The 57,671-nt window shown below is 60.2% G+C and carries 48 protein-coding genes (2 of these 48 cut by a window edge); 23 read left to right on the plus strand and 25 right to left on the minus strand.

Annotated elements, in window-relative coordinates:
* Positions 1 to 578: the 5' portion of a 5-dehydro-4-deoxyglucarate dehydratase gene (gene kdgD, locus EXW71_RS11530; RefSeq protein WP_106578655.1), read on the minus strand. 334 nt of this gene lie to the left of the window's left edge; the window shows 578 of its 912 coding nt (coding positions 1-578); its start codon is at positions 576 to 578; its stop codon lies off the left edge, out of view.
* Positions 579 to 809: 231 nt separating this feature from the next.
* Here kdgD and EXW71_RS11535 point away from each other — a divergent pair, with 231 nt between their 5' ends.
* Positions 810 to 1,964 carry a phospholipase gene (locus tag EXW71_RS11535; RefSeq protein ID WP_134658683.1) on the plus strand — a complete coding sequence of 385 codons (1,155 nt, stop codon included), beginning with the start codon at positions 810 to 812 and terminating at the stop codon, positions 1,962 to 1,964.
* A 3-nt stretch (positions 1,965 to 1,967) separates the two neighbouring features.
* Here EXW71_RS11535 and EXW71_RS11540 read toward each other — a convergent pair whose 3' ends face one another.
* The 8 genes from EXW71_RS11540 to rplM form a co-directional block, all read right to left on the minus strand.
* A complete protein-coding gene (locus EXW71_RS11540) occupies positions 1,968 to 2,717 on the minus strand; it encodes a FadR/GntR family transcriptional regulator (protein ID WP_134658685.1) in 750 nt (249 codons plus the stop codon).
* Positions 2,718 to 2,875: 158 nt separating this feature from the next.
* Positions 2,876 to 3,295: a ClpXP protease specificity-enhancing factor gene (locus EXW71_RS11545; RefSeq protein WP_123714567.1), complete on the minus strand. Its 420-nt coding sequence runs from the start codon at positions 3,293 to 3,295 to the stop codon at positions 2,876 to 2,878.
* A gap of 17 nt (positions 3,296 to 3,312) precedes the next feature.
* The gene (locus EXW71_RS11550) at positions 3,313 to 3,930 is read right to left on the minus strand and encodes a glutathione S-transferase N-terminal domain-containing protein (protein WP_123714566.1); all 618 of its coding nucleotides are present in this window, start codon (positions 3,928 to 3,930) and stop codon (positions 3,313 to 3,315) included.
* Positions 3,931 to 4,079: 149 nt separating this feature from the next.
* The gene (locus EXW71_RS11555; RefSeq protein ID WP_134658687.1) at positions 4,080 to 4,859 is read right to left on the minus strand and encodes a cytochrome c1; all 780 of its coding nucleotides are present in this window, start codon (positions 4,857 to 4,859) and stop codon (positions 4,080 to 4,082) included.
* On the minus strand, positions 4,859 to 6,070 hold the full coding sequence (locus EXW71_RS11560) for a cytochrome bc complex cytochrome b subunit (RefSeq protein ID WP_123714564.1): 1,212 nt from the start codon (positions 6,068 to 6,070) through the stop codon (positions 4,859 to 4,861). The genes EXW71_RS11555 and EXW71_RS11560 overlap by 1 nt, the downstream gene beginning before the upstream one ends.
* Positions 6,070 to 6,666: a ubiquinol-cytochrome c reductase iron-sulfur subunit gene (gene petA, locus EXW71_RS11565; RefSeq protein ID WP_123714563.1), complete on the minus strand. Its 597-nt coding sequence runs from the start codon at positions 6,664 to 6,666 to the stop codon at positions 6,070 to 6,072. The genes EXW71_RS11560 and petA overlap by 1 nt, the downstream gene beginning before the upstream one ends.
* Before the next feature lie 266 nt (positions 6,667 to 6,932).
* Positions 6,933 to 7,325, minus strand: a complete 393-nt coding sequence (rpsI, locus tag EXW71_RS11570) for a 30S ribosomal protein S9 (RefSeq protein WP_016971570.1) — start codon at positions 7,323 to 7,325, stop codon at positions 6,933 to 6,935.
* Between the two features lie 14 nt (positions 7,326 to 7,339).
* Positions 7,340 to 7,768, minus strand: a complete 429-nt coding sequence (gene rplM, locus EXW71_RS11575; protein WP_060754914.1) for a 50S ribosomal protein L13 — start codon at positions 7,766 to 7,768, stop codon at positions 7,340 to 7,342.
* A 249-nt stretch (positions 7,769 to 8,017) separates the two neighbouring features.
* On the opposite strand from rplM, the gene EXW71_RS11580 reads away from it, so the two are divergent.
* Entirely contained in the window at positions 8,018 to 9,058 is a 1,041-nt protein-coding gene (locus EXW71_RS11580; protein WP_123714562.1) for an NADP(H)-dependent aldo-keto reductase, read from the plus strand.
* A gap of 99 nt (positions 9,059 to 9,157) precedes the next feature.
* Here the strand turns inward: EXW71_RS11580 and EXW71_RS11585 are convergent, their stop codons facing one another.
* A complete protein-coding gene (locus EXW71_RS11585; RefSeq protein ID WP_134658689.1) occupies positions 9,158 to 10,294 on the minus strand; it encodes an acyl-CoA dehydrogenase family protein in 1,137 nt (378 codons plus the stop codon).
* A 220-nt stretch (positions 10,295 to 10,514) separates the two neighbouring features.
* Between EXW71_RS11585 and EXW71_RS11590 the strand changes: the two genes are divergently transcribed.
* Positions 10,515 to 11,435 carry a GlxA family transcriptional regulator gene (locus tag EXW71_RS11590; protein WP_177421589.1) on the plus strand — a complete coding sequence of 307 codons (921 nt, stop codon included), beginning with the start codon at positions 10,515 to 10,517 and terminating at the stop codon, positions 11,433 to 11,435.
* 126 nt (positions 11,436 to 11,561) lie between these two features.
* On the opposite strand, the gene zapE is transcribed toward EXW71_RS11590, so the two are convergent.
* The 3 genes from zapE to EXW71_RS11610 all read right to left on the minus strand — a co-directional run bounded on the left by zapE (position 11,562) and on the right by EXW71_RS11610 (position 14,745).
* Positions 11,562 to 12,656 carry a cell division protein ZapE gene (gene zapE / locus EXW71_RS11600; protein ID WP_134658695.1) on the minus strand — a complete coding sequence of 365 codons (1,095 nt, stop codon included), beginning with the start codon at positions 12,654 to 12,656 and terminating at the stop codon, positions 11,562 to 11,564.
* A gap of 79 nt (positions 12,657 to 12,735) precedes the next feature.
* Positions 12,736 to 14,091, minus strand: a complete 1,356-nt coding sequence (locus EXW71_RS11605) for a tryptophan--tRNA ligase (protein WP_134658697.1) — start codon at positions 14,089 to 14,091, stop codon at positions 12,736 to 12,738.
* 24 nt (positions 14,092 to 14,115) lie between these two features.
* A complete protein-coding gene (locus tag EXW71_RS11610) occupies positions 14,116 to 14,745 on the minus strand; it encodes an alpha/beta hydrolase (protein WP_134658699.1) in 630 nt (209 codons plus the stop codon).
* A gap of 146 nt (positions 14,746 to 14,891) precedes the next feature.
* Here EXW71_RS11610 and EXW71_RS11615 point away from each other — a divergent pair, with 146 nt between their 5' ends.
* Positions 14,892 to 15,329: a YhcB family protein gene (locus tag EXW71_RS11615; RefSeq protein WP_017138275.1), complete on the plus strand. Its 438-nt coding sequence runs from the start codon at positions 14,892 to 14,894 to the stop codon at positions 15,327 to 15,329.
* A 129-nt stretch (positions 15,330 to 15,458) separates the two neighbouring features.
* Here EXW71_RS11615 and EXW71_RS11620 read toward each other — a convergent pair whose 3' ends face one another.
* The 3 genes from EXW71_RS11620 to EXW71_RS11630 all read right to left on the minus strand — a co-directional run bounded on the left by EXW71_RS11620 (position 15,459) and on the right by EXW71_RS11630 (position 19,098).
* Positions 15,459 to 17,183, minus strand: coding sequence for an ABC transporter ATP-binding protein/permease (locus tag EXW71_RS11620; RefSeq protein ID WP_134658700.1), 1,725 nt, complete (start codon positions 17,181 to 17,183; stop codon positions 15,459 to 15,461).
* Between the two features lie 99 nt (positions 17,184 to 17,282).
* Positions 17,283 to 17,843, minus strand: a complete 561-nt coding sequence (locus EXW71_RS11625) for a response regulator transcription factor (protein WP_134658702.1) — start codon at positions 17,841 to 17,843, stop codon at positions 17,283 to 17,285.
* Entirely contained in the window at positions 17,836 to 19,098 is a 1,263-nt protein-coding gene (locus tag EXW71_RS11630) for an ATP-binding protein (RefSeq protein WP_123714555.1), read from the minus strand. Before EXW71_RS11630 ends, EXW71_RS11625 begins: the two co-directional genes overlap by 8 nt.
* Positions 19,099 to 19,316: 218 nt before the next feature.
* Between EXW71_RS11630 and EXW71_RS11635 the strand changes: the two genes are divergently transcribed.
* The 10 genes from EXW71_RS11635 to EXW71_RS11680 all read left to right on the plus strand — a co-directional run bounded on the left by EXW71_RS11635 (position 19,317) and on the right by EXW71_RS11680 (position 32,727).
* Complete coding sequence (locus EXW71_RS11635; RefSeq protein ID WP_134658704.1) at positions 19,317 to 20,033, plus strand: SIMPL domain-containing protein; 717 nt, start codon at positions 19,317 to 19,319, stop codon at positions 20,031 to 20,033.
* A 90-nt stretch (positions 20,034 to 20,123) separates the two neighbouring features.
* Positions 20,124 to 21,725, plus strand: a complete 1,602-nt coding sequence (locus EXW71_RS11640) for an ABC transporter substrate-binding protein (protein ID WP_134658706.1) — start codon at positions 20,124 to 20,126, stop codon at positions 21,723 to 21,725.
* 258 nt (positions 21,726 to 21,983) lie between these two features.
* A complete protein-coding gene (locus tag EXW71_RS11645; protein ID WP_134658708.1) occupies positions 21,984 to 23,612 on the plus strand; it encodes an ABC transporter substrate-binding protein in 1,629 nt (542 codons plus the stop codon).
* 365 nt (positions 23,613 to 23,977) lie between these two features.
* Positions 23,978 to 25,522, plus strand: a complete 1,545-nt coding sequence (locus tag EXW71_RS11650; protein ID WP_372241324.1) for an ABC transporter substrate-binding protein — start codon at positions 23,978 to 23,980, stop codon at positions 25,520 to 25,522.
* Between the two features lie 170 nt (positions 25,523 to 25,692).
* Positions 25,693 to 27,090, plus strand: coding sequence for an OprD family outer membrane porin (locus tag EXW71_RS11655; RefSeq protein ID WP_134658710.1), 1,398 nt, complete (start codon positions 25,693 to 25,695; stop codon positions 27,088 to 27,090).
* A gap of 80 nt (positions 27,091 to 27,170) precedes the next feature.
* Positions 27,171 to 28,769, plus strand: a complete 1,599-nt coding sequence (locus EXW71_RS11660) for an ABC transporter substrate-binding protein (protein ID WP_134658712.1) — start codon at positions 27,171 to 27,173, stop codon at positions 28,767 to 28,769.
* Positions 28,770 to 28,844: 75 nt separating this feature from the next.
* Positions 28,845 to 29,855, plus strand: a complete 1,011-nt coding sequence (locus tag EXW71_RS11665; protein ID WP_123714548.1) for an ABC transporter permease subunit — start codon at positions 28,845 to 28,847, stop codon at positions 29,853 to 29,855.
* Positions 29,856 to 29,865: 10 nt separating this feature from the next.
* On the plus strand, positions 29,866 to 30,777 hold the full coding sequence (locus tag EXW71_RS11670) for an ABC transporter permease subunit (protein WP_003188486.1): 912 nt from the start codon (positions 29,866 to 29,868) through the stop codon (positions 30,775 to 30,777).
* A 10-nt stretch (positions 30,778 to 30,787) separates the two neighbouring features.
* Entirely contained in the window at positions 30,788 to 31,756 is a 969-nt protein-coding gene (locus EXW71_RS11675; protein WP_123714547.1) for an ABC transporter ATP-binding protein, read from the plus strand.
* The gene (locus EXW71_RS11680) at positions 31,756 to 32,727 is read left to right on the plus strand and encodes a peptide ABC transporter ATP-binding protein (protein WP_123714546.1); all 972 of its coding nucleotides are present in this window, start codon (positions 31,756 to 31,758) and stop codon (positions 32,725 to 32,727) included. The genes EXW71_RS11675 and EXW71_RS11680 overlap by 1 nt, the downstream gene beginning before the upstream one ends.
* A gap of 112 nt (positions 32,728 to 32,839) precedes the next feature.
* On the opposite strand, the gene EXW71_RS11685 is transcribed toward EXW71_RS11680, so the two are convergent.
* From EXW71_RS11685 to EXW71_RS11695, 3 genes are all read right to left on the minus strand, one after another.
* The gene (locus EXW71_RS11685) at positions 32,840 to 33,103 is read right to left on the minus strand and encodes a hypothetical protein (protein WP_123714545.1); all 264 of its coding nucleotides are present in this window, start codon (positions 33,101 to 33,103) and stop codon (positions 32,840 to 32,842) included.
* A 97-nt stretch (positions 33,104 to 33,200) separates the two neighbouring features.
* Positions 33,201 to 33,446, minus strand: coding sequence for a hypothetical protein (locus EXW71_RS11690; protein WP_134658714.1), 246 nt, complete (start codon positions 33,444 to 33,446; stop codon positions 33,201 to 33,203).
* 272 nt (positions 33,447 to 33,718) lie between these two features.
* Positions 33,719 to 35,302 (minus strand): peptide chain release factor 3, encoded by a 1,584-nt coding sequence (locus tag EXW71_RS11695; protein WP_123714543.1) that lies wholly within the window; start codon positions 35,300 to 35,302, stop codon positions 33,719 to 33,721.
* Positions 35,303 to 35,633: 331 nt separating this feature from the next.
* On the opposite strand from EXW71_RS11695, the gene EXW71_RS11700 reads away from it, so the two are divergent.
* The 5 genes from EXW71_RS11700 to EXW71_RS11720 all read left to right on the plus strand — a co-directional run bounded on the left by EXW71_RS11700 (position 35,634) and on the right by EXW71_RS11720 (position 41,916).
* Positions 35,634 to 36,350: an ABC transporter permease gene (locus EXW71_RS11700; RefSeq protein ID WP_033903365.1), complete on the plus strand. Its 717-nt coding sequence runs from the start codon at positions 35,634 to 35,636 to the stop codon at positions 36,348 to 36,350.
* 9 nt (positions 36,351 to 36,359) lie between these two features.
* Positions 36,360 to 37,256, plus strand: a complete 897-nt coding sequence (locus tag EXW71_RS11705) for a glycine betaine ABC transporter substrate-binding protein (protein WP_134658716.1) — start codon at positions 36,360 to 36,362, stop codon at positions 37,254 to 37,256.
* Positions 37,257 to 37,267: 11 nt separating this feature from the next.
* Entirely contained in the window at positions 37,268 to 37,921 is a 654-nt protein-coding gene (locus EXW71_RS11710; protein WP_065900622.1) for an ABC transporter permease, read from the plus strand.
* Positions 37,918 to 39,075 carry a betaine/proline/choline family ABC transporter ATP-binding protein gene (locus EXW71_RS11715; RefSeq protein ID WP_134658717.1) on the plus strand — a complete coding sequence of 386 codons (1,158 nt, stop codon included), beginning with the start codon at positions 37,918 to 37,920 and terminating at the stop codon, positions 39,073 to 39,075. Before EXW71_RS11710 ends, EXW71_RS11715 begins: the two co-directional genes overlap by 4 nt.
* A 1,677-nt stretch (positions 39,076 to 40,752) precedes the next feature.
* A complete protein-coding gene (locus EXW71_RS11720) occupies positions 40,753 to 41,916 on the plus strand; it encodes a type III PLP-dependent enzyme (protein WP_060754887.1) in 1,164 nt (387 codons plus the stop codon).
* 49 nt (positions 41,917 to 41,965) lie between these two features.
* Here the strand turns inward: EXW71_RS11720 and EXW71_RS11725 are convergent, their stop codons facing one another.
* Both EXW71_RS11725 and EXW71_RS11730 read right to left on the minus strand, forming a co-directional pair.
* Positions 41,966 to 42,715 carry a tetratricopeptide repeat protein gene (locus EXW71_RS11725; RefSeq protein WP_134658719.1) on the minus strand — a complete coding sequence of 250 codons (750 nt, stop codon included), beginning with the start codon at positions 42,713 to 42,715 and terminating at the stop codon, positions 41,966 to 41,968.
* Position 42,716: 1 nt separating this feature from the next.
* Positions 42,717 to 43,397 carry a Fe2+-dependent dioxygenase gene (locus tag EXW71_RS11730; RefSeq protein ID WP_025856255.1) on the minus strand — a complete coding sequence of 227 codons (681 nt, stop codon included), beginning with the start codon at positions 43,395 to 43,397 and terminating at the stop codon, positions 42,717 to 42,719.
* A gap of 204 nt (positions 43,398 to 43,601) precedes the next feature.
* Here EXW71_RS11730 and EXW71_RS11735 point away from each other — a divergent pair, with 204 nt between their 5' ends.
* Both EXW71_RS11735 and EXW71_RS11740 read left to right on the plus strand, forming a co-directional pair.
* Positions 43,602 to 45,887 (plus strand): TonB-dependent siderophore receptor, encoded by a 2,286-nt coding sequence (locus EXW71_RS11735; protein WP_134658721.1) that lies wholly within the window; start codon positions 43,602 to 43,604, stop codon positions 45,885 to 45,887.
* A 136-nt stretch (positions 45,888 to 46,023) separates the two neighbouring features.
* Positions 46,024 to 48,555, plus strand: coding sequence for a sulfite reductase flavoprotein subunit alpha (locus tag EXW71_RS11740; RefSeq protein WP_134658723.1), 2,532 nt, complete (start codon positions 46,024 to 46,026; stop codon positions 48,553 to 48,555).
* A 212-nt stretch (positions 48,556 to 48,767) separates the two neighbouring features.
* On the opposite strand, the gene EXW71_RS11750 is transcribed toward EXW71_RS11740, so the two are convergent.
* The 4 genes from EXW71_RS11750 to ptsP all read right to left on the minus strand — a co-directional run bounded on the left by EXW71_RS11750 (position 48,768) and on the right by ptsP (position 55,934).
* Complete coding sequence (locus EXW71_RS11750; RefSeq protein WP_134658727.1) at positions 48,768 to 50,315, minus strand: alkaline phosphatase; 1,548 nt, start codon at positions 50,313 to 50,315, stop codon at positions 48,768 to 48,770.
* 124 nt (positions 50,316 to 50,439) lie between these two features.
* Complete coding sequence (locus EXW71_RS11755; RefSeq protein WP_134658729.1) at positions 50,440 to 52,143, minus strand: PTS fructose-like transporter subunit IIB; 1,704 nt, start codon at positions 52,141 to 52,143, stop codon at positions 50,440 to 50,442.
* 11 nt (positions 52,144 to 52,154) lie between these two features.
* Positions 52,155 to 53,075 carry a 1-phosphofructokinase gene (gene pfkB, locus EXW71_RS11760; RefSeq protein WP_134658731.1) on the minus strand — a complete coding sequence of 307 codons (921 nt, stop codon included), beginning with the start codon at positions 53,073 to 53,075 and terminating at the stop codon, positions 52,155 to 52,157.
* Entirely contained in the window at positions 53,076 to 55,934 is a 2,859-nt protein-coding gene (gene ptsP / locus EXW71_RS11765) for a phosphoenolpyruvate--protein phosphotransferase (RefSeq protein ID WP_134658733.1), read from the minus strand. It lies immediately after the preceding gene.
* A 294-nt stretch (positions 55,935 to 56,228) separates the two neighbouring features.
* On the opposite strand from ptsP, the gene cra reads away from it, so the two are divergent.
* Positions 56,229 to 57,224: a catabolite repressor/activator gene (gene cra / locus EXW71_RS11770; protein WP_134658735.1), complete on the plus strand. Its 996-nt coding sequence runs from the start codon at positions 56,229 to 56,231 to the stop codon at positions 57,222 to 57,224.
* 2 nt (positions 57,225 to 57,226) lie between these two features.
* Positions 57,227 to 57,671: the 5' portion of a TatD family hydrolase gene (locus EXW71_RS11775; protein WP_134658737.1), read on the plus strand. Its footprint extends 350 nt past the window's final position; 445 of the gene's 795 nt are visible here — the first part of the coding sequence; its start codon is at positions 57,227 to 57,229; the stop codon falls past the right edge of the window.

The raw sequence follows: 57,671 nt of genomic DNA on the forward strand, positions 1-57,671 counted from the left end.
AGGCCGCCGAGGTAGCTGAAACGGTCGCCCAGACGACGGCGGATCGACACCATCAACTCGATGTCACCCAGGCCATCCTTGTAGCCGATCAGGTTCGGGCAGCGTTCGGCCAGGCGCTCAAGCAATGGCGCAGTGAGGCGGCAAACGTTGCGGTTGTAGACCACCACGCCGATTTTGACCGATTTGCACACCGCTTCAACGTGGGCGGCAACGCCGTCCTGGCTGGCTTCGGTGAGGTAGTGCGGCAACAGCAGCAAGCCTTTGGCACCGAGGCGTTCGGCTTCCTGGGCGTACTCGATGGCCTGGCGGGTCGAACCGCCCACGCCGGCGAGGATCGGCACACTGGTGGCGCAGGTATCAACGGCGGTTTTCACCACTTGGGAATATTCACTGGCGGCCAGGGAAAAAAACTCACCGGTACCACCGGCGGCGAACAACGCGGTGGCGCCGTAGGGTGCCAGCCATTCCAGGCGCTTGATGTAGCCCGCCTGATGGAAGTCACCCTGTGCATTGAAATCGGTCACCGGGAAAGACAGCAGACCGTGGGAAAGGATGGACTTCAGTTCTTGTGGATTCATTATTCGAACACCCTGGGCAAAGACTTCTGTGAAAGGTTGTTGTTGGTTTGGCGATGTCGTACGTCATCGTACAACTATAAAAAGATTCGTCAACTGCAATTCATCAGACTTCATTCTGTGCGGTGTTGAGACGCTCCTTCTTGACGTAGGAAATTTTTCCTCTACTCTTCGATTAGCTGTATATACATACAGTTATCAAGGAAGATTCCTACGACATAGCAAGGAGCTAACATGTCAGGTCTTGAACTCGCTGCACCCGAAAAAAACCCACCTACCCTGCGCTTCGAAGGGGGTGAACACACCGCCATCGGCGACGACACCCTGTTGCGCTTCGTCAAAGACGCTCCGGCGATTCCGGCACATCAGGTCGAGTTGCACCTGCCTAACGGCCTGGCGCTGACGTATGGCCAAGTGATCGCCTTGGGTGGAGACTTCTATGGCATCCCCGGCCAACCCATCAGCGATGGCGCTTCCCCTGCCGACCGTGTGCAACGCTTTAGCGCAGCGTTTAACTCGCTGGCCGTGCTACCGGCATCGCGGGAAGAGGCCAGGAAAATTCTGGCGGTGATGCAAAAGGAGATCAACGCGGTCAACCAGGCCATCAAAGACGGCAAGCAGCCCCATGAAGCGTATGACGCCCTGGGTGATACGTTATCTGAAGAATGGAACCGGATCACCGGCGGCGGCAGTGCGGTTTCGGCGCTGATCCCACTGGGACGCTACTTGAAGTTGGCGGCGGACAATGCCGACCATTTCGGCGAGTGGGCACTTTCGGCCTATCTGGCGGGGCACACGGCAGCACTTCAACAAGCCGTCGTCGCTCATCAGACTGGCACCGACCAGGCGTTGGAGCTGGCGTATGCCATGAACAGCTTCGCGGATCACTTTTTGACTGACCTGTTCTCCGCCGGCCACTTGCGTGTGCCGCGCAAACAACTGGCGGCCGTGGTGACTCCCGGCGAACTGGGTTCACTGATCAGTCGCTTCATGCACGACGAAGACAGCAAATTCGGGCTCAAGGTGCGCAATGCCATGGGCGATCAGTGGCACGCGTATGGGGATAAACGCTATTTCGATACGATCGACGCGGACAATCGGGTGCAGGTCAAACGTGCGGTGCAGGCTTCGGCGGATGAGATTTTCGACACGTTTATCAGTGGTGTCGCGCCCTCCCCGGCCAACTTCAAGGCACCGCTGTACGTGCCCGATCTGAATGCCGCGCAGAACCCGGCGAATAACTTTTCGCCGCTGTTCAAGATGGACGGCGACAAAGTGCTGCGTCGAAAGGACGTGAATGACCTGAACGACAAACACTGGACGAATGATTGGTGGGGATGGAGCACCTATCTGCTACTCAAGGACTATAAGCCCAACCAACCCGCGTAACCGTTAACCGCGCTGCGCCTGCGCCTCTTCATGGGCATGGCGCAGCCGCTCCCGACTATTGGTCAGATGCAAGCGCATGGCTGCCCGCGCGGCATCCGAATCCTGCCGCGCAATCGCCTCATAAATCTCTTCGTGCTCACGACTCAAGCGGTCCATGTAGTGCTGCTGGTCATCGTGGGCCAGGCGTGCGGAATTCAAACGCGTTCGCGGAATGATGCTGGTGCCCAGGTGGGTCATGATGTCGGTGAAGTAACGGTTGCCGGTAGAGAGCGCAATCTCCAGGTGGAATGCAAAGTCAGAGGCCACCGCATCACCCGCATGGGACGCGCTTTCATTCAGGGCATCGAGGGCTGCACGCATGGCCGCCAATTGTTCATCGCTACGGCGCAGGGCCGCGAGGCCGGCAGACTCCACTTCCAGGCTGATCCTCAGCTCCAGAATCGCCAACACATCACGCAGCGTCACGACCGTGGCCGGGTCAATCCGAAAGCCGCTGGGGCTTGGCGTATCCAACACAAAAGTGCCGATACCGTGGCGGGTTTCCACCTGCCCTGCGGCCTGCAATCGCGAGATCGCTTCACGCACCACGGTACGACTGACCCCATGGGCGTCCATGATCGCCGACTCCGTCGGCAATTTATCGCCGCGCTTGAGTTGCCCATCGCGGATCTGCTCGGACAACACCGTGACCAGTTCCTGGGCAAGACTGCGGCGCTTGCGGGGAAGACGCGGGGCGGTGTGGGTGTTATCCATGATGAATCATCTTTCTCGGCGAACTTGAGCACGCATGATAGCCCATGGCGGTTGTACGATCACCGTCCCGTCGCGACTTTCATCTTTATCATCTGCGCAAAAAAATGCCCCGACGCAGGTCGAGGCATTTTCCAGGATTACCACCCAGGGTAAACCGGTTACTTCACCACTTTCAGGCTCGGCCGGCCGCTGGGACGCGGTGGCTCGGTGTCCGGTGGTGGCACATCATCACCGTCTTCGCCTTCAATCGATTCGTCATCGCTGAAAGGCGCCTCCAGATCAAATACCATGCCTTGGCCATTCTCACGGGCATAGATCCCAAGAATGGCGCCAATCGGCACGTACAGCGTATGCGGCACGCCACCAAAACGCCCTTCGAAGCTGATCGCTTCATTGTCCATGTGCAAATGGCGCACGGCGCTGGGCGATACGTTCAGGACGATCTGCCCGTCACTGGCGAAACCCTGCGGTACCTGAACCGCGGGAAATTCAGAGTTGACCAGTACGTGCGGGGTGCAATCGTTGTCCACAATCCACTCATAGAGCGCGCGGACCAGGTAGGGTCGACTGGAGTTCATCAGCGGCTCCTTAAGCCTTAGCGCATATCGCGTTCGGCACCAGACAGACTCGCCTGGAAAGCTTCACGCGCAAACTGGCGCTCCATGTAATCAAGCAACGGCTTGGCCGGCCGCGGCAATTCAATACCGAGAATCGGCAAGCGCCAGAGTATCGGTAATAGGCAGCAGTCCACCAAGCTTTGTTCCTCACTGAGGAAAAAAGGTTTATCAGCGAACAGCGGGGACACACCGGTCAAGCTCTCGCGCAACTCCTTGCGCGCCTGCACTCGAACGGCTTCTTTTGTACGCGAATCCAGAATCACATCCACCAACCCGCACCAGTCACGCTGGATCCGGTGGATCAGCAGGCGACTGTTGGCACGCGCCACCGGGTACACCGGCAGCAGAGGTGGATGCGGGTAACGCTCATCCAGGTATTCCATCACCACAGTCGACTCCCACAATGCCAGGTCACGATCGACCAGCGTGGGCAAGCTGCCGTAAGGGTTCACTTCGATCAGCTTCGGCGGCTGACGGCCCGCCTCCACACTGATGATCTCGGCGCTGACACCCTTCTCTGCGAGCACGATACGCACTCGGTGGGAATAGTGGTCGGCGGGGTCGGAGTAACAGGCCAACCGATTGGTCACGCCCATGGCGGTCCTCCTCGCTTGTTGAAATTATCGAAAGCTCAAAAACGAGCGCGCCCAGTGAGCATCTCCGTAACGTCCGGTTCAACCAGACTGCTACATGTTCAGAGATGCCGCTGGGCGCGCAAGATTAACAGCAATTGCTTACGGTTGGATCAATGCACATCCTTCCAGTATTCGCGCTTGAGCAGATAAGCGAATACGAAGAAGAAAGCCAGGTACAGCAATACATAGGTGCCGATACGTTGGTGCTGCAGTTTGACCGGGTTGGCCGAGTAGGCCAGGAAGGTCACCAGGTTCTTGACCTTCTCGTCGAACTGCTCTTCGTTCAGCGTACCGGTCTTGGGCACGATGGTCAGTTGATCGCACGCTTCATGAGTCAAAGGCGTACCGGTCAACGGATCATATTGCTTCTTCCCATCTTCAACGACCTGAACCTGTTTGCATCCTACCACTTGCCGGCCCTGCAGGCTGACCAGAACGTTAGGCATACCGACGTTCGGGAACACTTTGTTGTTCACACCCCATGGGCGCGCCGGGTCTTCATAGAAGGATTTCAGGTAGCCATACAACCAATCGGTCCCACGCACGCGCGCTACCAGGGTCAGATCGGGCGGTGCGGCACCGAACCAGGCCTTGGCGTCCGCCGGCTGCATGCCGATGTTCATGTGGTCGCCAATCTTGGCACCGGTGAACACCAGCTTGTCGAGCATCACTTCGTGTGGGATGCCCAGGTCATCGGCAACGCGCTCATAGCGCTGGAACTTGACGCTATGGCAGCCCATGCAGTAGTTGGCGAAGGTGCGCGCACCGTCTTGCAGGGCAGCTTTGTCGGACACGTCGATGTCGACTTTTTCCAGATCAGGCCCATGTTCGGCCGCGAAGGACAGGAGCGGCAGCGCCGCAAGCATCAAAGCAACGAATAACTTTTTCATCAGCCAGTCACCCTTTCCGGAACCGGTTTGGTCTTCTCGAGCCGGGTGTAGAACGGCATCAGAATGAAGTAAGCGAAGTACAGGAAGGTGCAGATCTGCGACAGCAGCGTACGCTCAGGGGTCGGTGCCAGTACACCCAATACACCCAGGATCACGAAGGCGATGCAGAATACCCACAGCCAGATTTTGCTCAGCCAGCCTTTGTAGCGCATGGACTTGACCGGGCTTCGGTCAAGCCAAGGCAGCACGAACAGCAGCGCGATCGAAGCGCCCATCGCCATCACGCCCATCAGCTTGTCGGGGATTGCCCGCAAGATGGCGTAGAACGGCGTGAAGTACCAGACCGGTGCAATATGCTCGGGAGTCTTGAAAGCGTTGGCCTGTTCGAAGTTAGGCTTCTCCAGGAAATAACCCCCCATCTCCGGGAAAAAGAACACGATCGAGCAGAAGATAAACAGGAAGACCACTACGCCGACGATGTCCTTCACGGTGTAGTACGGGTGGAATGGAATGCCATCCAGCGGTACGCCGTTTTCGTCTTTGTGCTTCTTGATATCCACGCCGTCCGGGTTGTTGGAACCCACTTCGTGAAGCGCCAGGATGTGCAGCACCACCAGGCCGAGAATCACGATCGGCAAGGCCACGACGTGCAAGGCGAAGAAGCGGTTCAGGGTGATGCCGGAGATCAGGTAGTCACCACGGATCCACTGGGTCAGGTCGTTGCCGATGACCGGGATCGCGCCAAACAGCGAGATGATCACCTGGGCGCCCCAGTACGACATCTGGCCCCATGGCAGCAAGTAACCCATGAAGGCTTCGGCCATCAGCGCCAGGTAGATCAGCATGCCGAAGACCCACACCAGTTCGCGGGGCTTCTGGTACGAACCGTAGAGCAGGCCACGGAACATGTGTAGGTAGACGACGATGAAGAACGCCGAAGCGCCTGTGGAGTGCAGCAGGCGCAGGATCGAGCCGTACTCGACGTCACGCATGATGTATTCGACGGAGGCGAACGCCTCTTCCGCCGACGGGGTGTAGCTCATCGTCAGCCAGACGCCGGTGACGATCTGGTTGACCAGCACCAGCAGTGCCAGGGAGCCGAAGAAATAGAAGAAGTTGAAGTTTTTTGGTGCGTAATATTTGCTGAGATGGTCTTCCCACATTTTAGTGGCGGGGAAACGCGCATCCACCCAATCCATGAACTTGCTCATCAGGCTTTCTCCCCCTCGTCGACGCCAATGACAATGACACTGTCAGTCTCGTAATGATGTGGCGGAACTGGCAGGTTCAAGGGTGCGGGTTGTGCTTTGTAGACGCGACCAGCCAGGTCGTAGTGAGAACCGTGACAAGGGCAGAAATAACCACCGACCCAATCTTTGCCAAGGTCTGCAGGGGCAACTTCAGGGCGGAAAGTAGGCGAGCAACCCAGGTGGGTGCAGATACCGATCAGCAGCAGAATCTCCGGCTTGATCGAACGGATTTCCTTATCTACGTAAGCGGGTTGGTCGGAATTCTTCGAGTCGGGGTCAGACAGTTGACCTTCGATTTTCTTCAGATTTCCCAGGATCTCCTCGGTACGACGAACGATGAACACTGGCTGACCGCGCCACTCAGCAATCATCTGCTGGCCTGGGTCGATCTTGCTGACATTCACCTTCACCGGTGCACCTGCGGCTTTCGCCTTGGCACTGGGAAACCATGACCCCACGAACGGGACCGCAGCCCCCACCGCTCCTGCAGCACCCACCACGGATGTGGCTGCTACCAAGAAGCGACGCCGGCCTGCATTCACGCCGTCATTGCTCATTCAGTCCTCTCCCATCAGCTTTTTGGCCTGTTAAATCAGGCGTCTACTAAGTGTTGAATCTTTACTTATAAAAATTTTGACGGATGGTAATGAAAAGCCCCACGTATGACAAGGGAATTGCCCGGGGCTCCCTCTCCAAGCCTTGTAGTATAGGGGGTCTACGGATGTGGCAAGTTGTCACGGCAAATTTTCTGCACAAATCGCAGGCAATAAAAAACGCCCAGCTCCGTGAGGAGACTGGGCGTTTTTGTGGAACGTAAAGCGAATTAACGCTTCGAGTACTGCGGACGCTTACGCGCTTTACGCAGACCGACTTTCTTACGTTCAACTTCACGGGCATCGCGAGTAACGAAGCCAGCTTTGCGCAGAGCGCTACGCAGGGTTTCGTCGTAGCTCATCAGCGCGCGAGTGATGCCGTGGCGGATTGCGCCAGCTTGACCACTTACACCGCCACCGATAACGGTGACGTAGATGTCGAACTTTTCAACTGTCTCGGTCAGTTCCAGCGGCTGACGAACTACCATGCGGGCAGTTTCGCGGCCGAAGAAGTTATCCAGGGAGCGGTTGTTGATCGAGATGTTACCAGTGCCCGGACGCAGGAAAACGCGTGCGGTTGCGGTTTTGCGACGGCCAGTGCCGTAATTTTGAGTCGCCGACATAATGAACTATTCCGTTAAAACTTCAGTTCTTGGGGCTGCTGAGCAGCATGAGGGTGAGCTGCGCCCGCATAGACTTTCAGCTTGCGAAACATATCGCGACCCAGTGGGCCCTTCGGCAGCATGCCTTTGACCGCGATTTCGATCGGGGCTTCAGGCTTCTTGGAAATCAGGCCTTCGAAGTTGGAAGACTTGATACCGCCTGGGAAACCGGAGTGACGGTAGTACATTTTGTCGCTTGCTTTGTTGCCGGTTACACGAACCTGCTCAGCGTTGATGATGACGATGTAGTCACCGGTATCAACGTGCGGGGTGTACTCAGGCTTGTGCTTGCCACGCAGACGGCTGGCGACTTCAGTGGCCAGACGACCCAGGGTCTGACCAGCGGCGTCGACGACAAACCAGTCGCGCTGAACTGTTTCCGGTTTTGCAGTAAAAGTTGTCATTCTTTAATAGCCTCAGGGGCCGCCTGTAAATTTAGACGGCGGATCTTACTGAATAGTGCGTACTTTGACAAGGTCAAAGGCAGCCGGATACAGACGCTATCGGGGGCTCGGGTCGGCGCGTCCGTTCAACGGCAAGATTCTTCGGCAGGCGGCGCATCACTTCCACTGCAGAAAGAGGTGGGCAATTATGCAGATTGCGAAAAAAAATTCAACCTGCTTTTATGATTGTTTTCCCTGAAGGAGTACCCGATGGATTATCGACAGCTGGGCCGTACGGATCTGAACGTGAGCGCGATAGCCCTGGGCACCATGACCTGGGGTGAGCAGAACAGCGAGGCAGAGGCCTTCGCGCAGATCGAACGAGCCAAGGCCGCGGGGATCAACTTCCTCGATACGGCCGAGATGTACCCGGTGCCACCCAAGGCCGAAACCTACGCCACCACCGAGCGTTATATCGGCAACTACTTCAAGAGTCGCGGCGACCGTGCCGACTGGGTCCTGGCCAGCAAGATCGCCGGCCCCGGCAATACCATCGACTACATCCGCGACCGCCACCTGCGCCACAACCGCAAGCACATCGTCGAAGCCCTGGACGCCAGCCTCAAGCGCCTGCAAACCGACTGGATCGACCTCTATCAACTGCACTGGCCGGAACGCAGCACCAACTTCTTCGGCCAACTGAGCTACAAGCACAAGGACGAAGACGACCTCACCCCGCTGGAAGAAACCCTCGAGGCACTGGATGAACAGGTGAAGGCCGGCAAGATCCGCCACATCGGCCTGTCCAACGAAACCCCATGGGGCACCATGAAGTTCCTGGCGCTGGCTGAAGCGCGCGGCTGGACCCGTGCAGTGTCGATCCAGAACCCCTACAACCTGCTCAACCGCAGCTTCGAAGTGGGCTTGGCGGAAGTCGCCATTCGCGAACAATGCGGCCTGCTGGCCTATTCACCCCTGGCGTTCGGCATGCTCAGCGGCAAGTACGAAGGCGGCGCACGTCCCGCAAAGGCACGCCTGACCGAATACAGCCGCTTCAGCCGCTACTTCAACCCGCAGTCGGAAGCCGCGTGCAGCCGTTACGTCGCGCTGGCGCGTGAACACGGCCTGGACCCGGCACAGATGGCACTGGCATTCGTGACGCAGCAGCCGTTCGTGACCAGCAACATTATCGGGGCCACAACGCTTGCGCAGCTGGACAGCAACATTGCCAGCGCTGACCTGAAGCTGTCGAAGGAAGTGTTGGAAGGGATTGAGGCGATCCAGAAGGATCATCCGAATCCAGCGCCTTGATTGACCTTTAGGCCGCTATCGGGAGCAAGCCCTACATTTGATGGATGAATAGTTCAAATGCGGGCCTGCTCCCGATGAGGCCATCAGCCACACACCCATTCAAAGCGCCCGCGCAATAATTTCCTTCATGATTTCATTGGTACCCGCATAGATCCGCTGCACCCGCGCATCCGCCCAGGCCCGGGCAATCGGGTATTCCCACATGAAGCCGTAACCGCCATGCAACTGCACGCACTCATCGAGCACCTTGCACTGCAGGTCCGTCGCCCAGTACTTGGCCATCGCCGCCGTAGGCACATCAAGCTTGCCTTCCAGATGCAATGCCATGCACTTATCGACGAACACGCGGCCAATCTGAATCTCGGTCGCCATCTCTGCGAGCTTGAAGCGAGTGTTCTGGAAATCCGCAATGGCCTTGCCGAACGCTTTACGCTCACGGGTGTATTCCAGGGTCCACTCCAACGCAGCCTCGGCGGACGCCAAGGCACCAATCGCGACAGTCAAACGCTCCTGGGGCAACTCCTGCATCAAGTAAGCGAACCCCATGCCCGCCTGGCCCAACAGGTTTTCCCTGGGCACGCGCACGTCCTGGAAAAACAGCTCCGAGGTATCCTGAGCCTTCATGCCCACCTTCTCCAGACGCTTGCCCTTGTCAAAGCCCGGCGTATCGGCTTCGACCAGAAACAGGCTGGTGCCCTTGGCGCCGGCCTTGGGATCGGTCTTGGCCACGACGATCACCAACTCGGCCAGGTAGCCGTTGGTGATGAAGGTCTTGGAGCCATTGATCACATACTCATCACCGTCCAGGACCGCTGTGGTCTTGACGCCCTGCAGGTCGGAACCGGCACCCGGCTCGGTCATCGCAATGGCCGTGACCATTTCGCCCGAGATCAGTTTGGGCAGGTATTTGTGCTTCAGCGCCTCGCTGCCGTAATGCAGGATGTAGGGCGCAACGATATCCGAATGCAGAGAGAACCCGATTCCGGTCAGGCCCAGGCGACTGATTTCCTCAATCACCACCGCGCTGTAGAGGAAGTCTGCCCCCAGCCCGCCATATTCCTCCGGCAGATGGGAACACAGCATCCCCGCCTCCCCTGCCCTGCGCCATAAATTACGGTCAATGTAGCCCTGTTTCTCCCATTGCCCGTGGAATGGCGCCGCGTCTTTTTCGAGGAAGGTGCGCACACTCTCGCGAAAGAGTTCGTGCTCTGGGCTGAACAAGGTTCTGGGAATCATGGGTCACCTGCAAGGATTGTCGGACAAGGACGAGCCCACAGAGACTATGCCGCGATGGCGTCACGGGACACTGGACACATGCGACAAAAAATAAGACGATCCAGCCGTCTGGTGACCACTTTCCCCTATAAGAATAAATGAAATTATGTCTAACCAAATCTCCACGCCCTTGCGGCGCGTCAGCATTTTGGCCGTTGATCGGGTATTCGCTTCAACCCTCATGCAAGCCAAGGATTTCTTCCACCTCGCCAGCCTGCGCTATGGCAAACAGCAGGGCCTGGGCCTGACCCCGGCATTCGAAACGCGCCTGGTCAGCCCCGACGGGCAATCGGTGCGCAGCTTCAGCGACGTGATCATGCCGGTGGATGGCGGTCTGGAAAACGCCGACATCATTGTGTTGCCGGCCTTCTGGGACGATTTCGATGCCCTCTGCACGCGCTACCCGCAAGTGCTGCCCTGGCTGCGCGAACAACACAGCCGCGGCGCCGTACTCTGCGGCGAAGCCACCGGGGTGTTCTGGCTGGCTGAGGCCGGCTTGCTCGATGGCAAGGAAGCGACAACCTACTGGCGCTTCTTCAATGCCTTCAGCGAGCGTTTCCCCAAGGTCCAACTCAACCAGGACAAACACCTCACCGATGCCGACAACCTGTATTGCGCCGGCGGTACCACGTCGGCATGCGACCTCTACATCTACCTGATCGAACGTTTCTGCGGCGCCAACATCGCCCAGGCCGTGGCCCGCGATATCCTCTACGAAGTGCAGCGCAACTACGCACCGGGACGCATCGGTTTTGGCGGGCAGAAGCTGCATCAGGACGTGATCATCCTGCAGATCCAGCACTGGCTCGAAGAGCACTTCGCCGACAAGTTCCGCTTTGAAGATGTCGCGCGCGAACACGGCATGAGCATCCGCAACTTCATGCGCCGCTTCCAGACGGCCACCGGTGACAAGCCGCTGCATTATCTGCAACGCCTGCGAATCGAAACGGCCAAGGGCCTGCTCTCGGGCAGCCGCAAGAGCATCAAGACCATCAGTTACGAGGTGGGGTATGACGATGCGAGTTTCTTTGCGCGGTTGTTCAGGCAGCACACCGAGTTGTCGCCGAACCAATACCGCCAGCAGTTCCAGCAAGCGGCGTAGATTTACTGTGGCGAGGGAGCTGGCTCCCGCTGGACCGGGCTGGCGCTCCAGCGCGCAGCGTTCCCAAGCTTTTGGGGCTGCTGCGCAGCCCAGCGGGAGCAAGCTCCCTCGCCACAGAAGCTGGTCTTAGGGTTTGTGTCCGCGCGACAGGAACTCGTGGGACTGCATTTCCAGCAAACGGCTCAGCGTGCGCTGGAATTCGAAGTTCAAGCGACCGCCGGTATAGAGATCCTTGAGCTCGACCTCCGCCGAGATGATCAGCTTGACGTTACGGTCGTAGAACTCGTCGACCATATTGATGAACCGCCGCGCGATGTCGTCGGTGGTGACGCTCATCTGCTCCACGCCACTGAGGATCACCGCGTGGAAGATCTTGCCCAGTTCGATGTAGTCGTTCTGGCTGCGCGGGCCGTCGCAGAGTGCACGGAAGTCGAACCACGCCACGTCATCGCACGTACGCAGCGCAATGATTTCGCGGTTTTCGATCATCAGCTTGTCGTTTTCCACCGCCTGAGTGCATTCCGGCGTCAGCGCACGGAAGCTCTTTTTCAGGCTCTCGTGGGCCGCTTCGTTCAGCGGGAAGTGGAACAGCTCGGCTTGCTCAAGGTGACGCAGGCGGTAGTCGACGCCGCTGTCGACGTTGACGATTTCGGTGTTCTGCTTGATCAGCGCGATGGCCGGCAGGAAGCGCGCACGTTGCAGGCCGTCCTTGTACAGGCCGTCGGGCACGATGTTCGAAGTCGCGACCAGGGTCACGCCGTTCTTGAACAACTCTTCCATCAGGGTGCCGAGGATCATGGCGTCGGTGATGTCGGAGACAAAGAACTCATCGAAGCAGATCACCCGCGCTTCTTCGGAGAACCGCTTGGCGATGATGGTCAGGGGGTTTTTCTCGCCCGGCAGGGTCTTCATCTCTTCGTGCACACGCTTCATGAAGCGGTGGAAGTGGGTACGGACCTTGTCCTTGAACGGCAGCGCTTCGAAGAAAGTATCGACCAGATAGGTCTTGCCCCGGCCGACGCCACCCCAGAAGTACAGGCCCTTGACCGGCGTGCGGTCTTTCTTGCCAAACAGCTTGCTGAGCATCCCTGGCTTGCTTTGCGAGGCCGCGAGCAGGTCGTCGTACAGGCGCTGTAAATGACGCACCGCATTTTCCTGAGCCGCGTCATGGAAGAACTCAGGGCGTTTCAGATCAGCTTGATATCGTTCTAGGGGCGTCATAATTTCGTTAGCAAGGCAACAAAAACGGGCCGTCACTGTAGCGACGGCCCTGGATAATGGCAATCAACCCTTGGTCGGGTTAATCCTCGATAGGGGTCAACGCTACGCGCAATGCGGCGATGGCAGCATCGCGCGACTGTTCGTCGGCGAACTCGGCACTGTCGGCCACGGCCTCGCCGCCCAGCCATACGGTGAAGCCCAGGGCTTCGCTGCGTACGTCCAGTGGGTCACCGCTTTGCAACTGCTTGGTCACCGCACCCGCGGCTTTGCCATCGGCAAAGTTGCGCGACAGCAGCAGTTGCTCGCCATCGGCCGCCAGCAAACGGAAACGGAAACTACCGTCGTCTTCGCGAAAGCTCACGAAGCGCGCCGCTTTCGCCGCTTTCTTTTTGGCGGCGACCGGCGCTGCTGCCTGTTCGACAAACGAACGCAGGCCCACCGCTTCACGCAACTCGGCCAGGAACGGTGCGGCCACGGCGCGCGCTTTCTTGGCGCCGATCAGCAACAGGTCTTCCATGTCCGAGGGGCGCGACATCAGTTGATGGTAACGCTCACGAGCTTCGCCCAGTTGGCCATCCAGCAGTTGGAACAGGCGGTTCTTCGCCTCACCCCAGCCCAGGCCCTGCAGCAGTTCGGCACGGAACTCCTGCTCCTGGGCCGGCGTAGCAAACGCCTGGTACAGGGTGAACAGGTGCGAGTTATCCGGGTCTTTGGCTTCGCCGGGCGCACGGGAGTCGGTGACGATGCGCGAGATGGCGTCTTTCATGTCCTTGGCGCTGGTGAACAACGGGATGGTGTTGTCGTAGCTCTTGGACATCTTGCGGCCATCCAGGCCCGGCAAGGTGGCGACGCTTTCTTCGATCAGCGCCTCGGGCATGGTGAAGAATTCTTTACCGTTGCCGAACAGGTGGTTGAAGCGCTGGCCAATGTCACGGGCCATTTCCACGTGCTGGATCTGATCACGGCCGACAGGCACCTTGTGCGCATTGAACATCAGGATGTCCGCCGCCATCAGTACCGGGTAGCTGTACAGACCCATGCTGATGCCCGCATCCGGGTCTTCACCGGCTTCCACGTTCTTGTCCACCGAGGCCTTGTAGGCATGGGCACGATTGAGCAGGCCCTTGGCGGCCACGCAGGTCAGCAGCCAGGTCAGTTCGGGGATTTCCGGGATATCGGACTGGCGATAGAACGTCACCCGGTTCACATCCAGGCCGCCGGCCAGCCAGGTCGCGGCGATTTCCATACGCGAGCGCTGGATGCGCTGCGGGTCATCGCATTTGATCAGGGCGTGGTAGTCAGCCAGAAAGTAGAAGGAATCGGCATTGGCGTCCTGGCTGGCGAGAATCGCCGGGCGGATCGCGCCGGCGTAGTTGCCCAGGTGCGGCGTGCCGGTGGTGGTGATGCCGGTGAGGATACGGGTACGAGTCGTCATGGGTAATCGCTTATCAGACTGCTATCAATTCGAGAGGCGCGGCAGTACCAGATCCTTGAGATCGGTCAGCTTGCCATGAAAAAAGTGTCCGCATTCTGCCACTTTCAGCAGCTCATGGGGGCGTTTGAGGGCAGCGGACCAGTCGTAGACGGTCTGAGGGTCGACCACTTCGTCGGTTTCCGGCTGGATCAGGGTCAGTGGGCAGCCCAGCGGCAGCGGGTCCGTATCGCGCAGGCGCATCACCGCCGCCGCCACCATGAACAAGTGCGCAAGCTTTTCCCCCTTGGCCTCCAGGCGCCCGCCGAGGCTGGCAGCCACATAGCCGCCGAAGGAAAAACCGAGCAGCGTGATCGGCAAGTCCGGGTGTTTTTCCCGCAGCCAGGTCGCAGCTGCTTCGGCGTCATCCACTTCACCGGTGCTCATGTCGTGGGTGCCAGCGCTGGCGCCGACACCACGGTAGTTGAAACGCAAAGTAATCAAACCCGCATCGCGGGCGGTGCGTTGCAGGGTCGACACGACTTTATTGAGCATGGTCCCATCCTGCACCGGGTTGGGGTGGCAGATCAGCGCCAGGCCACGTGGCTCGGGGTGATCCAGGTACAAGGCTTCCAATTGACCCACCGGGCCTTCGATCAAAACGGGGGTTTCACGCATGAGCAAGGATGAACTCCGTGACCTCTCAAGGGGTCGACTCGTCTAGCTAAAAGTCTGTGCATGGCATGATTGCGAGCTTAATCGCGGTATACAGCGCAGGTCCGAGCCGTTAACGTAAAGCAAAGCCGTTTATAGAGGAAGGACTCGTGGAACACTCGCTCTTAGTTTGGTTGTTGCCGACTCTCGCCCTGGTTGCCGGTGTCGCCATTGGATTCCTGGTTGCTCGCCTGCTGCCAAATGCCGCGCCTAACCGCACGCAGCGTCAGCTGGATGACATTCAGGAACGTTTTGACAGTTATCAGAACGAGGTTGTTACCCACTTCAACAGCACCGCGACCCTGGTCAAGAAGCTCACCCAGAGCTACCAGGAAGTACAGGACCACCTCGCCGATGGTGCCAACCGCCTGGCCCTCGACGACATCACCCGTCAGCGCCTGCTGGCCGCGCTGCATTCCGATGCACCGCAAGCCCCACGTGAGCGCCTGACCCCACCACGGGAAAACCAGGAGCCACCACGGGACTACGCGCCAAAAACGCCGAACGCCCCCGGCATGCTGGATGAGCATTACGGCTTGAAGAAGTAAGTCTTCTCCAAGCACAAAAAAAGCCCGGCTGATCGATGATCAGCCGGGCTTTTTGTTAAGTGCTCATTCTCAAGACCAGCGACTGTGGGAGCGGGCTTGCTCGCCCCACATTTTGACCGCGTTCTGGCCTCAGGCCACAGGCTGCTCCTGCAGCCACCCACCCTCAATCCGCACATGCCGCCCATGGAAGCGCTTGAGGCTGCTGCGGTGGCCGACGCTGACAATACTCAGGCCCGGCAGTTCATCGATCAGCGCCTGATAGAGCGTTGCTTCATCCTCTTCATCCATGGCCGAAGTAGCCTCGTCCATGTACAGCCACTGCGGTGCGAACAACAGGGCGCGGGCGAAGGCCAGGCGTTGCTGCTCCCCCGGTGAAAGCATGCGTTGCCAGTGGTTGGCCTCATCAAGACAGCCAACCAGATGCGGCAAGCGGCAGGTTTCCAGCACCTGTGCATAACGTTCTGCCGAGTAGACGCTGTCGTCCTGTGGATAACTCAAGACGGCCTTGAGTGTGCCAATCGGCAGGTAGGGCTTTTGCGGCAGGAACAGGTAACGTTTGTCCGGCAGGCGAATGCTGCCGTGGCCGGCAGGCCAAAGGTGCCCCATCGCACGCAGCAAGGTACTTTTACCACTGCCGGAGCGGCCGCTGAGCATGACGCGCTGACCCGGCTCCACGATCATGTTGGCGTCAGTGAGCAGGTGGCGACCATCCGCCAGGTTCATGCCCAAGCCTTGCACCACCAGGCGTTCACCCTGCGCACTGACGTCGATAGTCGCCGGGCGCTGCTCGTTTTCGCTCATGGCCTGTTGAAAACTCAGTAGACGGTCGCTGGTCGCGCGCCAGCCCGCCAGGTCGGAATAAGCGCTGATGAACCAACTGAAGTTGCCTTGCACGTTGCCGAACGCCGAGTTGATTTGCATCAGCTCACCCAGTTCGATCTTGCCGGAAAAGTAGCGCGGCGCGGCCACAACAAACGCAAAGACGGTGGCAATCTGTTCGTAGCCGGCGGTGAAAAACGTCAGGCGCTTGGACACTTTCATAATGTCCCAGAAGTTATGCCAAACCTTGCCGAACCGCGCGCTCAGGCGTTGATTTTCATTGGGCTCGCCATTGTATAAGGCGATGCTCTCGGCGTTCTCACGCACGCGCACCATGGAGAAACGCAGGTCCGCTTCGAAGCGTTGTTGCTGGTTGCTCAACCCTATCAAGCGACGGCCGATCAGATGCGTCAGCCAACTGCCGACGGCGGCGTACAACAGCGCACACCAGAACATGTAGCCGGGGATGGTGACGCCGAACACTTCGATGCTGCCCGATACGCCCCACAGGATGATCGAGAACGACACCAGGCTGACCACGTTGCGCAACAGGCCCAGACCCAGGTTCAAGGTGCTGGAGGTGAAGTTATTGAGGTCTTCGGAAATCCGCTGGTCCGGGTTATCGGTGTAGCCGCCCTGCTCCAGTTGGTAGTAGTTTTTGTCGGCCAGCCAGCGTGCGAAGTGCTTTTCGGTGAGCCAGGCACGCCAGCGAATGGTCAGCATCTGCGTCAGGTACAGACGGTAGACCGCGCCAAGAATAGCCACCGCCGCGATACCGCAGAAGTAGCCGATCTGTCGCCAGAAGGCAGCCGTATCCTTGTTCTCCAGGGCGTTGTAGAAGTCCTTGTACCAGTGGTTGAGCCACACGGAAATTGCCACGCTGAACAGCGACAAGCCAATCACGACAGCGAGCAACAACCAGGCCTTGCCCTTCTCTTCACTGCGCCAATAGGGCGTGATCATCGCCCAGGTTCGGCGAAAGAATTGCCCGCGCACAGCGTCATTGACCGCAGAATACTCAGCGTTTTGATTCATCGTTCAGGCTCGGTAGGAAAAGATGGCAGGCGTTTGAACCGATCATAGAGGATCGGTTCGCAGCTCCGTGCAGCCTGAAACAGATTGTTCAGCCGGCGTTCAGCGCCGTACCGGACGCTTCTGCAGCTTGCGCTGCAAGGTGCGGCGGTGCATCCCCAGAGCGCGGGCGGTGGCCGAGATATTGCCTTCGTGCTCGGTCAGCACGCGCTGGATGTGCTCCCACTGCAGACGGTCCACCGACATTGGGTTTTCCGGCACCAGGGTATCGAGGTCGGCGTGCTCGGAGAGCAAGGCGGCCAGTACGTCGTCGGCGTCCGCCGGTTTGCACAGGTAGTTGCAGGCGCCGCGCTTGATCGCCTCGACGGCGGTGGCGATGCTCGAATAACCGGTGAGGATCACCACGCGCATTTCCGGGTCGAGCTCCAACAACTTGGGCAGCAACACCAGGCCTGAGTCGCCGTCCATTTTCAGGTCGAGCGCGGCGTAGTCCGGCAGGTCGGACTGGGCGATGGTCAGGCCCTCTTCGGCGGAACCGGCGGTGCTCACGCGAAAACCGCGACGGCTCATGGCACGCGCCATGACGCGGGTAAAGGTAGCGTCGTCATCTACCAGCAACAGGTGTGGCAGTTCTTCGCCTTCGACTTGGATCTCGTCACTCATCGATATCTCCTCGTGCGACACGGGGCAGGCGCAGCTCGGTAAGCGTGCCACCTTCCTCATGACTATAGAGCTTCACTGAGCCGCCCGCGCGGGTCACGCTGGCCTTGCTCAAAAACAGGCCCAGGCCGAAGCCTTTGCCCTTGGTGGTAAAGAAGGGTTTGCCGATCTGCTCGGCAATGGCCAGCGGCACGCCCGCGCCGTGGTCACGAATGCTGATGGTCACGTTTTCCGCGTCCCAGTCCAACTGCACGCCCAAGCCCTCGGGGCAGGCATCGGCCGCGTTGTTCAACAGGTTCAGCAGTGCCTGGGTCAGGTCCGGCGGCGGCGCCATGCGCGGCACACTGCCCTGCCCCAATAGATGAAAGCGGTAACTGGCCTCGGGGCGCATCAGATGCCAGCGGTTCAGCGCTTCATCGATCCACTGGGTCACATCCTGCATTTCAACCGCCAGGCGGCGATTGGCTTCGGCAGCACGCACCAGTTGCTGCAAGGTCAGCTTGCACTGTTTGACCTGCTCCTGCAGCACACTGAGGTCATCCTGCAGGGCCGGGTCATGATGATCCTGAGTCATTTCCTTGAGCAGCACGCTCATGGTTGCCAGCGGCGTGCCCAGTTCATGGGCGGCGCCGGCAGCCTGAGTCGCGACGGCCAGCAATTGCTGGTCGCGCAGGCCCTCTTCGCGGCGAATGGCACGCAGCTCCTCCTGGCGGCGCAACTCTTCGGCCATTCGCGCCGCAAAAAAGGTGATGACGGCAGCGGACAGCGCAAAGCTCAGCCACATCCCGTAGATCTGCAGGTTTTCCCGGGCGATGGGGAAGGTTTGCAATGGATAGAACTGCGCCAGCAGCAAGGTGTAGAGCGTCAACGCAATGCCCGACAGTACCACCGAATAGCGCCACGGAAGCGTCACGGCAGCGATCGTCAGCGGCACCAGGTAATAAGAAACAAAGGGGTTGGTGGACCCCCCCGAGAAATACAGCAAGACACTGTGGATAAACAGGTCGCACGCCAATTGAAGGGCATATTCCAGCTCGGTCACTGGCCACGTGGTACGCAGGCGAATAGCAGTGAACGCGCATAGCACCATGGAAAATGCCAGGGTCACGCCCAGTTGCAGCCATGGCAGCGGCAACAGGTCGAACCAATACGCAAGCCCGACGGAGCCGGCCTGGGCGGCCAGTACCAAGGTGCGAATGAACGTCAGGCGCCAGAGGTTCTGGCGGGTGGCGGAAGTCAGTTTTACGGCGGCGAGCATGAGCTCTCCCGGTGAGCGCAGCAGGCGGATCGGCAGGAGTATAAACGAAGCAGACCGCACGGCACGGCGTGTGTGGCTCTTTGACGCAGGCCGGGCAGATGACCGTTCGTCCGCCCCTCGTAACTTGTAGCGAATGTGTAAACCCGAAGAACCCACCGCTCCCGTCTACAGTCATACCGGACACGACTGTCCCAATACGACTTTCACAAGGAACTTCCATGTCTCGTTTCATTCGCAGTGCAGCTGTTATCACCCTCGGCGTTGCCACCCTGGCCAGCCTGCCGGCCATGGCGGCAGAAGGGCTGAACTACAACCAGATTTCCCTGCGTGCCGAGGCCAGCCAGGAGGTTGCCCGCGACAAGATGATCGTCACCCTCTACACCGAATCCCAAAACAGCGACCCTGCCAAACTCGCTGCTGAAATCACCACCACCCTGAACAAGGCCCTGGACCAGGCCCGTGAAGTCAAAGCGGTGACCCTGCGCCAGGGCAGCCGCAACAGCTACCCGATCTACGACAGCAAGAACCAGAAGATCACCGGCTGGCGTGAGCGCGCCGAACTGCGCCTGGAAAGCGCGGACTTCCCGGCGCTGTCCAAGCTCACCGGTGAAATGCTCAACACCATGAAAATGGAAAACATGGACTTCGCCATCGCCGATGCCACGCGCAAGGCCAGTGAAGATGCCCTGCTCAAAGAGGCCGTTGCCGCCTTCAAGGCCCGCGCGCAACTGGCCACCGATGCTCTGGGCGGCAAGGGCTACAAGATCGTCAACCTGAACTTCAACACCAACGGTTACCCACAACCGTACGCCCGCAATGGCGGGATGATGATGAAGGCGGCCATGATGGATTCGGCGCCGACCCCGCAAGTCGAAGCCGGCACCAGCCAGGTCAACATGAGCGCTGATGGCGTGATCGAAGTGCAGATGCAATGACCCCTATCTGACAAACGTTAACGGCGGTAACCTCGGTTCCGCCGTTTTCGTTTGGGCAGCTTATATATGCCTGCCATTTCAGGGGTATCCATGGAAAGAATCGCCGTAAAACCGCTCATCCTCGCCGCTGGACTCCTGGCCTTCATGCCGATGGCCCAGGCGGCGAGCACCCTGGTCTACTGTTCCGAAGCCAGCCCCGCCGGCTTCGACCCCAGCCAGTACACCAGCGGTACCGACTTTGATGCCTCCGCCGAAACGGTCTTCAACCGCCTGACTCAGTTCAAGCGCGGCGGCACCGAAGTCGAGCCCGGGCTGGCGACCCGCTGGGACGTATCCAACGACGGCCTGACCTATACCTTCCATCTGCGCGAAGGGGTGAAATTCCACACCACCGATTACTTCACGCCAACACGCGACTTCAATGCGGACGATGTGCTGTTTACCTTCAATCGCCTGCTGGACGCTGAAAGCCCATTTCGCAAGGCGTATCCATCCGAATCGCCCTACTTCACCGACATGGGCTTGAACACCACGATCAAGAGCGTCGACAAACTCGACGAGCACACCGTACGTTTCAGCCTGAACAACGTCGACGCGTCGTTCGTGCAGAACCTGGCCATGAGTTTCGCCTCCGTGCAATCGGCCGAGTACGCCGCCCAGTTACTAAAGGAAGGCAAGGCCGAAGACATCAACCAGAAGCCGGTGGGTACAGGGCCGTTCGTGTTCAAGCGCTATCAGAAAGACTCGCAGATTCGCTACGCGGCCAATAAGCAGTATTGGAAGCCCGAGGACGTGAAGCTCGACAACCTGATATTCGCCATCACTCCGGACGCCGCCGCACGCCTGCAGAAACTCAAGGCCGGCGAATGCCAGGTCAGCGGTTATCCACGCCCGTCCGATATCGAAGTTATGAAGCAAGACCCTGACCTGCGGGTGCTGCAACAAGCCGGTTTCAACCTGGGGTTTCTGGCCTACAACGTGACCCACCCGCCGCTGGATCAGCTAAAAGTACGCCAGGCCCTGGATATGGCCATCGACAAGCCGGCCATCATCAAGGCGGTGTACCAGAGCGCCGGACAATTGGCGCAAAACGCCTTGCCTCCAGCGCAGTGGTCTTATGACCCGGCAATCAAGGATGCCCCGTATGATCCGACCAAGGCCCGGGCGCTACTAAAAGAAGCAGGAGTTGCACCCGGTACTACCATCAACCTGTGGGCAATGACTGTCCAGCGCGCCTCCAACCCGAATGCGCGGATGTCCGCCCAGATGATCCAGCAGGACTGGGAAAAAGTCGGCATCAAAGCCAACATCGTCAGCTATGAGTGGGGCGAATACATCAAGCGCGCCAAAAACGGCGAACACGATGCGATGATTTATGGCTGGACCGGCGACAACGGCGACCCGGATAACTGGCTCGGCGTGCTCTACAGTTGTGCCGCGGTCAAGGGCAGTAACTACGCCAAATGGTGTAACCCGGCCTACGACAAACTGGTGCAGCAGGCCAAGGTCAGCAACGACCGCGAGCAACGCATCAAGTGGTATCAACAGGCGCAAAAAATCCTCAAGGAACAAGTACCTATAACGCCTATTGCGAACTCGACAGTTTTCCAGCCCCTGCGCAAGGAAGTCCGTGATTTCAAAATCAGCCCTTTTGGGCTCACACCGTTCTATGGTGTCAGTCTAGATAAGTAACAGCGCCGCCCCAACCAAGTGCGCCAGACGCCTCGGTTGGGCTTTTTTGGTGCGCGCACTGCACCGAAAAAAACCTCAATACGTACGTAATTATGTACAAACTTTCATAATTGCGACATTCCTGTACGTTCGTACCACACTTTAAGTCTCGCAACGGTTCTGCATCTTGCAATGGGTATGGCCCCTGCATAAGTATCCGCAGGCCGACTCACGAGGTCGCCCTCACCACCAAAAATGACAACAAATCATGAGGCCAACATGCTTAAACACGCAGTCATTCCGCTAATCGTCAGCGCTGGCCTTATGGCAGCAGCCCCTTTCGCCCAAGCGGCGACTAACCTGGTGTTCTGCTCCGAAGGCAGCCCTGCAGGTTTTGACCCGGGCCAGTACACCACCGGAACAGACTTCGATGCCTCGGCCGAAACCATGTTCAACCGCCTGACCCAGTTCGAGCGCGGCGGCACCGCTGTAACTCCTGGGTTGGCTACCAGCTGGGAGGTGTCCCCAGATGGCCTGACGTACACCTTCCACCTGCGCGACGGCGTGAAGTTCCATACCACCCCGTACTTCAAACCCACGCGTACCTTCAATGCCGATGACGTGCTCTTCACGTTCAACCGCATGATCAACAAGGACGATCCGTTCCGCAAAGCCTACCCCACCGAGTTCCCGTACTTCACGGACATGGGGATGGACACCAACATCAAGAACATCGAAAAAGTCGATGACCACACCGTCAAGTTCGTCCTTGGCACTGTGGACGCCGCCTTTATCCAGAACCTGGCAATGAGTTTCGCGTCGATCCAGTCGGCCGAATACGCCGCGCAGTTGTTGAAAGAAGGCAAAGCTGCCGACATCAACCAAAAGCCTGTCGGTACTGGCCCGTTCGTGTTCAAGAGCTATCAGAAAGACTCCAACATTCGTTACACCGGCAACAAAGACTACTGGAAGCCGGAAGACGTCAAGATCGACAACCTGATCTTCGCCATCACCACCGACCCGTCGGTGCGTATCCAGAAGCTCAAGAAAAACGAATGCCAGGTCACCCTGTTCCCACGTCCGGCCGACCTCAAGGCGCTGGGTGAAGACAAGGACCTGAAACTGCCGCACCAGGCCGGTTTCAACCTGGGCTACATCGCTTACAACGTCATGGACAAGGTCAAGGGCAGTGACCAGCCAAACCCGCTGGCAGACCTGCGCGTGCGCCAGGCGCTGGACATGGCGGTGAACAAACAGCAGATCATCGACTCCGTCTACCAGGGTGCCGGTCAGTTGGCCGTCAACGCCATGCCGCCGACCCAATGGTCGTACGACACCACCATCAAGGACGCCAAGTACGATCCTGAGAAAGCCAAGTCGCTGCTCAAGGAAGCCGGCATCAAGGAAGGTACCGAGATCGTCCTGTGGGCCATGCCGGTTCAGCGTCCGTACAACCCGAACGCCAAGCTGATGGCTGAAATGCTGCAGAACGACTGGAAGAAGATCGGTCTCAACGTGAAAATCACCAGCTACGAGTGGGGCGAGTACATCAAGCGCTCCAAAGGTGGCGAGAACCAGGCCATGATCATTGGCTGGAGCGGTGACAATGGTGACCCGGACAACTGGCTGAACGTGCTGTTCGGCTGCGACTCGCTGAGCGGTAACAACTTCTCCAAATGGTGCGACAAAAAATTCGACGGCATCGTAAAAGAAGCCAAGGCCACATCGGATGTCGCCAAACGCACCGAGCTGTACAAGCAGGCGCAACATATCCTCAAAGATGCAGTCCCGATGACACCTATCGCGCACTCGACGGTGTATCAACCCATGCGCAACACCGTGCAGGACTTCAAGATCAGCCCGTTTGGCTTGAACTCCTTCTACGGCGTCAGCGTAAGCGGCAAGTAAGGATCTATAACGGCGACGCTTCCCAGCGTCGCCGTTATTACATCCGCCGAGACTGTAGGAAACAGACCACAGCGAACTCATTGCCGTCCTACAGCAATGAACTGCGATCCGCGGCTCCGTTACCTACAAGGTCAGTCAGATTTGACGCATTTACTGCAGGATCCGCGACCCATAACGTCGTAGGACAGCAGCAGCTTCATTCTGAGAAAGGCACTTGCTGTGTGTGGGATCAGTGAGGTCTCTTCGGCCCCAGGCCTGGGAGATTGCTGACTGGTTGATAACTACAAACAAGGATCGGGATCGTCATGCGCCATACCACCGTTCTATCCGCAATTTTTGGCACCAGCCTGCTGGCTGTGGCCACGATGGGCCAAGCCGCCGACAAGAAGAGCCTGGTGTTCTGCTCCGAAGGCAGCCCCGCCGGGTTCGACACTGCGCAATACACCACCGCCACCGACAACGATGCGGCAGAGCCTCTGTACAACCGCCTCGTCGAGTTTGAAAAAGGCGCGACCAACGTGGTGCCTGGGCTGGCAACCAAGTGGGATATCTCCGATGACGGCCTGACCTACACCTTCCACCTGCGCGAAGGGGTGAAGTTCCACAGCAACAAGGAGTTCAAGCCGACGCGCGACTTCAACGCCGACGACGTGCTGTTCACCTTCAACCGCATGCTTGACCCCGACCATCCGTTTCGCAAGGCCTACCCCACCGAGTTTCCGTACTTCAACGGGATGAGCCTGAACAAGAACATTGCCAAGGTCGAGAAAACCGACCCGCACACCGTGGTGATGACCCTGAACACGGTCGACGCTGCATTCGTGCAGAACATCGCCATGAGCTTCGCCGCGATCCTCTCGGCTGAATACGCCGAGCAGTTGCTCAAGGAAGGCAAGCCCAGCGACATCAACCAGAAGCCGATCGGCACCGGCCCATTTGTGTTCCAGCGCTACCAGAAGGATTCACAGATCCGCTATGTGGCGAACAAACAGTACTGGGACCCGAGCCGGGTCAAGCTCGATCAATTGATCTTCGCCATCAACACCGACGCCTCGGTACGGGTGCAGAAACTCAAGGCCGGCGAATGCCAGGTGACCCTGCACCCGCGTCCGGCCGACGTCGACGCGCTCAAGGCCGACCCGAACCTGCAACTGTTGACCAAGCCCGGTTTCAACCTCGGCTACATCGCCTACAACGTGCGCCACAAACCTTTCGACCAGCTCGAAGTGCGCCAGGCGCTGGACATGGCAGTCAACAAGCAAAGCATTCTGAACGCCGTGTACCAGGGCGCCGGGCAACTGGCGGTCAACGCGATGCCCCCTACCCAATGGTCCTACGACGACACCATCAAGGATGCCGCCTACAACCCGGAAAAAGCCAAGGAACTGCTCAAGGCTGCCGGCGTGAAGGAAGGCACCGAGATCACCTTGTGGGCCATGCCCGTGCAGCGGCCATACAACCCCAATGCCAAGCTGATGGCCGAGATGCTGCAGAACGACTGGGCCAAGATCGGCCTCAAGGTCAAGATCGTCAGTTACGAGTGGGGCGAATACATCAAGCGCACCAAGAACGGTGAGCACGATATCAGCCTCATCGGCTGGACCGGCGACAACGGTGACCCGGACAACTGGCTGGGCACCCTTTACAGCTGCGACGCCATCGGCGGGAACAACTACTCCATGTGGTGCGACCCGGCGTACGACAAGCTGATCAAGCAAGCCAAGGTCGTTACCGACCGCGAACAAAGGACTGTTCTGTACAAACAGGCGCAGCAACTGCTTAAAGCCCAGGTGCCGATCACGCCAGTCGCCCACTCGACGGTCAACCAGCCGTTAAGCGCCAAAGTCGAAGGCTTCAAGGTAAGCCCCTTCGGCCGTAACGTGTTCTCGGGCGTCAGTATCAACCCATAAAAATAAATAACCGGATTGCGCAGGGCGGGAACGGCTCTGCTGCAAACGCGCAGCCTTTTGTTAGGATTTTTCCTACGCCAAACGTTTGCAATAGCTTGAACGAGTTACACACCAATAGCCGGTTCACCTAAAAAGACCGGCATAAAAAGAGAACCAAAGGAGCTCCACCCATGAAATTGAGCAGCAAAGCGCTTCTGGCCCTGGCCATCAGCAGCATCACGGCAACCGCCTTCGCTGAAACCCAAAGCCAGGACTTCGTTCCAACCACATTGGCCGGCACCAGCGCCCAAAGCGAGGCCAAGGGCTTTATCGACGGAGCGAGCCTGGGCGGTACCACCCGGAACTGGTTTTCCAATGAAAACAAATTCCGTGGCGGTAAATTCTCCTATGAAAAACATGGTGAGACCCGTACCGACGCCTACCGCACCAACTGGGTACAAGGCACCATCCTCAACGGCACCTCTGGCTTCACCCAGGGCACCATTGGCGTGAGCACCGAAGTAGCCGTCTACAACGCCCTGGTTCTGGATCGCAGCAAGCGCGACATCAAGGGTGGTTCCAACCGTACGCTGGCCGACTCCAACGGCGACGCCGTTGACCAGTGGAGCAAACTGGGCCTGGCCAACGTCAAGTTCCGCGCTTCGAACACCACACTGACCGCCGGTCGTCAGAACTTCAGCAGCGGAATCGTCGACACCATCGGCAACCGTGCGCTGCCTTCGAGCTTTGAAGGTATTTCGATCGACAGCCAGGAATTCAGCAACCTGTCGTTCCAGGGCGGTGTTTTCGATCGCGTGTCGCCACGTACCGAACAAAGCCTGTCGAAGTTCCGTTCCGAATACGGCAACGGCCAGACCACCGACAAGGTGAAAACCCTGGGCTTCAACTACCAGCCGTTCAAGAGCCTGAAAACCAGCGTGTTCGCGGCTAACGTCGAGGACTTCTGGAACCAGTACTACGTCGGCGCCACTCACGAACTGGGCGACAGCAGCGTCCTGGGTCTGACCACCGGCCTGAACTACTATAAAACCACCGACACCGGCAGCAAGAAGATGGGCAAGATCGACAACGACACTTACTCGTTGTCTCTGGGCCTGACTCACCAGGCCCACAGCCTGACCTTCGCCTACCAGGCCATCAACGGTGACGAATACTTCGACTACCTGCACGAAACCAACGGCATCTACCTGGCCAACTCCCTGACGTCCGACTTCAACGGACCGAACGAGAAGTCCTTCCAGATCGCCTACGGCCTCAACATGGCTGAATACGGCGTGCCAGGCCTGAAATTCAATGCCTACTCGGCGCGCGGCTGGGGTATCGACGGTACTCACTACACCGGCACCGCCTACGGTGAATCGGGCGTGCGTCGCAGCGACCTGCGCCTGATGGACGGCGAAACCCACCAGGAATATGGCGTGGGCGCGTCCTACGCGATCCAGAGCGGCTCACTCAAGGCAACCACCATTCGTGGCACCTATGTGACCCACCGCGCCAGTGAAAACCAGGCTGACGGCAACATCCGTGAATTCCGCCTGGTCACCACCATCCCGTTCAATATTCTTTAATTAGCGCCAGGTACACGGCGGGCTCAGGACGAGCCTGCCGTCTACGCTTGTCTGGCTCCATCGATTGCAGAGGGTTCTGAATGAAAATGCTCCCGTTACAAGCCGCCATGGCCGCCGCGCTGCTGAGCGTGGCGATCGGCGTTTCGGCCAAACCGCTGGTGGTCTGCACCGAAGCCAGCCCGGAAGGTTTTGACCCGGTTCTGTACACCACGGCCGTCACCGCCGACGCCACCGCTGAAACCATGTTCAACCGCCTGGTGGATTTCAAGCCCGGCACCACCGAAGTGATTCCAGCACTGGCCAAGGCCCTGCCGGATATCAGTGCCGATGGCCTGACCTACACCTTTCACCTGCGTGACGACGTCAAGTTCCACACCACCGACTATTTCAAACCCACGCGCAATATGAACGCCGACGACGTGCTTTGGAGTTTCCAGCGCCAGCTGGACCCGAACCACCCTTGGCACAAGAAGTCCGCTGTGGGCTACCCCTACTTCGAAAGCATGGGCTTCAAGGAACTGCTCAAGAGCGTAGAGAAGACCGATGACCACACCGTCGTCTTTACCCTGACACGTCCTGAGGCACCCTTCCTGGCCGACCTGGCCATGGCATTCTCCTCGATTCACTCCGCCGAATATGCCGACCAGTTGCTCAAGTCCGGCAACACCGATGACCTGAACGCCAAGCCGATCGGCACAGGGCCGTTCATCTTCACGCGCTATGCCAAGGACGCCCAGGTACGCTTCAAGGCCAACCCGGAGTACTTCCGTGGCAAGCCGCCGGCTGATCCGCTGATTTTGGCAATCACCACCGACAACAACGTGCGCCTGCAGAAACTCAAGGCCAACGAATGCCAGGTCGCGCTGTATCCCAAGCCCGATGATATTCCGAGCATCAAGAAAGACCCGAACCTGAAAGTCGATGAACTGGCGGCGATGACCACCGCGTACACCGCCCTGAACACCACGCACAAGTACATGAGCGACGCGCGGGTGCGCCATGCGATCAACATCGCGTTCGACAAAAAAGGCTACAACGAATCGCTCTACGGCAAAGGCAACGCCGTCGACGCCACCGGCCCGTATCCGCCGACCTTGCTAGGTTTCAACGACAAGTTGAAGAACCCGCCACGCGACCTGGACAAGGCCCGAGCCCTGCTCAAGGAAGCCGGCGTGCCGGAAGGTACCGAGTTCACCCTGTTCACCCGTAACGGCGGCGGCCCGACCAACCCTAACCCGCTGCTCGGCGCCCAGCGCATGCAAGCGGATCTGGCCCAGATCGGCCTGAAGGTCAATATCAAGGTCATGGAATGGGGCGAAATGCTCAAGCGCGCCAAAGCCGGCGAGCACGACATGGTATCCGCCGGCTGGGCGGGGGATAACGGGGACCCGGATAACTTCCTCACCCCGAACCTGAGTTGCGACGCCGCAAAAAACGGCGAAAACTACGCCCGTTGGTGTAACAAAGAGTTCCAGGACTTGATCGACAAAGCCCGTGGCAACGCTGAACCGACCCAGCGCGCGGCACTCTATGAACAAGCACTGGACGTTTTCGACAAGGACCAACCCTGGATCCCCATGGCCTACCCGAAAATGTTCACCGCCATGCGCAAGAACGTCGAGGGTTATATCCAAAGCCCTCTGACGACCAATAACTTCGCCACCACCCAGGTGAAGTAATAAGAAAAACGCTCGGCGCCGTCGACATTGACGGCGCCGGACCTGCCTAACCGGCTGATTGAGGTACACAACCCGATGTTTAGTTTTATTGCCCGCCGACTGGGGTTATTGATCCCCACGTTTTTCGGCATCACGTTGCTCACATTTGCGTTGATTCGCATGATCCCTGGCGACCCTGTCGAAGTCATGATGGGCGAGCGGCGCGTCGACCCAGAGATGCACGCACAGGCAATGGAACGCCTTGGTCTTAACAAACCGTTATATGCGCAATACCTGGATTACGTCGGCAAGCTCGCCCACGGCGACCTTGGCGAATCGCTGCGTACCCGCACCAGCGTGTGGACTGAGTTCACCGCGCTCTTCCCGGCGACCCTGGAACTGTCCATGGCCGCCCTGTTGTTCGCCGGTATCCTGGGCCTGCTGGCCGGGGTGATCGCGGCCTTGAAGCGAGGATCCCTGTTCGACCATGGGGTGATGGGCATCTCCCTGGCGGGATATTCGATGCCGATCTTCTGGTGGGGCCTGATCCTGATCATGTTCTTCTCGGTCAGCCTGGGCTGGACCCCGGTTTCCGGGCGTATCGACCTGCTCTACGACATCGAGCCGCGCACCGGCTTCATGCTGATCGACACCCTGCTGGCTGACGAGCCGGACGCGTTCTTCGATGCGCTGCACCACCTGATCCTGCCGGCCATCGTGCTCGGCACCATCCCGCTGGCGGTGATTGCGCGGATGACCCGTTCCTCCATGCTCGAAGTATTGCGTGAGGACTACATCCGCACCGCCAAGGCCAAGGGCCTGTCGCCAACGCGTGTAGTTTTCGTGCATGGCCTGCGTAACGCGCTGATCCCGGTATTGACCGTAGTCGGCCTGCAAGTGGGCACGCTGCTGGCCGGTGCGGTATTGACCGAAACCATCTTCTCGTGGCCCGGGATCGGCAAATGGCTGATCGAAGCCATTGGTGCACGGGATTATCCGGTGGTGCAAAACGGCATCCTGTTGATCGCCTGTCTGGTGATCCTGGTGAACTTCGTGGTGGATATCCTCTACGGCTTCGCCAACCCACGCATCCGTCACCAGCGCTGAGATCATGACCATGACCACACCTACTCAAGTGTCAGCAGTCGATCAAAGCCTGCTGTACCCGTCCCCGTACAAAGAATTCTGGCAAGCGTTCTCCAAGAACAAAGGCGCGGTTGCCGGCTTGCTGTTCATGTTGCTGATCGTGTTCTGCGCGATCTTCGCGCCCTGGGTCGCACCGCATAACCCGAGCGAGCAATACCGTGACTTCCTGCTGACCCCTCCGGCGTGGCTGGAAGGCGGGCAGATGCAGTTCCTGCTCGGCACCGACGAACTGGGCCGTGACTTGCTCTCACGCCTGATCCAGGGCTCGCGCCTGTCGCTGCTGATCGGCTTGTCGTCGGTGGTGATGTCGCTGATCCCGGGGATCCTGCTGGGCCTGTTCGCCGGCTTCTTCCCGCGCCTGCTCGGCCCGACCATCATGCGTCTGATGGACATCATGCTGGCCCTGCCATCGCTGCTGCTGGCCGTTGCCATTGTCGCGATCCTCGGCCCTGGCCTGATCAACACCGTAATCGCCATCGCCATCGTGTCGCTGCCGTCCTATGTGCGTCTGACCCGCGCGGCCGTGATGGGCGAACTGAACCGCGACTACGTGACGGCCGCCCGTCTCGCCGGAGCCGGCCTGCCACGTCTGATGTTCATTACTGTGCTGCCCAACTGCATGGCGCCGCTGATCGTTCAGGCCACCTTGAGCTTCTCGTCGGCGATCCTCGATGCCGCGGCACTGGGCTTCCTCGGCCTTGGCGTGCAACCGCCAACCCCGGAGTGGGGCACCATGCTGGCCTCGGCCCGCGACTACATCGAACGCGCCTGGTGGGTCGTGAGCCTGCCTGGTTTGACCATTTTGCTCAGCGTGCTGGCAATCAACTTGATGGGCGACGGCCTGCGCGATGCGCTGGACCCGAAACTCAAGAACGCCGCCTGAGGAGATTCCCATGTCACTGTTAGAAATCAAGAATCTCAACGTCCGCTTCGGCGACAAGACCGCCGTACCGGTGGTCGATGGCCTCGACCTGTCGGTCGACAAAGGCGAAGTACTGGCGATCGTTGGCGAGTCGGGCTCGGGTAAATCCGTGACCATGATGGCGCTGATGGGCCTGATCGAGCACCCGGGCATTGTCACCGCCGACGCGCTGACCTTCGACGGCAAGGACATGCTCAAGCTGAGCAACCGTCAGCGTCGCCAGATCGTCGGCAAGGACCTGGCGATGGTCTTCCAGGACCCGATGACCGCGTTGAACCCCAGCTACACCGTGGGTTTCCAGATTGAAGAAGTGCTGCGCCTGCACCTGAAGATGTCCGGCAAGCAAGCACGCAAACGCGCTATCGAGTTGCTGCAAAAAGTGGAAATCCCAGGCGCCGCCAGCCGTATGGATGCCTACCCGCACCAATTGTCCGGAGGTATGAGCCAGCGTGTGGCAATCGCCATGGCGATTGCCGGCGAACCCAAGCTGCTGATCGCCGACGAACCGACCACTGCACTGGACGTGACCATCCAGGCCCAGATCATGGACCTGCTGCTGGCCCTGCAAAAAGAGCAGAACATGGGCCTGGTGTTGATCACTCACGACTTGGCGGTGGTGGCTGAAACCGCCCAGCGCGTGTGCGTGATGTACGCAGGCCAGGCGGTCGAAGTCGGCCAGGTGCCACAACTGTTCGATATTCCGGCACACCCCTATAGCGAAGCGCTGCTCAAGGCGATTCCCGAGCACAGCCTTGGCGCCACGCGCCTGGCCACGCTGCCGGGTATCGTGCCCGGCCGCTATGACCGCCCGCAGGGTTGCCTGCTATCGCCGCGCTGCCCGTACGTGCAGGACTCCTGCCGTGCCCAGCGTCCAGGCCTTGACCCGAAAAGCAACAGCCTCGCCCGCTGCTTCTACCCGCTGAACCAGGAGGTGGCGTAATGGCCGTCGTTCTTACCGCCCGCGACCTTACCCGTCATTACGAAGTGTCCCGTGGCCTGTTCAAGGGCCACGCCACGGTGCGTGCCCTCAATGGCGTGTCCTTCGAGCTGGAAGCCGGCAAGACGCTCGCCGTGGTGGGCGAGTCGGGTTGCGGCAAATCCACCCTGGCCCGTGCACTGACGCTGATTGAAGAGCCATCGTCAGGCTCGCTGAAAATCGCCGGCCAGGAAGTGGCGGGCGCCGACAGGGCCCAGCGCAAGCAACTGCGCAAAGACGTGCAGATGGTATTCCAGAGCCCGTACGCCTCATTGAACCCACGCCAGAAAGTCGGTGATCAACTGGCCGAGCCCTTGCTGATCAACACCAACCTGTCCGCCAGCGAGCGCCGCGAGAAAGTGCAGGCGATGATGAAGCAAGTGGGCCTGCGCCCTGAGCATTATCAGCGCTATCCGCACATGTTCTCCGGTGGCCAGCGCCAGCGTATCGCCCTGGCGCGGGCGATGATGCTGCAACCCAAAGTGCTGGTGGCGGATGAGCCGACGTCCGCACTGGACGTGTCGATCCAGGCCCAGGTGCTCAACCTGTTCATGGACCTGCAGCAGGAGTTCAACACCGCGTACGTGTTCATCTCCCACAACCTGGCGGTGGTGCAGCACGTCGCCGACGACGTGATGGTGATGTACCTCGGCCGCCCGGTGGAAGTGGGCCCCAAGGAAGACATCTATGCACGCCCGCTGCACCCGTACACCCAGGCGCTGCTGTCGGCCACCCCGACCATCCACCCGGACCCGAACAAGCCGAAGATCAAGATCGTCGGCGAGCTGCCCAACCCGCTGAACCCACCACCTGGCTGCGCCTTCCACAAGCGCTGCCCGTACGCGACGGCTCGCTGCAGCAGCGAGGAGCCGCAGTTGCGCGCCTTGGATAACCGCCAAGTGGCGTGTCACTACGCGGAACAGTTCGTCGCCTGACCCCGCAATAAAAATGCTCCGGGTGTTGAGACCGGAGCATTGGATGAGTTCCACCGCCCCACCCGTCGGATTGCGCATCAGTCCGGCAGGCGGGGCTTTTTTTCACGTCGACTTATGTATCGCTGTCACCGTCGCTGGTGTCATCGTCGTCCGGCGGTGCTTGCTGATCGTCGTCATCCTTGGAGCCACCCTGGTCTTCATCACCGGGTTCCGATTCACTCTTGGCCAGTTGCAAGCCTGCGGCCTGGGCCGTCTTCGCCGTCACGTACCCCGGGGCCTGGCTCTGCACAGCCGTATTGGCCCATGCAGACGAAATGCCCAGGGACAACATCACCAGCACTTTTAGCATCAGCACTAAACGTTGAAAGATAGTCATGGTCGATTTCCGTCCAGTCAGTGAATCATGTGCGCCAGCATTCGACCGGCGCTGTGGATTAAGCTAGTTCCGATACCGGTTTTACGCCACTTGCGCCTTACGTATCACCGTCATCGTAGGTTTCGCTGTCTTCGCCTTCGTTGTAGGGGTTTTCCGCATCTTCCTTGGGCGCGGGTTGAGCCTGGGGCTGCCAGCCACCGGAGTTGACCTCCTTCTGCTTTTTTTTGCTTACAGGCCCGGTGTCCTTCCACTGGGGTGTGCCCGCATCCGCCAGCGCCATTGAGCCGCACAGCCCCAAGGCGAACAGCAGCACCAGTTGAGTGATGCGTTGAGTTATACGCACGGGCGTCTCCTGATCCGTCGGTGAAAGGGTGAAATATTTGAAACGCTAGACGGAATGTGAGGTTCTCGCCAATCCGGCCCCTGGAGGTGATCAACATGTGGGAAAGGGCTGGCGTCCGGCAGGGCTGGCGTCCGGCAGCGCTGGGTCAGTCAACTGTTGCAGACACTGGCCCCCTGCTATCCGCAACAGCCTCCTCCCTTCTTCTGGTTGGCGCCAGACAATAAAAAAGGGCGAAGCCATGACAGCTTCGCCCTTTCTCTACCGCTCAGACCTTAGTGGTGCTCACGGGTCGCGCGGAATTTCACGTCCGGCCAGCGCTCTTCCATCAGCGCCAGGTTGACCCGGGTCGGTGCCAGGTAGGTCAGGTGACCGCCGCCGTCCATCGCCAGGTTTTCCACGGCCTTGTTGGAGAACTCTTCCAACTTCTTCTTATCGCTGCAATCGATCCAGCGCGCGGAATATACGGTGATCGGCTCGTAGGAGCATTCGACCTTGTATTCCTCTTTCAAACGGCTGGCCACCACATCGAACTGCAGCACACCCACGGCGCCGAGAATGATGTCGTTGCTGCGCTCGGGGAAGAACACCTGGGTGGCGCCCTCTTCCGCCAACTGCTGCAGGCCCTGGCGCAGTTGCTTGGATTTCAGCGGGTCGCGCAGGCGTACGCGGCGGAACAGTTCCGGCGCAAAGTGCGGGATACCGGTGAAGCCCAGGGTTTCGCCTTCGGTAAAGGTGTCGCCGATCTGGATGGTGCCGTGGTTGTGCAGGCCGATGATGTCGCCGGCGTAGGCTTCCTCGAGCTGTTCACGCTCGGAGGAGAAGAACGTCAGGGCGTCGCCGATGCGCACGTCCTTGCCGGTGCGTACGTGGCGCATCTTCATGCCTTTTTCGTATTTGCCGGAACAGATACGCATGAACGCGATACGGTCACGGTGCTTGGGGTCCATGTTCGCCTGGATCTTGAACACGAAGCCCGAGAACTTCTCTTCCACCGGCTCCACGGTGCGCTCGTTGGCTACACGCGCCAGCGGGCGCGGGGCCCAGTCCACCACGGCGTCGAGCACGTGGTCGACACCGAAGTTGCCCAGGGCGGTGCCGAAGAATACCGGCGTCAGTTGGCCGTCGAGGAATTCCTGCTGGTTGAACTCGTGGCAGGCGCCTTGCACCAGCTCCAGCTGATCGACGAAACGGTCGTACTCATCGCCCAGATGGGCGCGGGCTTCGTCCGAGTCCAGCTTCTCGATGATCTTGGTTTCGGTGCGTTCGTGACCGTGGCCGGCGGTATAGACAATGATGTAGTCGTCGGCCAGGTGGTACACGCCCTTGAAGTCACGGTAGCAACCGATCGGCCAGGTGATCGGCGCGGCCTTGATCTTCAGGACGGCTTCGATTTCATCCAACAGCTCGATGGGGTCGCGAATATCACGGTCGAGTTTGTTGATGAAGCTGACGATAGGCGTGTCACGCAGACGGCACACGTCCATCAGCGCGATGGTACGTGGCTCGACACCTTTACCGCCGTCGAGAACCATCAACGCCGAGTCCACCGCAGTCAGGGTGCGGTAGGTGTCTTCGGAGAAGTCTTCGTGGCCGGGGGTGTCGAGCAGGTTGACCATATGGTCGCGGTACGGGAACTGCATGACCGACGTGGTAATGGAAATACCCCGTTGTTTTTCCATTTCCATCCAGTCAGAGGTGGCATGGCGGTCGGATTTGCGGGATTTCACCGTGCCGGCCACCGCGATTGCCTTGCCCATCAGCAAGAGCTTCTCGGTGATAGTGGTTTTACCGGCATCGGGGTGGGAAATAATGGCGAAAGTGCGGCGTTTCGCGACTTCGGCGGCCTGGTGGGTCATGGGAAATCGCCTGGCAGGTGAGTCAAAAAAGGGCGGCGAGTATAGCGCAAACCCCGCGGGCCGGACCACCGTTCACCCGATTGGGGGTGGCTAAATGCTGCCAAGTGTGGAACCTTTTAAAAGGTAGAGACGTCCACTCCCCTGCTACCGCACTCGGAACAGGGGCTGAAAAATCAGCAAGTTAGCCTGACGAGGCTGCGCTCATGGCTCGATCGCATACCGCGTTGCCGGTATCGGCGAGCTGCTTTTCGCGAACACATTCGACGACAGCCAGCAATGGCATGCCACGAAGGAATGTGTTCGCCGACAGAAGAAAAAAAGGAGTCCGCCTGTGGCTATTCGCTATGGCAAAGGGCTGATAGGAGGAGCGGTTGTCGTCGCTCTCCTGGCCCTGCTGGTCCACTGGATCGGCATCAACACGATCGAACTGTACCGCGACGATTTGTTGTTTTACCTGCAAGCTCACCTGATCCTCGTTCTTGTCTCCATGCTGGCCGCCCTCGTTGTGGGCATCCCAGCCGGTATCCTGCTCAGCCGACCGCACATGGTCGGGCGCGCAGAACGCTTCATGCAGATATTCAACATCGGCAACACCGTCCCTCCCCTGGCCGTCCTGGCCATCGCCCTTGGCGTCCTCGGCATCGGCAGCGGCCCGGCCATCTTCGCATTGTTCCTCGCCTCCCTCCTGCCCATCGTGCGCAACACCTACGAAGGTCTCAAAAACGTCCAGGGTTCCCTCAAAGAAGCCGCCACAGGCATCGGCATGACGCCGCGCCAGGTGCTGTTTCGCGTGGAACTGCCCAACGCCGTGCCGATCATCATCGGTGGCGTGCGCGTGGCCCTGGCGATCAACGTGGGTACGGCGCCGCTGGCGTTCCTGATTGGTGCCAACAGCCTGGGCAGCCTGATCTTCCCCGGTATCGCCCTGAACAATCAGCCGCAACTGCTGCTCGGCGCCGCGTGCACCGCACTGCTGGCGTTGCTGCTTGACGGTCTGGTGACCCTGGCCAGCCGCCTCTGGCTGGAACGCGGGCTGCGTGCGTCCTAAGGAACCGACATGAAAAAACTGACCTTGATACTGAGCTGCTTCCTGCTGTTTGCAGGTTTTGCACAGGCGGCTGAAAAACCCGTCATCCGCATCGGCGCCCGGGTGTTCACCGAACAGACCCTGCTCGCGGAAATCACCTCCCAATACCTGCGCACCAAGGGCTATGACACCCGCGTGACCGGCGGCCTGGGCAGCAACCTGGCACGCAGTGCCCAGGAAAGCGGGCAACTGGACCTGATCTGGGAATACACCGGCGTGTCGCTGGTGGCTTATAACCACATCGATGAAAAGCTCGACAGTGAGCAGTCCTACGCCCGAGTAAAAGAGCTCGATGCGAAAAAGGGCCTGGTCTGGCTGGCGCCGTCGCGCTTCAGCAACACCTATGCGCTGGCGCTGCCCGAGAACGTGGCCAAGGCACATCCAGACATCAAGAGCATCAGCGACCTGACGAAAGCTATGGCCGAACACACCAACGACCACCGTCTGGTGGCCCTGGACACCGAGTTCGCCAACCGCTCCGACGGCCTTGCCGGCATGGTCAAGCTGTATGACATGAACCTCACGCGCAAAAACACCCGGCAGATGGACGCGGGCCTGGTCTACACCGCGTTGCGTAATGGCCAGGTATTCGCCGGTTTGGTCTACACCACCGACGGTCGCCTGAATGCCTTCAAATTGACGCTACTGGAAGACGACAAGCACTACTTCCCGGACTACACCGCTGCGCCGGTGGTGCGTCAGGTTTATCTCGATGCCCATCCGCAATTGGCGGCGGACCTCAAGCCGCTGGCGGCACTGTTCGACGACCAAACCATGCGCCAGCTGAACGCGCGGGTCGACGTCGGCCATGAAAGCCCGTCCGCCGTGGCTGCAGACTTCCTGCGCCAACACCCCATCAGCCAATAAGAGGAGAAGACATGGAATTCCTGAACGCCTTTTCCCATCTTGATTGGGCCCAAGTACTGCACCTGACCTGGCAGCACATCACGCTGGTCGGCATCGCCGTGTTGCTGGCGATCTTCATTGGCGTGCCCCTGGGCATCCTGATGACCCGCTTCCCGACACTCGCCGGCCCCTTGCAGGCCAGCGCCACGGTGCTGCTGACCGTGCCGTCCATCGCCCTGTTCGGCCTGCTGCTGCCGTTCTACTCCAAGTTCGGCCAGGGCCTGGGGCCGATGCCGGCGATCACCGCCGTGTTCCTCTACTCCTTGTTGCCGATCATGCGTAACACCTACCTGGCCCTTACCGGCGTGGAACCGGGCATTCGCGAAGCCGCACGCGGTATCGGCATGACCTTCGGCCAGCGCCTGCGCATGGTCGAATTGCCCATCGCCGTACCGGTGATCCTCGCCGGTGTGCGCACTGCCGTGGTGATGAATATCGGTGTGATGACCATCGCCGCCACCATCGGCGCCGGTGGCCTGGGTGTACTTATTCTGGCTTCCATCAGCCGCAGCGACATGTCGATGCTGATTGTCGGCGCCGTGCTGGTCAGTCTCCTGGCCATCTTCGCCGACCTGCTTCTGCAATGGCTCCAACGCTCGCTGACTCCAAAAGGATTGCTCAAATGATCGAACTTCAAAACCTGTCCAAGACCTTCCAAAGCAACGGCAAGACCATCACTGCCGTCAACGATGTAAGCCTGACCGTTAACGAAGGCGAAATTTGCGTATTCCTCGGCCCGTCGGGTTGCGGCAAGAGCACCACGCTGAAGATGATCAACCGCCTCATCAAGCCCACGTCGGGGAAGATTCTGATCAACGGCGAAGACACCACCGACCTCGACGAAGTGACCTTGCGCCGCAACATCGGCTATGTGATCCAGCAGATCGGCCTGTTCCCCAACATGACCATCGAGGAAAACATTGTGGTCGTGCCGAAACTGCTCGGCTGGGACAAGCAGAAATGCCACGACCGCGCCCGTGAGTTGATGAGCATGATCAAGCTGGAACCCAAGCAGTACCTGCACCGCTACCCGCGTGAACTGTCCGGCGGCCAGCAACAGCGGATCGGCGTGATCCGCGCCTTGGCGGCCGATGCGCCGTTGCTGCTGATGGATGAGCCGTTCGGCGCGGTCGACCCGATCAACCGCGAAATGATCCAGAACGAGTTCTTCGAGATGCAGCGAGCGTTGAACAAGACTGTGATCATGGTCAGCCACGACATTGACGAGGCGATCAAGCTGGGTGACAAGATCGCGATCTTCCGCGCCGGCAAACTGCTGCAGATCGATCACCCGGACACCCTGCTGGCCCACCCGGCCGACGAGTTCGTCAGCAACTTCGTGGGCCAGGACAGCACCCTCAAGCGCCTGCTGCTGGTGAAAGCCGAGGATGCGGCCGACAACGCCCCATCGGTGAGCCCGGAAACCCCAGTGGCCGATGCGCTGGAGTTGATGGACGAACACGACCGTCGCTACGTGGTGGTGACTTGCGCCGAGAACAAGGCGCTGGGATATGTACGACGTCGTGACCTGCACCGTCAGACCGGCACCTGCGGCCAATACCTGCGCGAGTTCAACGCCACGGCAGCGTATGACGAGCATTTGCGCATCCTGTTGTCGCGCATGTACGAATTCAACCGCTCCTGGTTGCCGGTCATGGATGCGGAGCGGGTGTTCCTGGGCGAGGTGACGCAGGAGTCGATTGCCGAGTACCTGAGCTCGGGCAAGTCCCGTGGGGGCAAGACCAGCATTGTGTCGCCTGCCGAGATTGCCCTGGCCTGACACACCCCCTTGTGGCGAGGGAGCTTGCTCCCGTCGGGCTGCACAGCAGCCCCAGAACAGACGACTCAATAGTGTCAGGTATAGGGTGTCGAGCTGTTAGGAGCCGCTTCGCGGCCCAGCGGGAGCAAGCTCCCTCGCCACAAAAGCCACCCCAATTCCCGCCAATTTGCCCACTCTTGAGTCCTGTGGGGGCAAGACCAGCATTGTGTCGCCTGCCGAGACTGCCCTGGCCTGACACACCCCCTTGTGGCGAGGGAGCTTGCTCCCGTCGGGCTGCGCAGCAGCCCCAGAACAGGCGACTCAATAGTGTCAGATATACGGTGTCGAGCTGTTATGGGGCCGCTTCGCGCCCCAGCGGGAGCAAGCTCCCTCGCCACAAAAGCCACCCCAATTCCCGCCAATTTGCCCACTCTTGAGTCCAGTGGGGGCAAGACCAGCATTGTGTCGCCTGCCGAGACTGCCCTGGCCTGACACAACCCCTTGTGGCGAGGGAGCTTGCTCCCGTCGGGCTGCGCAGCAGCCCCAGAACAGACGACTCAATTGTGTCAGGTATAGGGTGTCGAGCTGTTAGGGGGCCGCTTCGCGGCCCAGCGGGAGCAAGCTCCCTCGCCACAAAAGCCACCCCGATTCCCGCCAATTTGCCCACTCTTGAGTCCTGTGGGGGCAAGACCAGCATTGCGTCGCCTGCCGAGACTGCCCTGGCCTGACACACCCCCTTGTGGCGAGGGAGCTTGCTCCCGTCGGGCTGCGCAACAGCCCCAGAACAGACGACTCAATTGTGTCAGGTACAGGGTGTCGAGCTGTTAGGGGGCCGCTTCGCGGCCCAGAGGGAGCAAGCTCCCTCGCCACAAAAGCCACCCGGTTCCTGCCAATTAGCCCACTCTTGAGTCCTGTGGGGGCAAGACCAGCATTGTGTCGCCTGCCGAGACTGCCCTGCCCTGACACAACCCCTTGTGGCGAGGGAGCTTGCTCCCGTCGGGCTGCGCAGCAGCCCCAGAACAGGCGACTCAATAGTGTCAGGTATACGGTGTCGAGCTGTTAGGGGGCCGCTGCGCGCCCCAGCGGGAGCAAGCTCCCTCGCCACACAAGCCGCCCCGATTCCCGCCAATTGGCCCACTCTTGAGTCCTGTGGGGGTAAGACCAGCATTGCGTCGCCTGCCGAGACTGCCCTGGCCTGACACAACCCCCTTGTGGCGAGGGAGCTTGCTCCCGCTGGGCTGCGCAGCAGCCCCAGAACAGACGACTCAATTGTGTCAGGTCTAGGGTGTCGAGCTGTTAGGGGGCCGCTTCGCGGCCCAGCGGGAGCAAGCTCCCTCGCCACAAAAGCCGCCCCGATTGCCGCCAATTTGGCCCCTCTTGGGAACATCAATCCGTCATACCGGTCGGTTACATAGGTAGCTGCACGGGGTGCTGCGACGAACGCGTGCAAAAACGCGACATTTTTAGTTGATCTATAGCCCCTCACGTCCTAAAGTTCGCGCCGAACGTCCATGCTGGAAACGATCCATCCGGCTCAAGTACTGACGACGAGACAGCAAGGCCAAGGGAAGCGGTTGAACCCATGGCCTTTTTGCTTTCGGCGACATGCCTTGGGAAGTAGGCGAACCAAAGTGGGGATACGGAGGACGTTCATTTGCACCCATTGCTAATTTCAGTTTGCCCTTAGGAGTTCCCAGCATGTCGATTCAGGTCGAAGATTATTTCGCGCGCGCCACTTTTGACAAAATGAAGGCGTTCGCCGACAAGCAAGAAACCCCGTTCGTGGTGATCGACACCGCGATGATCAGCCAGGCCTATGATGACCTGCGCGCAGGTTTCGAATTCGCCAAAGTCTATTACGCGGTCAAGGCCAACCCGGCGGTCGAGATCATCGACCTGCTCAAGGACAAAGGCTCGAGCTTCGACATCGCCTCGATCTACGAGCTGGACAAGGTACTGGGCCGCGGCGTCAGCCCGGACCGTATCAGCTACGGCAACACCATCAAGAAATCCAAGGACATCCGCTACTTCTTCGAAAAAGGCGTGCGCCTGTTTTCCACTGACTCCGAAGCCGACCTGCGCAACATCGCCAAGGCTGCGCCGGGCTCGAAAGTGTATGTGCGTATCCTTACCGAAGGCTCGACCACGGCCGACTGGCCTCTGTCGCGTAAATTCGGCTGCCAGACCGACATGGCCATGGACCTGTTGATCCTCGCCCGCGACCTGGGCCTGGTTCCCTACGGCATCTCGTTCCACGTGGGTTCGCAGCAGCGCGACATCAGCGTCTGGGACGCGGCGATTGCCAAGGTCAAAGTGATCTTCGAGCGCCTGAAAGAAGAAGACGGCATCCACCTCAAGCTGATCAACATGGGCGGCGGCTTTCCGGCCAACTACATCACCCGCACCAACAGCCTGGAAACCTACGCTGAGGAAATCATCCGCTTCCTCAAGGAAGACTTCGGCGACGACCTGCCGGAAATCATCCTGGAGCCGGGCCGTTCGTTGATTGCCAACGCCGGTATCCTGGTCAGCGAAGTGGTGCTGGTGGCGCGTAAGTCCCGTACCGCCGTCGAGCGTTGGGTGTACACCGATGTGGGCAAGTTCTCCGGCCTGATCGAAACCATGGACGAAGCCATCAAATTCCCGATCTGGACCGAGAAGAAAGGTGAGATGGAAGAAGTGGTCATCGCCGGCCCTACCTGCGATAGCGCCGATATCATGTACGAAAACTACAAGTACGGCCTGCCGCTGAACCTGGCGATCGGCGACCGTTTGTACTGGCTGTCGACCGGCGCGTACACCACCAGCTACAGCGCGGTTGAATTCAACGGCTTCCCACCGTTGAAGTCTTACTACGTATAACGCCACCGCACACAAAAAACCCATGACATGTCATGGGTTTTTTTATGCCTCACGACAGGCTAGCGGCGCGTTGCCGGTAAGCGTCCGCCATGGCGCGGATCTGCGGATCATTGGCCGCGGCCAACGTTTTTTGAGCCGTTTGCAGAAACTTGAGATTGCCGCCCGCCAGCGCTTTGCGCAGCCAATCCAACGCTTCATCGGTCTGGGCGCGATCAGCCAACACCGCTGCGTAACTGAACTGCCCGCGAAAATCACCGCCCTGGGCGGAGCGGCGGTACCACTCGACAGCGGCATCCAGATCCCTTGGGCAAAACTGCCCGTCTTCCAGATAACGACCCACCAGATTCATGGATTTGGCATGACCCTGCTCTGCCGCCAGGCGATAAAACACCAACGCTTGCGCTCGGTCTTCAGCGACGCCTCGGCCGGTTGCCAGCAGGTTGGCATAGTTGTACTGGCCCCAATCCAGCCCGGCCTCTGCCGCCAGACGATATTCCCGCGCAGCCGCCCTCTCATCGACGGCACAACCCCAACCCTGTTCCAGGCAACGCCCAGCCATGTTGCGCGCCATTAAATGGCCGCCCTTGGCTGCAATCCGGAACCAGCGCAGTGCCAACGCTTCATCCCGTTCGATGCCGCGCCCGTCCAGCAAGATTTGCCCCAGCAACGCCTGAGCGTCGATCACGCCTTCCTTCGCCGCCATCAGGATCGCCTGGGCGGCGCGCACTGGGGAATCGTCGAGCATGCGTTGCAGTTGCTCGACATCAAGCACTTCTTCGCGGCGCAATAAAAAGCCCATGTCAGACCTCGACCCAGCGCCGCAACAGGTTGTGATAGGTGCCGGTAAGCTGGATCAGGGCCGGGTGGTCGGGGACGTCGCGGGTCAGTTGCTGGATGGCACCGTCCATCTCGAACAGCAAGGTGCGCTGGCTGTCTTCACGCACCAGGCTTTGGGTCCAGAAGAACGAGGCATAGCGCGCACCACGGGTCACGGCGTTGACTTTATGCAGGCTGGAACCGGGGTACAGCACCATGTCGCCGGCCGGCAACTTGACGCGCTGCAGGCCGAAGGTGTCCTGGATTTCCAATTCGCCGCCGTCGTATTCATCCGGGTCGCTGAAGAACAGGGTCGACGACAGGTCAGTACGCACCCGCTCGTGACTGCCCCGCGCCTGGCGCACGGCGTTGTCGATATGGAAGTCGAAACTGCCGCCGGCGGTGTAACAGTTAAGCAACGGCGGGAAGACCTTGTGCGGCAACGCCGCTGACATGAACAGCGGGTTTTTCCACAACCGCTCCAGCATCGCCGCACCAATTTCCTTGGCCAGCGGGTGGCCTTCGGGCAATTGCAGGTTGTGCTTGGCTTTGGCCGACTGATGCCCGGCGGTGATCTTGCCGTCGGCCCATTCAGTGGTTTCCAGGGCCTGGCGAATGCGCTGCACTTCCTCACGAGAGAACAGGCCGGGTATGTGCAGCAGCATGGGGGCAATCCTGAAAACGGAAGGCGCTAATGGTATTGATTCTTATCCTCTATGTAAAACACCGGGACGAACGAGTTCGTAGAAACCGTAAGCCAAAAGTGTAAAGAATGTAAATTCAATGCAAATAGCAATGTATCGCAATTGATAGAAAGTCTTGTTGACCCTATATTTCGCGGCCTCACATCCTTGGGGAAAGGACACGTCATGTCGCGCACCACTACAAAAACACCCGCCAGTTCACCACGCATGCTGGCTTCGGCCATCGGCGTCGCCCTCAGTGCCAGCTCTGTCGCCCACCTGGCGCAAGCGGCTGAAGACACCGAACAAAAAGGTGAGCGCAACAGCATCTCCCTCGGCGCCACCAGCATTACCGGCCAGGAACAGGACAACACGTCCTATCAGGTGGAAAAAGCCTCCTCGCAGAAGTACACCGCACCGCTGGTGGACACTCCGCGCTCGGTCACTGTAGTGCCGCAACAAGTGCTGAAAGACACTGCCGCCACTTCGCTGCAAGATGCGCTGCGTACCGTCCCGGGAATCACCTTCGGTGCTGGTGAAGGCGGCAACCCTCAAGGCGACCGCCCGTTCATCCGTGGGTTTGACGCTCAGGGCGACACCTACCTGGACGGCGTGCGCGATACCGGCGGCCAGAGCCGCGAGATCTTCGACATCGAATCGATTGAAGTCAGCAAAGGTCCGAACTCGTCTTTCGGCGGCCGCGGCTCGGCTGGCGGCAGCCTCAATCTGGTAAGCAAGACGCCCCAGGCGCGGGACTTCACCAACGGTGGCTTCACCTACGGCTCTGACCAGACCCGCCGCTACGTACTCGACGTGAACCGTCAGTTCCTCGACAACGCCGCGTTCCGCCTGAACCTGATGAGCCACGAGCAGAACGTGGCCGGCCGCGATGCGATCAATTACGACCGTTGGGGCGTGGCGCCGTCGCTGACGTTCGGCCTAGGCACCCCAACCCGCGTCAACCTCAGCTACTACCACATGGAAAGCGATGATCTGCCGGACTCGGGCATTCCCTACGGCTACAGCAACAGCGGCGCCAAAGCCGTCCATGTGCACGACAAACCCACCGACGGTGGCAGCAGCAGCAACTTCTATGGTTTGAAAGACCGAGACTTCCGCAAGACGCGCGCCGACATCAGCACGTTCTCCGTCGAGCATGACTTGAACGATAACATGACGCTGAAGAACACCTTGCGCCATGGCAGCACCGGCCAGGACTACATCCTCACCCAGCCGGATGACAGCCAGCACAACGTCAACCAGTTCGGTACGGTGTGGCGTCGCGCCAACACCCGTGTTTCGACCACCGAAACCACCACCAACCAAACCGATCTGTTTGGCAATTTCCAACTGGCGGGGATGAAGCACTCCTACTCCACCGGGCTGGAATTCACCGGTGAAGAAACCCGTGTCAGCGGCTACACCGTCAGCCCCAACGGCAACCCTGTTTGCACCGTAGCCAAGGGCAGCCTGGGCGGTCAGTGCACGTCATTGAGCAACCCGAACCCGGACGATGCGTGGAACGGCAGCGTCGCGCGCAATTACAACGGCACCAACACCAAGGCCACCAGCCGCGCCGCGTATGTGTTCGACACCATCGAACTCGACCCGAAATGGCTGTTGAACGTGGGCCTGCGCTACGACACCTTCGACACCGTCGCCAATACCAATGCCACCACCGGCCGCAGCAAAATCAAGGACGACAGCCAATTCTTCAACTGGCAGGCGGGCCTGGTCTGGAAGCCGATGGAGAACGGCAGCATCTACACCTCCTACGCCACCTCGGCCTCCCCTGCCGGTGGCCTGGTCGGTGAAGGCGCCGATGGCAACCCACTGTCGGCCGGCGCCGCCACCAGCGACCTGCAACCGGAGGAAACCGTCAACTACGAGCTGGGTACCAAGTGGGACCTGTTCCACAACCGCCTGTCCCTGACCGCTGCGGTATTTCGCACCGAGAAGAAAAACACGCGAATCCTGGTGGATTCGATGACCTACCAAAACGCCGGCGAGTCCCGTGTTGACGGCCTGGAGCTGTCCGCCAGCGGCAAGCTCACTGACCAGTGGCAGGTGTTTGCCGGCTACAGCTACCTGAAAAGCGAACTGGTGGATGCCGGTCTCAATGGCCGTAATGGTGTCGTCAGCAGCGGTTCCAACAAAGGCAACGAAATGCCCAACACGCCGAAGAACACCTTCAGCCTGTGGACCACTTACGACATCACGCCAAAGCTGACCATCGGCGGCGGCGCGTTCTACGTCGACCAGGTTTACGGCGATGCGGCCAACACCGTCTACGTGCCGTCCTACACCCGCTACGACGCCATGGCCAGCTACAAGCTGACCAAGAACATCGACCTGCAATTGAACGTGCAAAACCTGACCGACAAGACCTACTACGACAAAGCCTACGCGGCGCACTTCGCCAACCAGGCGGCCGGTCGTACGGCGCTGTTGACCACCAGCTTCCATTTCTAAAAACGGTCAACGCTCTGCTGAAAGCCCCACGCATCGGATGCGCGGGGCTTTTGCATGTAAAACAGAATGTTTCTCGACAACTCACGGCATAATGCGCGCCGTGACGAACAAACCCAGATGAGCGAGGCGGTCAGACGTGTTGAAGAAAACCCTGTTTCAGTTGCACTGGTTCTTCGGCATCACGGCCGGGCTGGTGCTGGCGTTGATGGGGATTACTGGGGCTGCGGTGTCGTTTCAGGATGAAATCCTGCGGGCGCTCAACCCCACGGTACTGAGCGTGGAAAAACGCGAGGCTGGCGTGTTGCCGCCCGCAGAGCTGGTACGCAAGCTCGAAGCCCGCGAAGGCAAGACCGTGTCGATGTTGTGGGTGGAAATCGAAAGCGGCAATGCCGCACGCGTATTCTTCACCCCGCCGCCGGGCGAGCGGCGTGGCCAGATGCGTTACTTCGACCCCTACACCGGCGACTACAGGGACGATGCCGTCGGCCAGGACGTCCTCGGCTTCATTCTGCAACTGCACCGCTTCCTCGCCATGGGCGAAACCGGGCGCAACATCACCGGCGCCTGCACGCTGATCCTGGTGTTCTTCTGCCTCTCCGGCCTGTACCTGCGCTGGCCGCGCCAAGTCGCGAATTGGCGTGCCTGGCTGACATTGGACTGGGGCAAAAAGGGTCGCAGTTTCAACTGGGACCTGCACTCGGTGTTCGGCACCTGGTGCCTGTTGTTCTATCTGTTTTCGGCGCTGACCGGCTTGTATTGGTCCTACGATTGGTACCGGCAGGGGCTGACCAACCTGCTGTCAGACGCCCCGCATAACGAGCGGATGCGCAAACGTGGGCCGCCGCCCGAAGGCCCGGCCCCGGTGGCCAACTACGACGCCATCTGGAGCAGCATCTACGCCAATGCCGGCCCCGGCTTGAGCGCTTACAACATCCGTATGCCGGCCGTCGCAGGGCAACCGGCCATCGTCTACTACCTGCTCGACTCATCGCCCCACAACCAGGCGTTGAACCAGATCAACCTGGACCCGACCACCGGCGAGGTCAAATCCCACGAGCAGTACGCCACCAAGACTCTCAAGTCCCAATGGCTCACCAGCATCTACGCGTTGCACACCGGCAGCTACTTCGGCCTGACCGGCAGGATCATCCTCACCGTGAGCTCGCTGTTGATGCCGCTGTTTTTTATCACGGGCTGGCTGCTGTACCTCGACCGTCGCCGCAAAAAACGCCAGGTGCGCGATGCACGCCAGGGCCTGAGCCAGGGCGCCAACCCGGGCAGCGCGCCGGCCTGGTTGATCGGCTTTGCCAGCCAGAGTGGCTTTGCCGAACAACTTGCATGGCAAACAGCCGGGCAATTGCAGGCCGCAGGGTTGCCGGTGAAGGTGCAGCCTTTGGGCAGCGTCAGCCAAAGCGATTTGAGCCAGTCGGAAAATGCACTGTTCGTGGTCAGTACCTTCGGTGACGGTGAAGCGCCAGACAGCGCCCGTGGTTTTGAGCGCAGCGTGCTCGGCCAGGACGTGTCCCTCAAAGGCTTGAACTACTCGGTGCTGGCCCTGGGCGATCGTCAATATGAACATTTCTGCGGCTTTGCCCGTCGCCTGCACTTCTGGCTGACCCATCAGGGCGGCAATGCCTTGTTTGCCCCGGTGGAAGTCGACAGCGGCGACACCGCAGCCCTGTCGACCTGGCAACAACAACTGGGCCAACTCACCGGCCATACGCCTGCAGCGGCCTGGCAGGCAGCACCGTATGAGAACTGGACCCTCGGCCAACGCACCCTGCTCAACCGCGGCAGCGTCGGCGCCGATATTTACCTGCTCGGCCTTACCCCCCCTTCGCCGCAAAGCTGGCTGGCGGGTGACCTGGTGGAAGTGCTGCCGCGCAACTGCCCGCGTGCGGTCGAACATTTCCTTGAAGGCCTGGGCCTGACCGGCAGCGACGCCGTGGTCATCGACGGTTTGACGCAACCCCTCGACCAAGCCCTGGCCAGCCGCCAACTGCCGACCCATCGCGCGCATCTGGTCGGCCTGCACGCCCAGGCGCTGGTGAACGCGCTGGTGCCGCTGGGCATGCGCGAATACTCCATCGCCTCGATTGCCAGCGATGGCGTGCTGGAGCTGATCGTGCGCCAGGAACGTCACCCCGACGGCAGCCTGGGCCTGGCGAGCGGCTGGCTGACCGAACACGCAGCGATCGGCTCGGGCATCAGCCTGCGCCTGCGTCGCAACAGCGGCTTCCACCTGCCAGACACACCGGTGCCGCTGATATTGCTGGGTAATGGCACCGGCCTGGCGGGGCTGCGCAGCTTGCTCAAGGCGCGCATTGCCGACGGCCAGCAGCGTAACTGGCTGCTGTTCGGCGAGCGCAATATCAAGCACGACTTCCTCTGCCAGGATGAACTGCAAGGCTGGTTGGCCAGCGGTGATCTGGCCCTGCTCGACCTGGCGTTTTCCCGGGACCAGGAAGAGAAAATCTACGTGCAGGACCGCCTGCGCGAGTCGGCAGACGTCCTGCGCAAATGGCTGGCCGATGGCGCGGCCATCTACGTGTGCGGCAGTCTGCAGGGGATGGCAGCGGGCGTGGACCGCGTGCTGCATGACGTGCTCGGCAGTGAGGCAGTGGAACGCCTGATTGCGCAAGGTCGTTATCGTCGGGATGTCTACTGACCCCTGATAACGCTGGAGATCAATGTGGGAGCAAGCCCCTCCCACAATCCCGGCTGCATTCGAAGTCAGGCGGGTTGCATAATCCCAGCCCAGTTAAGGCTTTTTGTAGGAGTGAGCTTGCTCGCGAAAAACTCACAGGCGCCGCGTTCGTTCAGGCAACACGCGTTATCGTTGACGTTTTTCGCGAGCAAGCTCGCTCCTACAGATGGCACTTACGCTTGAGCGGGTTGCAGCTTCTGCTCGAACACTGACACCCCATCCAGATCGCGAAGAATCACAGTCAGCTCCGCCGTCTGCCCATCAATCTGCACCTCGCCAAAAAACTGGAAGCCGGCGAACGGCGAGCTGTTCTGCACTGCCGGGGCCTTTTGGAAAACCACCTCGGGGCCGAACGTCTTGTCCAGTGGGTTAGGCCCGAAACTCCCCGCGTTCAACGGTCCGGCGACAAACTCCCAGAACGGCTCGAAATCCTGGAACGCCGCGCGATCCGGGTGATAGTGATGCGCCGCGCAGTAATGCACATCAGCGGTCAGCCACACGTGGTTGCGTACCTTTTGCTCCCTTAAAAAGCCCAACAACTCGGCAATTTCCAACTCACGCCCTTGGGGTGCCCCCGGGTCATTGTTGGCGATGGCTTCCCAACGCGGCACGCCTGGGCGGACCTCGCCGTCAGGCACACCGAGGCCGATGGGCATGTCGGCGGCGATGACTTTCCACTGTGCCTGCGAACCCTTGAGTTCACGCTTGAGCCAATCCAATTGCTCGCGTCCGAGAAAGGCTTTTTCGCCGCCCAGGTTGTCGTCGTTAGGCCCGCGATAACTGCGCATATCCAATACGAATACATCCAGCAGAGGACCATAGCTGAGCTTGCGATAAATGCGCCCGCCACCGTCGGCACTCTGTCGGCGCATCGGTGAGTACTCCAGCCAGGCCTGGCGTGCGCGCCCCACCAGCGTGTTGATGTCCTTGATCTGATAACGCTCATCCAGTTGCTTGCTCGGCGACCAATTGTTGACCACTTCGTGATCGTCCCACTGCCAGATCTGCGGCACCTCGGCATTGAAGCGGCGCACGTTTTCGTCCATCAGGTTGTAACGATAATTGCCGCGATAGTCATCGAGGGTTTCAGCGACCTTGCTCTTGGCTTCAGTGGTGATGTTGCGCCAGATGCGCCCGTCCTCGACGGTGAGTTGCGCCGGCACCGGGCCGTCGGCGTAGATGGTGTCGCCGCTGTGGATAAAAAAGTCCGGCAGGCGCAGGCGCATGGCTTCATAGATGCGCATACCGCCGATGTCCGGGTTGATGCCGAAGCCTTGGCCGACGGTATCGCCGCTCCATACAAAACGGATGTCACGACGCTGTTGCGGCACGCTGCGCAGGTGGCCGAACCAGGGCTCGCTGGCGACTCCGGTCTGGGCATCCTCGAAGTGCACGCGGTAAAAGATCGCCTGATCGTCAGGCAAACCGGTGAGTTCGACACGGGCGGTAAAATCACTGCGCTGGTCGGCCAGAGGGGAAACAAAACGGCGAGGGTTGCTGAACACACTGCGAGTGTCCCACTCCACCACCATCCTGGCGGGGCGGTCGCTGCGGCTCCAGATCATTGCGCGGTCGCCGAGCAGGTCGCCGGACTGCACACCGTCGGTGAGTTGCGGCCGGTCCTTTACCGAAGCAATCACCGCCGGGGCCAGGCCCGGCAGTAGAATGCCGGCGCCGACGGCTTGCATCACACGGCGACGGCCGAGATTGAAGTGGCTCATGCAGGTGCCCTCTTGAGTATCAAAAGGGCCAATTAACCACGCGGGGATGAAACCGTTGTGACACCGCCTTCAAGAACGGGAGATATCGAATGTGGAAGCTCCCCCTTCCACATTCTTTACCGGATCAGGCCGTTACAGCCAGCTCCACAGCTTCAGGGCGCTTGATCAGCGCATAGATCAAACCTGTCAGCAGGCTGCCGGCCACAATCGCCAGCAAGTACAGCAACGCATGGTTCATCGCGTTCGGGATCACCAGCACGAACAGGCCGCCGTGCGGCGCGGCGAGTTTGCAGCCGAAGTACATCGACAGCGCACCGGTCAAGGCGCCGCCGGCGATGCTCGACGGGATCACCCGCAGCGGGTCTTTGGCGGCGAACGGAATCGCGCCTTCAGAGATAAAGCACAAGCCTAGAATCATGGCGGCCTTGCCGGCTTCGCGCTCGGTCTGGACGAACTTGCGTCGCGCCAGAAACGTAGCGATGCCCATGCCGATCGGTGGCACCATGCCTGCGGCCATCGTCGCGGCCATGGGCGCACCGCTCTGTGCCGCCAACAACCCAACGGAAAACGCATACGCCGCCTTGTTGATCGGCCCGCCGAGGTCCACGCACATCATGCCGCCCAGCAGAATGCCCAGAAGTACCGCGTTAGTGGTGCCCATGGTGCTGAGGAAGTCGGTCAGGCCGGTGAGCATCCGCGCCACCGGAGGGCCTACCAGATAAATCATCGCCAACCCGGTAAACAGACTGGCCAGCAACGGAATGATCAGGATCGGCTTGAGCGCCTCCAGGCTCTGTGGCAGCTGTACCGCGCGGGTGATCAACTTGACGCAGTAACCGGCCAGGAAACCGGCGAGGATGCCACCGATAAACCCGGCGCCCAAGGTGCCCGCCAGCAAGCCTCCGATCATGCCGGGCGCCAGGCCTGGGCGGTCGGCAATCGAGTAGGCGATGTAGCCCGCCAGCAGCGGCACCATCAGCATGAAGGCCTGGTCGCCGACGATCTTCAGGGCCGAGGCCAGGGTGCCTTTTTCTTCAAAGGCATGGATGCCGAACACGAAGGACAAGGCGATCAGCAATCCGCCCGCCACCACCATCGGCAACATGAACGACACCCCGGTGAGCAGGTGTTTGTACACCCCGGTTTTTTCCTGCTTGGCGACCGTGCCACTGGCTGCATTTTCCACAGCGCCTTCGGCCAGGGCCTTATTGAGGGTTGCCTCCGATTGCTTGAGCGCAATGCCGGTGCCGCAGCGGTAGATCTTCTTGCCGGCGAAGCGCTCGGTAGCGACTTCGATGTCCGCCGCGAGTAACACCACGTCGGCATTGGCGATAGCTTCCGGGCTCAAGGGCGTGCGAGCGCCCACCGACCCCTGGGTCTCGACCTGCAAGTCATACCCCAAGCGCTTGGCTGTCTGCTGCAAGGCCTCGGCGGCCATGAAGGTGTGGGCGACGCCCGTGGGGCACGCGGTAATCGCGACGATACGCGGTGTGTTTTTAGCCGCCTGCTGCGCTGCGACATACACTTGGGCCTCTTCGGCACCCAGGCGCAATACCGCTTCAACATCCGCCAGCGCTTGGGCAGGTGTGCTTTGAAACACGCGCTTGCCGACAAACCGCTGCATGTCCACCGGCGTGCTGCTGACCAGCAGCACCCACTCGGCGGCATCGATGGTGGCCTGGGACAACTGCCGCTCCGGGCGTGCGACGTCCACCACCTCGACGCTGGTGCTCCAACCCTGGCGCTGCGCGGCGGCGTCCAACAAGCGAGCGCACAGCACACTGGTGACCATGCCGTTCGGGCAGGCGGTAACAATGGCTAACTTCATCACAAACCCTCTTATTGTTCTGTCAGCGCGCGCACGTCGACGCCGCTTTCCATACGCGCCAACAGCGCGTCATCGCTGATGCCGAAACCGATCTGCGTCACCGCCATGGCGGCAATCGCGGTGGCGCGGCGCAGGGTCTGCTCGGGGGCCTCGCCGCTGAGCAAACCGTGCAGCATGCCGGCCAACAGCGAGTCGCCAGCACCGACGGTACTGGCAACGCTGACCTTGGGCGGCGTGGCGTGCAATGCCACGCCCGGGCGATACCAGTTCACGCCGGCAGCGCCATCGGACACCACCACATGTTCCACGCCTTGCCGATGCAGGCGGCTGACGGCGTCGGCGGCGTTATCCAGGGCTTCGGCGAGCTCTTCAGTGTTGGGTTTGACCAGCCACGGGCCTGCCTGCAAGCCGGCGCGCAGGGCTTCGCCACTGGTGTCCAGGGCGACTTTCAAGCCGAGGTCCTTCAGGGTTGCCAGCACGCCTTGGAACCACTGCGCACTGACGCCACGCGGCAAACTGCCGGCAACGACCACGGCATCATGGCCGGGCGCAATCAACGCAAGCTGATTGAGCAACGCCAACTGTGCCTGCTCGCTGACCTGCGGCCCCGGCGCGTTGATATCAGTGACGCGGCCGTCCTGTTCGGCAATCTTGATATTGCTGCGGGTTTCACCCGGCACGCGGATAAACGCATCGGCAAAACCGCGCCGCGCAATCAGCGCTTCGAAAGCCTGGGGGTTGTCCTCGCCGAGAAAGCCACCGACGGTGACCTGATGGCCCAGATCGGCCAGGACCTGGGCGACATTCACCCCCTTGCCGGCAGCGTGGGTGAGCAGCGGCTCGCTGCGGTTGACGGCACCCGGCTCCAGACGCGCCAGGCGCACCGTAAGGTCCAACGCCGGGTTCAGCGTCAGGGTCAGAATCTTTGCCATTTACACGGCCTCCACAAGGGCACGCACCTCGGCGGGCGAACCCAGCGCGAGTGCTTTTTGCGCCAGGCCCTGGGCCTCGCTCAGACTGAACTCCCGCACCCGTGCCTTCACTTCAGGAATGCTGCGGGCCGATACGCTCAATTCATCCACACCCAAACCGATCAGCACCGGCACCGCCAGCGGGTCCGCCGCCAACTCACCGCACACGCCGACCCATTTGCCCTGGGCATGCGCGGCACGCACGGTGATGTCGATCAGTTGCAATACGGCCGGATGCAAGCCATCAGCCTGGGCCGACAGCGTCGGGTGGCCACGGTCAATAGCCAGGGTGTACTGGGTCAGGTCGTTGGTGCCGACACTGAAGAAATCCACCTCCTTGGCCAGCACCGGTGCCAGCAACGCGGCGGACGGCACTTCGATCATGATGCCCAGCTGCAAATCCGCCACCGGGATTTCCAGGCGCAGGCGCTCGGTCATATCTCGCGCTGCACGCCACTCGTCCACGCTGCCGACCATGGGGAACATGATGCGCAACGGGCGGTTGTCCGCCGAGCGCAGCAACGCACGCAACTGGGCTTCCATGATCTGCGGCCGCTGCAAGGTCAGGCGAATACCGCGCACACCCAGGAAGGGGTTTTCTTCCTCGGCAATCGGCCAATAGGGCAGCGGTTTATCCCCCCCTACATCGAGGGTGCGCACCACCAGCGGGCGACCATCGAGGCCATCGAGCACGCGGCGATATTCAGCTTCCTGGGTGGCTTCATCCGGCGCCTGCGGGTGAGCCATGAAAATCAGCTCGGTGCGCAGCAGGCCAATGCCTTCGGCACCCTGCTCCACCGCACTGGCCACCCCGGCGCTTTCGCCGATATTGGCGAACACTTCAACCCCATGGCCGTCGCGGGTCAGCGCCGGTTGATGGCGCTGGGCCGAGGCAGCTTGCAAGCGCTGTTCGCGGGTGTCGCGCTCGACGACAGCACGTTGCAGGGTGCTGGCGTCGGGGTCGATATGCAGGCGGCCGCGCTGGCCGTCAAGCAACAACGACGTGCCGGACGCCAGCAGCAATACTGCCGGCCCGGCCCCCACCAGCGCGGGGATGCCCAGCGCTCGCGCGACAATGGCGCTGTGGGCCGTAGCACCACCACGGGCGGTCAGGATACCGGCGACGCGCGATGGATCGAGGCGCGCCACATCCGAAGGCCCCACTTCGTCCATCACCAGAATGTAGGGTTCATTCGGCTCCTGTGCGGTTTCCACGCCACATAACTGCGCCAGCACACGGCGGCCGATATCCCGCAGGTCGGCGGCGCGCTCCGCCAGCAAGGCGTCCTGCAACGACTCCTGCTGCTTGGCGGCCGCTTCAATCACGCTCATCCACGCCGCTTGCGCGCTCTCGCCCTGCTTGAGGCGGGTGTCGACTTCGTCGGTCAACTCCGGGTCGTCGAGCATTTCCTGATGGGTGATGAAAATTTCGCGGATGGCCTTGGCCTGGCTGCGTTCAATCAACCCTTGGATATCGCGGCGTACGTCGGCCAGGGCCAGTTGCAGGCGCTGGCGTTCAATGGCGGAAGATTCGCCGCGCAATGGGTAATCGAACACTTGCTGGATCTGGATATGGGCCGGGCCGATGGCGATGCCGGGGGCGGCAGCAATGGCCTGGATCTGACTGCCGGACAGGGGCGCATTGAGCACTGGTTCACTGTCGGGTATTGCCGGTTGGGCGCTCACCGTCGGCAGAGGCTCGACCTCTTCGCCAAGGCCTTCTTCTACCGCCGCCAGCAAGGCAGGCAGCGCATCATCGGCAATCGTCGGCTCGGCGACAAATTCCAATACCTGGCCACGGCGGGCGCCCAGGCTCAACAACTTGCTCAGGCTTTTCACCGACACGGCGCCCACAGGGCCATCGATAATGCGTACGCGGATATCGCCGTCGAAGCTTTTCGCCAATTGCGCGAGGATCTTGGCCGGACGCGCATGCAGGCCGTGGGCATTGGCCAGGGTAATACGCGCGCTGGGCCAGTCGGCAGGCAGTTCGCCGCCGAGGACTTCGAGCACTGCACGGCTGCTGGTGGCGCGGCCCAACTCGTGGCCACGACCTTCAATCAACAACGCACACAGGCGCTCCAGCAACGTCTGGTGCGCTTCGCCCAGGCTCGCCAGGCAGAACAGACCGTTAAGCGGCTGCCCAAGGTAGCGCATGGGTTTGTCCGGGGTGACAAACGCCAGGCCGGGGCGCTTGACCGTCTGCTCGCTGTGCAGCCACCAGAGGCCATCGCCCAGGGGCAGCGCGTCGACTTGCTGCAATACCGCGGCGAAACCATTGCTCACACAATCGGCCTGGCGCAACAGGCGGGCGCCGCGCCAAACCAACTCTTCAAAATCATCGGCGGACACGCCCAGGCTGATCATCTGTGCATCCAGTGCCAGTTCCTGCGGCGCGCCTTGCAGCAGCTTCAACAAGGCGTCGGCGGAACCGGCGCGACGCAGCGCCTGGCCCAGGTCGGTCTCGCCGAGGGCACGGGTCAGCAGTTGCAGCAAGCGCAGGTGCTCATCGGATTTGGCCGCGATGCCGATCGCCAGGTAAACGATCTGGCCGTCGCCCCAGTCCACCCCTTCGGGGAACTGCAACAGGCGCACGCCGGTGGAAAACACCTGGTCGCGGGTTTCGGGAGTACCGTGGGGAATGGCGATGCCTTGGCCAAGAAACGTCGAGCCTTGGGCTTCACGGCCTTGCAAGCCACTGAGGTAGCCCTCGGCGACCAGGCCATCGGCCACCAATTTGTCAGCAAGCAAATGCAAGGCGGCAGATTTATCCACAGCCACCTGGCCCATGGATATCTGCTCTACAGTGAGCTCCAGCATGCCGTTCTCCTAGTTAGTGCAAGGGGTGCACTAGGTATTGTTTTGAATAAATCAGCGCAAGGGTGTTCAAAAATAACTGACTGAGTGGTCAATTGGCAGTAGCCACTTAGTCACGAACGTCGTAAAAATACGCCAGCTGAAACGTTTAATCTAGAATTTATGGCAGGTTACGCGGTAATTGCGCAAGCTTGAAGGACCACTCGGCACTTGAGCTCAGGCATGGGTCGTGCGCCGGAATCGGTTAGGATTGGACAAAATGTCGGGGCGAGCTCCAAAAAACAAGGAAATCCCGGTTTGAAACTCAGTGATATTGCACGCCTGGCCGGTGTGTCCGTAACCACCGCCAGCTATGTCATCAATGGCAAGGCCGAACAGCAGCGCATCAGCAACGCCACCGTCGAGCGGGTGCGTGCCGTGGTTGAAGCCCATGGTTTTACTCCCAACCCCCAGGCCGCCGGGCTGCGCAGCCGGCATACGCGCACCTTGGGCTTCATCCTGCCGGACCTGGAAAACCCCAGCTACGCACGCATCGCCAAGCTGCTGGAGCAAGGCGCGCGGGCACGGGGGTATCAGTTGCTGATCGCCAGTTCCGACGACGAAGCCGACAGCGAACGCCAATTGCTGCAACTGTTCCGCGCGCGGCGCTGCGATGCGTTGTTTGTCGCCAGTTGCCTGCCGGCCGGCGACGACAGTTATCGCGAGCTGCAAGCCAAGGGCTTGCCGGTGATCGCCATCGACCGGGTGATGGAGCCTGCGCAGTTCTGCTCGGTGGTCAGCGACGACCGCAAGGCCTGCCAGCAGTTGACCAGCAGCCTGTTGCTGCCGTTGCCCAAGCAGATCGCGCTGATCGGCGCGCGCCCGGAGTTAGGCATCAGCCAGGAACGCGCCGCGGGCTTTGGTGAAGCACTTGAAGGTTTTGCCGGTGACGTGATCGTCGAACACGGCGAGTCCTTCAGCCGCGATTGCGGTCGCCAGTTGATGGAACAACTGCTGCAGCGCTTGGGCCATTTGCCTGACGCGCTGGTGACTACTTCCTACGTGCTGCTGCAAGGTGTGTTCGACGCGCTGCATGACTTCCCCCTCCGGTCCCGGCCATTGCGCCTGGGCACCTTCGGTGACACCCAGTTGTTGGACTTCCTGCCATTGCCGGTCAATGCCATGGCTCAACAACATCAATTGATCGCCGATACCGCCCTGCGCCTGGCACTGGCGGCGATTGAAGAAGAGCAGTATCAGCCTGGCGTGCATGCCATCGGGCGTACCTTCAAGCAGCGCATTCACGAGGCTTGAACGTGAAGCTGATCGACACCCACACCCACCTGGATTTTCCGGATTTCGATGATGACCGCCGGGAAGTCCTCACCCACAGCCGCCATCTCGGCGTGCAGCGCATGGTGGTGTTGGGCGTGTATCAGCAGAATTGGCAACGGTTGTGGGATCTGGTGCAAACGGATGAGGGCTTATTCGCCGCCTTCGGCCTGCATCCGGTGTATCTCGATGAACACCGCCCCGCCGATCTGACGGAGCTGGGCGACTGGCTGACCCGCCTGCACGGCCACCGGCAGCTGTGCGCCGTCGGCGAGATCGGCCTGGATTACTTCCTTGAACAGCTGGATCGCGAACGTCAGCAAAGCCTGTTCGAAGCCCAACTGAAACTGGCGCTGGACTTCCAGCTTCCGGCCTTGCTGCACGTACGTCGCAGCCACGCGGCGGTGATCGCCACGCTCAAGCGCATTC

Origin of the sequence: Pseudomonas sp. BCA17, assembly GCF_004519405.1 — a bacterium.
Lineage (GTDB): Bacteria > Pseudomonadota > Gammaproteobacteria > Pseudomonadales > Pseudomonadaceae > Aquipseudomonas.

Bases quoted from the DNA above. Each gene is read 5' to 3' on its own strand.
- EXW71_RS11535 (WP_134658683.1), top strand. From the start codon at position 810: ATGTCAGGTCTTGAACTCGCTGCACCCGAAAAAAACCCACCTACCCTG.
- EXW71_RS11540 (WP_134658685.1), bottom strand. From the start codon at position 2,717: ATGGATAACACCCACACCGCCCCGCGTCTTCCCCGCAAGCGCCGCAGT.
- EXW71_RS11545 (WP_123714567.1), bottom strand. From the start codon at position 3,295: ATGAACTCCAGTCGACCCTACCTGGTCCGCGCGCTCTATGAGTGGATT.
- EXW71_RS11550 (WP_123714566.1), bottom strand. From the start codon at position 3,930: ATGGGCGTGACCAATCGGTTGGCCTGTTACTCCGACCCCGCCGACCAC.
- EXW71_RS11555 (WP_134658687.1), bottom strand. From the start codon at position 4,859: ATGAAAAAGTTATTCGTTGCTTTGATGCTTGCGGCGCTGCCGCTCCTG.
- EXW71_RS11560 (WP_123714564.1), bottom strand. From the start codon at position 6,070: ATGAGCAAGTTCATGGATTGGGTGGATGCGCGTTTCCCCGCCACTAAA.
- petA (WP_123714563.1), bottom strand. From the start codon at position 6,666: ATGAGCAATGACGGCGTGAATGCAGGCCGGCGTCGCTTCTTGGTAGCA.
- rpsI (WP_016971570.1), bottom strand. From the start codon at position 7,325: ATGTCGGCGACTCAAAATTACGGCACTGGCCGTCGCAAAACCGCAACC.
- rplM (WP_060754914.1), bottom strand. From the start codon at position 7,768: ATGACAACTTTTACTGCAAAACCGGAAACAGTTCAGCGCGACTGGTTT.
- EXW71_RS11580 (WP_123714562.1), top strand. From the start codon at position 8,018: ATGGATTATCGACAGCTGGGCCGTACGGATCTGAACGTGAGCGCGATA.
- EXW71_RS11585 (WP_134658689.1), bottom strand. From the start codon at position 10,294: ATGATTCCCAGAACCTTGTTCAGCCCAGAGCACGAACTCTTTCGCGAG.
- EXW71_RS11590 (WP_177421589.1), top strand. From the start codon at position 10,515: ATGCAAGCCAAGGATTTCTTCCACCTCGCCAGCCTGCGCTATGGCAAA.
- zapE (WP_134658695.1), bottom strand. From the start codon at position 12,656: ATGACGCCCCTAGAACGATATCAAGCTGATCTGAAACGCCCTGAGTTC.
- EXW71_RS11605 (WP_134658697.1), bottom strand. From the start codon at position 14,091: ATGACGACTCGTACCCGTATCCTCACCGGCATCACCACCACCGGCACG.
- EXW71_RS11610 (WP_134658699.1), bottom strand. From the start codon at position 14,745: ATGCGTGAAACCCCCGTTTTGATCGAAGGCCCGGTGGGTCAATTGGAA.
- EXW71_RS11620 (WP_134658700.1), bottom strand. From the start codon at position 17,183: ATGAATCAAAACGCTGAGTATTCTGCGGTCAATGACGCTGTGCGCGGG.
- EXW71_RS11625 (WP_134658702.1), bottom strand. From the start codon at position 17,843: ATGAGTGACGAGATCCAAGTCGAAGGCGAAGAACTGCCACACCTGTTG.
- EXW71_RS11630 (WP_123714555.1), bottom strand. From the start codon at position 19,098: ATGCTCGCCGCCGTAAAACTGACTTCCGCCACCCGCCAGAACCTCTGG.
- EXW71_RS11635 (WP_134658704.1), top strand. From the start codon at position 19,317: ATGTCTCGTTTCATTCGCAGTGCAGCTGTTATCACCCTCGGCGTTGCC.
- EXW71_RS11640 (WP_134658706.1), top strand. From the start codon at position 20,124: ATGGAAAGAATCGCCGTAAAACCGCTCATCCTCGCCGCTGGACTCCTG.
- EXW71_RS11645 (WP_134658708.1), top strand. From the start codon at position 21,984: ATGCTTAAACACGCAGTCATTCCGCTAATCGTCAGCGCTGGCCTTATG.
- EXW71_RS11650 (WP_372241324.1), top strand. From the start codon at position 23,978: ATGGGCCAAGCCGCCGACAAGAAGAGCCTGGTGTTCTGCTCCGAAGGC.
- EXW71_RS11655 (WP_134658710.1), top strand. From the start codon at position 25,693: ATGAAATTGAGCAGCAAAGCGCTTCTGGCCCTGGCCATCAGCAGCATC.
- EXW71_RS11660 (WP_134658712.1), top strand. From the start codon at position 27,171: ATGAAAATGCTCCCGTTACAAGCCGCCATGGCCGCCGCGCTGCTGAGC.
- EXW71_RS11665 (WP_123714548.1), top strand. From the start codon at position 28,845: ATGTTTAGTTTTATTGCCCGCCGACTGGGGTTATTGATCCCCACGTTT.
- EXW71_RS11670 (WP_003188486.1), top strand. From the start codon at position 29,866: ATGACCACACCTACTCAAGTGTCAGCAGTCGATCAAAGCCTGCTGTAC.
- EXW71_RS11675 (WP_123714547.1), top strand. From the start codon at position 30,788: ATGTCACTGTTAGAAATCAAGAATCTCAACGTCCGCTTCGGCGACAAG.
- EXW71_RS11680 (WP_123714546.1), top strand. From the start codon at position 31,756: ATGGCCGTCGTTCTTACCGCCCGCGACCTTACCCGTCATTACGAAGTG.
- EXW71_RS11685 (WP_123714545.1), bottom strand. From the start codon at position 33,103: ATGACTATCTTTCAACGTTTAGTGCTGATGCTAAAAGTGCTGGTGATG.
- EXW71_RS11695 (WP_123714543.1), bottom strand. From the start codon at position 35,302: ATGACCCACCAGGCCGCCGAAGTCGCGAAACGCCGCACTTTCGCCATT.
- EXW71_RS11705 (WP_134658716.1), top strand. From the start codon at position 36,360: ATGAAAAAACTGACCTTGATACTGAGCTGCTTCCTGCTGTTTGCAGGT.
- EXW71_RS11710 (WP_065900622.1), top strand. From the start codon at position 37,268: ATGGAATTCCTGAACGCCTTTTCCCATCTTGATTGGGCCCAAGTACTG.
- EXW71_RS11715 (WP_134658717.1), top strand. From the start codon at position 37,918: ATGATCGAACTTCAAAACCTGTCCAAGACCTTCCAAAGCAACGGCAAG.
- EXW71_RS11720 (WP_060754887.1), top strand. From the start codon at position 40,753: ATGTCGATTCAGGTCGAAGATTATTTCGCGCGCGCCACTTTTGACAAA.
- EXW71_RS11725 (WP_134658719.1), bottom strand. From the start codon at position 42,715: ATGGGCTTTTTATTGCGCCGCGAAGAAGTGCTTGATGTCGAGCAACTG.
- EXW71_RS11730 (WP_025856255.1), bottom strand. From the start codon at position 43,397: ATGCTGCTGCACATACCCGGCCTGTTCTCTCGTGAGGAAGTGCAGCGC.
- EXW71_RS11735 (WP_134658721.1), top strand. From the start codon at position 43,602: ATGTCGCGCACCACTACAAAAACACCCGCCAGTTCACCACGCATGCTG.
- EXW71_RS11750 (WP_134658727.1), bottom strand. From the start codon at position 50,315: ATGAGCCACTTCAATCTCGGCCGTCGCCGTGTGATGCAAGCCGTCGGC.
- EXW71_RS11755 (WP_134658729.1), bottom strand. From the start codon at position 52,143: ATGAAGTTAGCCATTGTTACCGCCTGCCCGAACGGCATGGTCACCAGT.
- pfkB (WP_134658731.1), bottom strand. From the start codon at position 53,075: ATGGCAAAGATTCTGACCCTGACGCTGAACCCGGCGTTGGACCTTACG.
- ptsP (WP_134658733.1), bottom strand. From the start codon at position 55,934: ATGCTGGAGCTCACTGTAGAGCAGATATCCATGGGCCAGGTGGCTGTG.